General features: G+C 68.3%; 54 protein-coding genes and 4 pseudogenes (1 of these 58 running past the window's edge). 23 read left to right on the forward strand and 35 right to left on the reverse strand.

Going from position 1 to position 56,462, the window contains the following annotated elements:
- Positions 1 to 158 precede the first annotated feature (158 nt).
- From AB0I15_RS55105 to AB0I15_RS55125, 5 genes and pseudogenes are all read left to right on the forward strand, one after another.
- Positions 159 to 419, forward strand: coding sequence for a hypothetical protein (locus tag AB0I15_RS55105; RefSeq protein WP_358115884.1), 261 nt, complete (start codon positions 159 to 161; stop codon positions 417 to 419).
- Positions 416 to 574: a hypothetical protein gene (locus AB0I15_RS55110; protein ID WP_358115886.1), complete on the forward strand. Its 159-nt coding sequence runs from the start codon at positions 416 to 418 to the stop codon at positions 572 to 574. Before AB0I15_RS55105 ends, AB0I15_RS55110 begins: the two co-directional genes overlap by 4 nt.
- A 422-nt stretch (positions 575 to 996) precedes the next feature.
- On the forward strand, positions 997 to 1,209 hold the full coding sequence (locus AB0I15_RS55115; protein WP_358115888.1) for a hypothetical protein: 213 nt from the start codon (positions 997 to 999) through the stop codon (positions 1,207 to 1,209).
- Positions 1,210 to 1,273: 64 nt separating this feature from the next.
- Positions 1,274 to 1,681, forward strand: coding sequence for an HIT domain-containing protein (locus AB0I15_RS55120; RefSeq protein WP_358115891.1), 408 nt, complete (start codon positions 1,274 to 1,276; stop codon positions 1,679 to 1,681).
- 20 nt (positions 1,682 to 1,701) lie between these two features.
- Positions 1,702 to 1,947, forward strand: a pseudogene (locus AB0I15_RS55125) (IS1380 family transposase); the annotation flags it as partial.
- Between the two features lie 141 nt (positions 1,948 to 2,088).
- On the opposite strand, the gene AB0I15_RS55130 reads toward AB0I15_RS55125, so the two are convergent.
- Positions 2,089 to 3,078 carry a YafY family protein gene (locus AB0I15_RS55130; RefSeq protein WP_358115894.1) on the reverse strand — a complete coding sequence of 330 codons (990 nt, stop codon included), beginning with the start codon at positions 3,076 to 3,078 and terminating at the stop codon, positions 2,089 to 2,091.
- A 94-nt stretch (positions 3,079 to 3,172) separates the two neighbouring features.
- On the opposite strand from AB0I15_RS55130, the gene AB0I15_RS55135 reads away from it, so the two are divergent.
- Positions 3,173 to 3,571, forward strand: a complete 399-nt coding sequence (locus AB0I15_RS55135) for a VOC family protein (protein WP_358115897.1) — start codon at positions 3,173 to 3,175, stop codon at positions 3,569 to 3,571.
- 379 nt (positions 3,572 to 3,950) lie between these two features.
- On the opposite strand, the gene AB0I15_RS55140 is transcribed toward AB0I15_RS55135, so the two are convergent.
- The 14 genes from AB0I15_RS55140 to AB0I15_RS55205 all read right to left on the reverse strand — a co-directional run bounded on the left by AB0I15_RS55140 (position 3,951) and on the right by AB0I15_RS55205 (position 18,689).
- The gene (locus AB0I15_RS55140) at positions 3,951 to 4,103 is read right to left on the reverse strand and encodes a hypothetical protein (protein WP_358116059.1); all 153 of its coding nucleotides are present in this window, start codon (positions 4,101 to 4,103) and stop codon (positions 3,951 to 3,953) included.
- 336 nt (positions 4,104 to 4,439) lie between these two features.
- Entirely contained in the window at positions 4,440 to 5,321 is an 882-nt protein-coding gene (locus tag AB0I15_RS55145; RefSeq protein WP_358115899.1) for a radical SAM protein, read from the reverse strand.
- Positions 5,321 to 6,256 carry a hypothetical protein gene (locus AB0I15_RS55150; protein ID WP_358115902.1) on the reverse strand — a complete coding sequence of 312 codons (936 nt, stop codon included), beginning with the start codon at positions 6,254 to 6,256 and terminating at the stop codon, positions 5,321 to 5,323. Before AB0I15_RS55150 ends, AB0I15_RS55145 begins: the two co-directional genes overlap by 1 nt.
- A gap of 10 nt (positions 6,257 to 6,266) precedes the next feature.
- The gene (locus tag AB0I15_RS55155) at positions 6,267 to 7,283 is read right to left on the reverse strand and encodes a hypothetical protein (protein WP_358115904.1); all 1,017 of its coding nucleotides are present in this window, start codon (positions 7,281 to 7,283) and stop codon (positions 6,267 to 6,269) included.
- A complete protein-coding gene (locus AB0I15_RS55160) occupies positions 7,280 to 8,329 on the reverse strand; it encodes a hypothetical protein (RefSeq protein WP_358115907.1) in 1,050 nt (349 codons plus the stop codon). Before AB0I15_RS55160 ends, AB0I15_RS55155 begins: the two co-directional genes overlap by 4 nt.
- On the reverse strand, positions 8,326 to 9,576 hold the full coding sequence (locus AB0I15_RS55165) for an MFS transporter (protein WP_358115909.1): 1,251 nt from the start codon (positions 9,574 to 9,576) through the stop codon (positions 8,326 to 8,328). The genes AB0I15_RS55160 and AB0I15_RS55165 overlap by 4 nt, the downstream gene beginning before the upstream one ends.
- The gene (locus tag AB0I15_RS55170) at positions 9,533 to 10,984 is read right to left on the reverse strand and encodes a hypothetical protein (protein ID WP_358115912.1); all 1,452 of its coding nucleotides are present in this window, start codon (positions 10,982 to 10,984) and stop codon (positions 9,533 to 9,535) included. Before AB0I15_RS55170 ends, AB0I15_RS55165 begins: the two co-directional genes overlap by 44 nt.
- Entirely contained in the window at positions 10,981 to 12,513 is a 1,533-nt protein-coding gene (locus AB0I15_RS55175; protein ID WP_358115915.1) for an amino acid--tRNA ligase-related protein, read from the reverse strand. The genes AB0I15_RS55170 and AB0I15_RS55175 overlap by 4 nt, the downstream gene beginning before the upstream one ends.
- The gene (locus AB0I15_RS55180; RefSeq protein WP_358115918.1) at positions 12,510 to 13,901 is read right to left on the reverse strand and encodes a radical SAM protein; all 1,392 of its coding nucleotides are present in this window, start codon (positions 13,899 to 13,901) and stop codon (positions 12,510 to 12,512) included. Before AB0I15_RS55180 ends, AB0I15_RS55175 begins: the two co-directional genes overlap by 4 nt.
- Entirely contained in the window at positions 13,861 to 14,661 is an 801-nt protein-coding gene (locus AB0I15_RS55185; RefSeq protein ID WP_358115921.1) for a class I SAM-dependent methyltransferase, read from the reverse strand. Before AB0I15_RS55185 ends, AB0I15_RS55180 begins: the two co-directional genes overlap by 41 nt.
- Positions 14,654 to 15,970 (reverse strand): coproporphyrinogen-III oxidase family protein, encoded by a 1,317-nt coding sequence (locus AB0I15_RS55190; protein WP_358115924.1) that lies wholly within the window; start codon positions 15,968 to 15,970, stop codon positions 14,654 to 14,656. Before AB0I15_RS55190 ends, AB0I15_RS55185 begins: the two co-directional genes overlap by 8 nt.
- Positions 15,971 to 16,070: 100 nt before the next feature.
- Complete coding sequence (locus AB0I15_RS55195) at positions 16,071 to 16,223, reverse strand: hypothetical protein (RefSeq protein ID WP_358115927.1); 153 nt, start codon at positions 16,221 to 16,223, stop codon at positions 16,071 to 16,073.
- Between the two features lie 97 nt (positions 16,224 to 16,320).
- Positions 16,321 to 17,292, reverse strand: coding sequence for a threonine/serine dehydratase (locus AB0I15_RS55200; RefSeq protein WP_358115930.1), 972 nt, complete (start codon positions 17,290 to 17,292; stop codon positions 16,321 to 16,323).
- A gap of 20 nt (positions 17,293 to 17,312) precedes the next feature.
- The gene (locus AB0I15_RS55205; protein WP_358115932.1) at positions 17,313 to 18,689 is read right to left on the reverse strand and encodes a helix-turn-helix domain-containing protein; all 1,377 of its coding nucleotides are present in this window, start codon (positions 18,687 to 18,689) and stop codon (positions 17,313 to 17,315) included.
- Positions 18,690 to 18,856: 167 nt separating this feature from the next.
- Here AB0I15_RS55205 and AB0I15_RS55210 point away from each other — a divergent pair, with 167 nt between their 5' ends.
- Positions 18,857 to 19,858: a helix-turn-helix domain-containing protein gene (locus AB0I15_RS55210; protein ID WP_358115935.1), complete on the forward strand. Its 1,002-nt coding sequence runs from the start codon at positions 18,857 to 18,859 to the stop codon at positions 19,856 to 19,858.
- Positions 19,859 to 19,866: 8 nt separating this feature from the next.
- Here AB0I15_RS55210 and AB0I15_RS55215 read toward each other — a convergent pair whose 3' ends face one another.
- Complete coding sequence (locus AB0I15_RS55215) at positions 19,867 to 20,139, reverse strand: hypothetical protein (protein WP_358115938.1); 273 nt, start codon at positions 20,137 to 20,139, stop codon at positions 19,867 to 19,869.
- Between the two features lie 332 nt (positions 20,140 to 20,471).
- Between AB0I15_RS55215 and AB0I15_RS55220 the strand changes: the two genes are divergently transcribed.
- Positions 20,472 to 21,650, forward strand: coding sequence for a DUF455 family protein (locus AB0I15_RS55220; protein WP_358115941.1), 1,179 nt, complete (start codon positions 20,472 to 20,474; stop codon positions 21,648 to 21,650).
- A 35-nt stretch (positions 21,651 to 21,685) separates the two neighbouring features.
- Here the strand turns inward: AB0I15_RS55220 and AB0I15_RS55225 are convergent, their stop codons facing one another.
- A complete protein-coding gene (locus tag AB0I15_RS55225; protein WP_358115943.1) occupies positions 21,686 to 21,889 on the reverse strand; it encodes a hypothetical protein in 204 nt (67 codons plus the stop codon).
- A 71-nt stretch (positions 21,890 to 21,960) separates the two neighbouring features.
- Between AB0I15_RS55225 and AB0I15_RS55230 the strand changes: the two are divergent.
- Together AB0I15_RS55230 and AB0I15_RS55235 are read left to right on the forward strand one after the other, a co-directional pair.
- A pseudogene (locus tag AB0I15_RS55230) lies at positions 21,961 to 22,730 on the forward strand (IS5 family transposase); the annotation flags it as partial.
- 1 nt (position 22,731) lies between these two features.
- Positions 22,732 to 22,953 (forward strand): annotated as a pseudogene (locus tag AB0I15_RS55235) (Tn3 family transposase); the annotation flags it as partial.
- 67 nt (positions 22,954 to 23,020) lie between these two features.
- Here the strand turns inward: AB0I15_RS55235 and AB0I15_RS55240 are convergent.
- The 4 genes from AB0I15_RS55240 to AB0I15_RS55255 form a co-directional block, all read right to left on the reverse strand.
- Entirely contained in the window at positions 23,021 to 24,028 is a 1,008-nt protein-coding gene (locus AB0I15_RS55240) for an alpha/beta hydrolase (RefSeq protein ID WP_358115946.1), read from the reverse strand.
- 99 nt (positions 24,029 to 24,127) lie between these two features.
- Positions 24,128 to 24,550, reverse strand: coding sequence for a hypothetical protein (locus tag AB0I15_RS55245; protein WP_358115949.1), 423 nt, complete (start codon positions 24,548 to 24,550; stop codon positions 24,128 to 24,130).
- Between the two features lie 11 nt (positions 24,551 to 24,561).
- Positions 24,562 to 24,822 (reverse strand): hypothetical protein, encoded by a 261-nt coding sequence (locus AB0I15_RS55250; protein ID WP_358115952.1) that lies wholly within the window; start codon positions 24,820 to 24,822, stop codon positions 24,562 to 24,564.
- Entirely contained in the window at positions 24,819 to 25,181 is a 363-nt protein-coding gene (locus tag AB0I15_RS55255; protein WP_358115955.1) for a DUF2089 domain-containing protein, read from the reverse strand. Before AB0I15_RS55255 ends, AB0I15_RS55250 begins: the two co-directional genes overlap by 4 nt.
- A gap of 487 nt (positions 25,182 to 25,668) precedes the next feature.
- Between AB0I15_RS55255 and AB0I15_RS55260 the strand changes: the two genes are divergently transcribed.
- From AB0I15_RS55260 to AB0I15_RS55280, 5 genes are all read left to right on the forward strand, one after another.
- On the forward strand, positions 25,669 to 25,809 hold the full coding sequence (locus AB0I15_RS55260) for a hypothetical protein (RefSeq protein WP_358115958.1): 141 nt from the start codon (positions 25,669 to 25,671) through the stop codon (positions 25,807 to 25,809).
- Positions 25,810 to 25,856: 47 nt separating this feature from the next.
- The gene (locus AB0I15_RS55265) at positions 25,857 to 26,156 is read left to right on the forward strand and encodes a hypothetical protein (RefSeq protein WP_358116050.1); all 300 of its coding nucleotides are present in this window, start codon (positions 25,857 to 25,859) and stop codon (positions 26,154 to 26,156) included.
- Positions 26,157 to 26,891: 735 nt separating this feature from the next.
- Positions 26,892 to 27,809, forward strand: coding sequence for a multicopper oxidase domain-containing protein (locus AB0I15_RS55270; protein ID WP_358115961.1), 918 nt, complete (start codon positions 26,892 to 26,894; stop codon positions 27,807 to 27,809).
- Between the two features lie 196 nt (positions 27,810 to 28,005).
- On the forward strand, positions 28,006 to 31,932 hold the full coding sequence (locus AB0I15_RS55275; protein ID WP_358115964.1) for a ThuA domain-containing protein: 3,927 nt from the start codon (positions 28,006 to 28,008) through the stop codon (positions 31,930 to 31,932).
- Positions 31,933 to 32,042: 110 nt separating this feature from the next.
- Positions 32,043 to 33,650: a chitobiase/beta-hexosaminidase C-terminal domain-containing protein gene (locus AB0I15_RS55280; RefSeq protein WP_358115967.1), complete on the forward strand. Its 1,608-nt coding sequence runs from the start codon at positions 32,043 to 32,045 to the stop codon at positions 33,648 to 33,650.
- 109 nt (positions 33,651 to 33,759) lie between these two features.
- Here the strand turns inward: AB0I15_RS55280 and AB0I15_RS55285 are convergent, their stop codons facing one another.
- The 8 genes from AB0I15_RS55285 to AB0I15_RS55320 form a co-directional block, all read right to left on the reverse strand.
- Positions 33,760 to 34,074, reverse strand: coding sequence for a hypothetical protein (locus AB0I15_RS55285; RefSeq protein ID WP_358115970.1), 315 nt, complete (start codon positions 34,072 to 34,074; stop codon positions 33,760 to 33,762).
- 318 nt (positions 34,075 to 34,392) lie between these two features.
- Positions 34,393 to 35,301: an SMP-30/gluconolactonase/LRE family protein gene (locus tag AB0I15_RS55290; RefSeq protein ID WP_358115973.1), complete on the reverse strand. Its 909-nt coding sequence runs from the start codon at positions 35,299 to 35,301 to the stop codon at positions 34,393 to 34,395.
- A 131-nt stretch (positions 35,302 to 35,432) separates the two neighbouring features.
- Positions 35,433 to 37,226 (reverse strand): hypothetical protein, encoded by a 1,794-nt coding sequence (locus AB0I15_RS55295; RefSeq protein WP_358115976.1) that lies wholly within the window; start codon positions 37,224 to 37,226, stop codon positions 35,433 to 35,435.
- 66 nt (positions 37,227 to 37,292) lie between these two features.
- Positions 37,293 to 38,963 carry a GAF domain-containing protein gene (locus tag AB0I15_RS55300; RefSeq protein WP_358115979.1) on the reverse strand — a complete coding sequence of 557 codons (1,671 nt, stop codon included), beginning with the start codon at positions 38,961 to 38,963 and terminating at the stop codon, positions 37,293 to 37,295.
- 57 nt (positions 38,964 to 39,020) lie between these two features.
- On the reverse strand, positions 39,021 to 39,470 hold the full coding sequence (locus AB0I15_RS55305) for a pyridoxamine 5'-phosphate oxidase family protein (RefSeq protein ID WP_358115982.1): 450 nt from the start codon (positions 39,468 to 39,470) through the stop codon (positions 39,021 to 39,023).
- Positions 39,471 to 39,563: 93 nt separating this feature from the next.
- On the reverse strand, positions 39,564 to 40,304 hold the full coding sequence (locus AB0I15_RS55310; protein WP_358115985.1) for an ABC transporter permease: 741 nt from the start codon (positions 40,302 to 40,304) through the stop codon (positions 39,564 to 39,566).
- Entirely contained in the window at positions 40,301 to 41,155 is an 855-nt protein-coding gene (locus AB0I15_RS55315) for an ABC transporter permease (protein ID WP_358115988.1), read from the reverse strand. Before AB0I15_RS55315 ends, AB0I15_RS55310 begins: the two co-directional genes overlap by 4 nt.
- Positions 41,152 to 42,054, reverse strand: coding sequence for an ABC transporter ATP-binding protein (locus tag AB0I15_RS55320; protein WP_358115991.1), 903 nt, complete (start codon positions 42,052 to 42,054; stop codon positions 41,152 to 41,154). The genes AB0I15_RS55315 and AB0I15_RS55320 overlap by 4 nt, the downstream gene beginning before the upstream one ends.
- Before the next feature lie 139 nt (positions 42,055 to 42,193).
- On the opposite strand from AB0I15_RS55320, the gene AB0I15_RS55325 reads away from it, so the two are divergent.
- Together AB0I15_RS55325 and AB0I15_RS55330 are read left to right on the forward strand one after the other, a co-directional pair.
- Positions 42,194 to 42,943 carry an HAD-IA family hydrolase gene (locus AB0I15_RS55325; protein WP_358115994.1) on the forward strand — a complete coding sequence of 250 codons (750 nt, stop codon included), beginning with the start codon at positions 42,194 to 42,196 and terminating at the stop codon, positions 42,941 to 42,943.
- The gene (locus tag AB0I15_RS55330; RefSeq protein WP_358115997.1) at positions 42,940 to 45,234 is read left to right on the forward strand and encodes a glycosyl hydrolase family 65 protein; all 2,295 of its coding nucleotides are present in this window, start codon (positions 42,940 to 42,942) and stop codon (positions 45,232 to 45,234) included. Before AB0I15_RS55325 ends, AB0I15_RS55330 begins: the two co-directional genes overlap by 4 nt.
- Positions 45,235 to 45,349: 115 nt before the next feature.
- On the opposite strand, the gene AB0I15_RS55335 is transcribed toward AB0I15_RS55330, so the two are convergent.
- Together AB0I15_RS55335 and AB0I15_RS55340 are read right to left on the reverse strand one after the other, a co-directional pair.
- A complete protein-coding gene (locus tag AB0I15_RS55335) occupies positions 45,350 to 45,655 on the reverse strand; it encodes a universal stress protein (protein WP_358116053.1) in 306 nt (101 codons plus the stop codon).
- A 26-nt stretch (positions 45,656 to 45,681) separates the two neighbouring features.
- Positions 45,682 to 46,053: pseudogene (locus AB0I15_RS55340) on the reverse strand (universal stress protein); the annotation flags it as partial.
- A 470-nt stretch (positions 46,054 to 46,523) separates the two neighbouring features.
- Between AB0I15_RS55340 and AB0I15_RS55345 the strand changes: the two are divergent.
- Positions 46,524 to 47,870, forward strand: a complete 1,347-nt coding sequence (locus AB0I15_RS55345) for an aspartyl protease family protein (protein WP_358116000.1) — start codon at positions 46,524 to 46,526, stop codon at positions 47,868 to 47,870.
- A 166-nt stretch (positions 47,871 to 48,036) separates the two neighbouring features.
- On the opposite strand, the gene AB0I15_RS55350 is transcribed toward AB0I15_RS55345, so the two are convergent.
- From AB0I15_RS55350 to AB0I15_RS55365, 4 genes are read right to left on the reverse strand one after another with little or no spacing between them, the layout of a single operon-like run.
- On the reverse strand, positions 48,037 to 48,861 hold the full coding sequence (locus AB0I15_RS55350; RefSeq protein ID WP_358116003.1) for a DUF6192 family protein: 825 nt from the start codon (positions 48,859 to 48,861) through the stop codon (positions 48,037 to 48,039).
- Positions 48,858 to 49,085 carry a hypothetical protein gene (locus AB0I15_RS55355; protein WP_358116062.1) on the reverse strand — a complete coding sequence of 76 codons (228 nt, stop codon included), beginning with the start codon at positions 49,083 to 49,085 and terminating at the stop codon, positions 48,858 to 48,860. Before AB0I15_RS55355 ends, AB0I15_RS55350 begins: the two co-directional genes overlap by 4 nt.
- A complete protein-coding gene (locus tag AB0I15_RS55360; protein ID WP_358116056.1) occupies positions 49,012 to 49,440 on the reverse strand; it encodes a universal stress protein in 429 nt (142 codons plus the stop codon). The genes AB0I15_RS55355 and AB0I15_RS55360 overlap by 74 nt, the downstream gene beginning before the upstream one ends.
- Positions 49,410 to 50,288, reverse strand: a complete 879-nt coding sequence (locus tag AB0I15_RS55365; protein WP_358116006.1) for a universal stress protein — start codon at positions 50,286 to 50,288, stop codon at positions 49,410 to 49,412. Before AB0I15_RS55365 ends, AB0I15_RS55360 begins: the two co-directional genes overlap by 31 nt.
- A gap of 375 nt (positions 50,289 to 50,663) precedes the next feature.
- On the opposite strand from AB0I15_RS55365, the gene AB0I15_RS55370 reads away from it, so the two are divergent.
- The 5 genes from AB0I15_RS55370 to AB0I15_RS55390 all read left to right on the forward strand — a co-directional run.
- On the forward strand, positions 50,664 to 51,542 hold the full coding sequence (locus tag AB0I15_RS55370; RefSeq protein ID WP_358116009.1) for a universal stress protein: 879 nt from the start codon (positions 50,664 to 50,666) through the stop codon (positions 51,540 to 51,542).
- A 42-nt stretch (positions 51,543 to 51,584) separates the two neighbouring features.
- Positions 51,585 to 51,800: a DUF1918 domain-containing protein gene (locus AB0I15_RS55375; protein ID WP_358116011.1), complete on the forward strand. Its 216-nt coding sequence runs from the start codon at positions 51,585 to 51,587 to the stop codon at positions 51,798 to 51,800.
- 515 nt (positions 51,801 to 52,315) lie between these two features.
- Positions 52,316 to 54,841, forward strand: a complete 2,526-nt coding sequence (locus AB0I15_RS55380; RefSeq protein WP_358116014.1) for a cation-transporting P-type ATPase — start codon at positions 52,316 to 52,318, stop codon at positions 54,839 to 54,841.
- A gap of 401 nt (positions 54,842 to 55,242) precedes the next feature.
- Positions 55,243 to 56,121 carry a universal stress protein gene (locus tag AB0I15_RS55385; RefSeq protein WP_358116017.1) on the forward strand — a complete coding sequence of 293 codons (879 nt, stop codon included), beginning with the start codon at positions 55,243 to 55,245 and terminating at the stop codon, positions 56,119 to 56,121.
- A 226-nt stretch (positions 56,122 to 56,347) separates the two neighbouring features.
- Positions 56,348 to 56,462 carry the start of an acetate kinase gene (locus tag AB0I15_RS55390; RefSeq protein ID WP_358116020.1) on the forward strand. 1,094 nt of this gene lie beyond the right edge of the window, so the window shows 115 of its 1,209 coding nt (coding positions 1-115); it begins with the start codon at positions 56,348 to 56,350; the stop codon falls past the right edge of the window.

Below are 56,462 nucleotides of genomic sequence, written 5' to 3' on the forward strand. Positions count from 1 at the left end.
CCACCTGCTCCAACCTCTTCCACGGAGTGATCAAACTACCCGCGGCTGATAGGTGTTTCGGACCGGAACTGGTTCATTGACTCTGACGCGGAAGGGTCATCGCCGGAGCCGGTGGCCGGATCAGCAAGAAGGCCGAGCAGACCCTGACCGACGGCGAAGTGATCGAGCAGGTTAAAGACTTCCTCCACGTCATCTCCAACGCCTTCACCGATCTGGCTGCCCTCACCGAGGATGACCCCGAGGCCGAGCGCAAGCCCGACGAGCTGACCACGGCCCAGAGGGTTCGTCGCACCTCGCTGCTGGGCTCGGTGGGCATGTTGCGTGTCCTGGGCGGCGTCTTCCGCGAGCTGCGTGCTGGCGACAACCCCGCCGAGTTCGACGACATCACCGCGTTCTTCAAGCGCCTTGATCCCCAATGACCGCTCCGGTCACCGAGACCAGCCTCTGGCGCACCAGCGGCGAGGGAGGCGACTTCGAGCCGAACGCCTCCGCACCGATCATGCGGACGCAGAACATCGTGAACCTGGTCAAGGTCATCACCAGCTGGTGCAAGAGGCCGCCCGCTGTCCTGTAACCGACCACGCAACCGACGAAGGGGCGCATCACCCGCCAGTATCCCCGGCTCTTCGCTCACTGGGCATGGACCGCTTGTTACTGGTGATCAGGATGATAAGAGCGGAGTGACGGGAGACTGTCACGCTCCGTTCTGTGGGAGCCCGGGCACTACACGGGTTACCAGCGAAAGGCGACGAGGGAGATCCCGGTTGTGATCATCGAGCGGGTCGAGGGGTAAGCCCGGTCTCGAAGTCGTTCCAGCCCGGGATGGCGCATTCCAGCCATCGCCCGCGACGGAGAGGCGTCGTTCGGCGGTGGCGGACGCCCTGGGACAAGACGCGGCCGGCGTCGCGGGAATCGGCGTCTCGGTCCGGTCACCAAGCTGGCACCCGCTTCACCACCCGGCCTCCGGCCCGTCACGGTCGGGGCCGCCGGTGTGCGGTGGAGCGAGCCGGCGCCTGGGACATCGCGCGTCGCCGACCACAGGAGCCGCCTCCACCATCCCGTAACGGCGAAGGGCTCCTGCAGGACCTGTCCGAGCAGGACCGGCAAGCCCTCGCCGACCTGATCAACCAGTTCGCGCACCAGGAAACCGACCCCGAGCGGCAACTAACGGCCTGGGAGGCGCCCGAAACCCTCGATCTCCTGGCCTGAGAGTGGCCATCCTCAACAGAAACGCCTTTGCATGTCGGCCAGGCGTGCTGTGATCATGCCGGTCATGAGTTGCGTCTTCTGCCGCATCGTCTCCGGCACCGAGCCCTCGCAGACCATCCACGAGGACGAGCACGCCATCGCCTTCCTCAACCTCGCTCAGGCCACCAAGGGCCACACGCTGGTCGTCCCGCGAGCGCACCACCGCGACATGGGGGAGATCCCAGTCGAGACTGCGGCACACGTCATGCGAGCCGCAGTCGAGGTGTCCCGGCGACTCGCCGTCGCGCTCGGGGCTCCTGGAGTGAACCTCTGGCACGCCAGCGGCGAGACGGCCTGGCAGAGCGTCCTCCACTTCCACCTCCACGTGGTCCCCCGCTTCGAGCCCACCGACCTCACCCCGCCGTGGATCGAAGTCGAGCATCCGCTCGAGTCCCTCAAAGGGCTGGCCGAGGAGATCAGGGCCTGGCGCTGACAAACGCTGCTACTACTCACCAGCGGCGCAACGTCCTCATCCGCACCGACTCCGGCGGCGGCAGCCACGCATTCCTGAACTGGCTCACCCGCCCAGGACGATGGCTTAAGTACTCCATCGGCTTGCCCATTACCGACGACATCGCACAGGCGATTCTCAAGCTCCCGGCCACCGCCTGGACCCCCGCCTACAACGCCGACCGCCGGCCACGCCCGGGAGCCTGGGTCGCCGAACTCACCGGCCTGCTGGAGCTGACCGGCTGGCCCGGTCAGTGCCCTCCCGCGCCGTGGCGGCTGCCGCAGGATCCAGCGCCTCGATCCGCCGCGCCAGCGTGCTGCGGGCCCAGACTCCCTTGAAGATCTTGATCGCCCACAAGACGTGCATCTCATGACATTGGTTCCTCGCTGTCAGGCTTGGCGGGCGTAGGAAGCAAGGCGATCGGCGAGCGCGATGACGAGGTCGCGCAGTTCATCGGGGCGCTCGATGACGAACGGACAGTCGAGTGCGACGAGTGCCGGAGGCAACCAGTCGAGGCGCTCCGCCCGTAGTTCGACGCGCAGCCAGCACTCGGTCGCCCGGTTCTCGCCTGTCGTGGGCCCGTGCTCCTCCAGGCTCGCGACGCTGGCGGGAAGGTGGGCGCGGATCTGCTCAACCGTCCCGTAGATCCGCAAGGTCACCTCATGCCGGTACTCAGCCGTGGCGAACCCTGACAAGACGCGCTGCGCCGGATCGGGACCCACGGGCGCCTCGAATGAGCCGGGCAGGGTCCTCGCGTCTGCGATGCGATCGAGCCGGAAGGTTCGGTCCTCGCCGATGTTGGGGTCTTCGCCCGTGACGTACCACCGGCGCGCATGGGCGACGATCCCGTACGCGTGCAGCGTGCGTTCGCTGCGCCGTCCATCGCGGTCGGTGTAGCGGATCGAGACCGGTCGGCGGTGGCGCACCGCAGCGGCCATGGTGAGCAGGACGCCAGCGTCCGGGGTAGCGAACTTACCGGGCTGATCCGTGAAGGCGAGGGCTTCCAGGAGCGTGTCCAGCCGGCGGGCGATGTGCTTGGGGAGCACCCGCCGGATCTTCGCCGATGCCGTTTCACTTGCCGTGCCCTGCGTCGTCGTCAACCCTGCTCGGCGGCAGGCGACCAGGCCGAGCAGCACGGCCAGCGCCTCGTCGTCGCTGAGCATGAGCGGCGGCAAGCGGTACCCGGGGGCGAGCCGGTACCCACCATAGCGGCCGCGCACCGATTCCACGGGCACGTCCAGGTCGATCAGCTGGTCCACATACCGCCGCACGGTGCGCCCTTCGACGCCGAGCCGGTCAGCGAGTTCGGCCACCGTCCGGGTTCCGCCCGACTGCAGCAGCTCCAGGAGTGTCAGCACGCGGCCGGTGGGTCGAGGCATGTTCGCAGCCTAACGCGAATACTGGACTGATTCTGTCCAGTATTTCTCCTAGCCTGCGACGTGGCACGCCTCCATCACAGTCAAGGAGATCCCCATGGACTTCGTCTCAATCCGCATCATCACCAGCGACGTGGCGCGCCTGGTCGCGTTCTACGAGCGAGCCACAGAGGTGCCGGCGATGTGGGCCACCGAGGACTTCGCCGAACTCAAGACCGCGGCCGCCACCCTCGCGATCGCCAGCACCCGCACCGTCCCGCTGTTCGCCCCGGGCTCTGCCCGCTCGGCGGACAACCACAGCGTGATCACCGAGTTCCTCGTCGACGACGTGGACCGCGTACACCAGAACCTGACCGGCTTCGTCACCGACTTCGTCAGCGAGCCCACCACGATGCCCTGGGGCAACCGGTCGCTGCTGTTCCGTGATCCCGACGGCAACCTCGTCAACTTCTTCACCCCCGTCACGCCGGCGGCCATCGAAAAGTTCGCACGCTGACGCCACGCACAGCCGCTGCCTGGCCAAGTGGTACGCCCGCTGTCGCGCACACGGCGAGAACGGCCTGCTTGACCGTTCCTCCCGCCACCAGCCCGGCCCACTCCCCCAAGGACTCTGCGCCAAAGATCACAGCCCGGCGGCTGTCCACCGCCACCCCCCCCAACGCCCGCATCTGCCGCCGACACCCTTGCGGAGCCGTCATGACCACCCCGCCCGCGCGCTGCCGGCCGCCACCCTCCCCGCCGGCCACCTGAGTGCCGCCCGCACCGAGCTCGGCGCGCAGCCAGCGGTTGAACGCCTCCTGGTAACCGCTGCCGTCTGCGTCGTCGGGTTCGTCGACACCGGCGTTCGGTCGCGGTTCAGGCCCGTCACCCGGCCTTCACAACGGACCCTGCGGCTCATACGCCGGGACCGTGTCGGTCAGGCCGTCCCACTCCGCCACCGTCAGGCCGGCCGCGGCCAGAGCCGGATCATGCGTGGCATCGACCAGTCTCCAGCGGCCCGCGATGAGCACGTCAGCTGCGGTGTGCACGTCTTCCCCGGAAAATCACCGTGTTGCGCAAGGTCATGTTGCGTCACGATCAGAGGCATGTTGTGGGACGGCGTCGCGGTGTTCGGCGGCCCGAAACATGTGACGATCGCCTCCCCAGGTGCCATCGAAGATCATATAGAAGAGACGGAGCGTCACGAGCCTCGAGCATGCCCGACCCAGGCCACTGCTCCGACCAGGAAGCCGAGAGAAACCCGCAGCTCACGACCGTGAACGGAGCATTGACACCCTTCACGCATGAGGCGACATCATATTCGGCACCCACTCCCCTGGACCCGACGGGACCTCCGCCCCCGATCGCGTTCGACGAGCCCGCGATCAGGTGAGCGAAAGGCATCCCGTGCTCGCGCACGGTCCGGCCGGGCGGCGCGCGAGCACTGCGCCCTTGCCGGCCAGGAGCTCCGGCAGTGACACGTCCCTGACGTTCCCCAACGACGTGTCCCCGCGATGGGCACAGACCCAGATCTCGCCGTCGGAATTCACGAACACGCCTTCCTGGCCCGTCACACACGACCGGATCATGGAGATTCGGCCGGAGATCAGGAAATGCCGCAATCTCTCGAAATACACCCGGCTTTTGAAAACGTCCGCCGACTCGTCGATGACGCGCAGCAGCTCGGTGCGTTCAGCATGGGTCAAGGTGCTCATGCTCAGCGGATGGCGAGACGGCACCGACACCGCGAGCAGCTCGATCTGCCATTTCCGATCCCGCGCCCGGCGTACGAGCTCCTCGACCTCCCTCCAGTTGAGACTGGTCACCACCATGACGATCTGCAGCGGCACGCCCGCCGCGTCGAGACGTTCGATGCCCGCCAGGGTCGCTTTCGTGCCACCGCGAACCTGGTCGGCCGCGTCAGGACTCACATGATCGATGCTCACGTCAGCGCCGCATCCCACCCGCGACAGCGCCTCGGCGATCTCATCGGTCACGCGTACCGCGTTGGTGAAGACGCGGACCATGTCGACGTGCCGGCGCGCCACTGCCGCCAGCTCCACGAGGTCCGGTCGGAGCAGGGGTTCGCCACCAGTGAGCGCCACGCTCCTGACAGGCAGGTGAATCGTGCACCGCCGCAACCAGCGGTCGTAGTCGGAAGCCGTGAGCCGGCTGGGCGTGTAGCTGTACTCCCCTGTCTCGAAATAGCAGTAGGTGCAGGTGAGGTTGCACTGGTCGGCCACCATCCACATCTGATGGGTGAGCATCACCACTCCTTGTCGAGGGAGGAGTCACGGGAGAGCGGCAGGTCGAAGTGGAGCCGTTCGCGGCGGCGGCCGCCGATCAGCCCGCTGTCGCCGAAACCCACGTGCAACCGCCCATGGCTCTTTTCGAACAACGTGGTAGGCGGAAGCCAGGCTGCTGCCCTGTTGAGACCTATGCCGAGCTCCACCATCGGAGTATCGAACTCGGGCAACGCCCCAGCGCCCCCCTCACGTGAAAGCCTTCCGCGACGAACCCGGGCGCGTATGTGCCTGCCGCGGCCCATGGACAGTTCGACGGCTCCATCGAACGACTCCGGCGGAGCCACGACCCACACCTCTCCGTACGGCAGTTGCAGCACGGGAACGTCGAGGAGCGCGGAGGTGAAGTCATCCCTCACCTCGAACGGCCGGCTGACCTCCAGAACCCCCGTGTTCCCCGATCGCACCCTGAGCTGTGTGCTGTCCTGGAGCACGGCGCGCAATTCCGCGCCGGCCGCGACCACGGTCTCCACGTCGGCCGACAGCGCGCTCAGGTAGGCGTTCCGCAGCGGATCGGCAGCCACGGTAGAGGTCATTCCGTGCGGGAAGTCGACGAAGACCATTTTGACCCCGCAATCCAGCAACCGGTAAAGGGCCTGGAGGTCGGCGCCGGGACGCCCCGGGCCGAAAGGGTCGTGATAGATGAGCACGTCCGCGGCGTAGGCCCGGCCGCCGACGAGCAGGCGTCCGCGATCGTCCGGAGCGGGGGGCGCCCAGCAGCGGTCCTGCGGGGGCAGCCGGACATCGCTGACCTCCATGCCCAGCTCCCGTAGCGCTGGTAGCAGGCCGGTCCAGAGAGGATCGTCGCCGCGCCGCATGAGCACAACCGTCGCCATGCGTGGGTCCAGTCGCGTGACGGCGTCCGCAATCGTGGCGATCGCTTGCTTCTCTGGTGGCATCACGGACATCTCACCCCTGCCGCGCCGGGAGGAGCCGGGCGTCGGCCGGGCTGCGCAGGCCGCACAGGACGGTGATGAGCCGTTCCCAGAACATGTGAAGGATGACGCCATCGCACTCGGCCACTCGATATCCGCCGAGATGCAACCAGTCGCGGCTCGTACCATCCCCGGGAGACACCCAGGTCGGACACCACTGGCGGGGCAGGCCGTGGTCCTCCCGCAGCGCGGTGCTGTCGGCGAGATCGAGGCATCTGGCCACCGCCACGGGGTCACCGCCGCACACCGCCAGCCGGGTCCGGCCGTCCGGCAGCGGGATCCTGACCGGCTGTGCCCCTACGGCGTGAAGCCGTCCGGTCAGCACGGCATGGGCTTGGGCGGGCCAGGCCGGAGGGGGATCGAAGAACGCCGGCGACCGTTCCTGGGTGGCGAAGCGGCCGAACGCCGCGACCGGCACACCGTCGCCCGCTGTCTCCGCCAGCCGGCAGATCAGCCCGGTACCGAGGTCGGCCAGTTGGTCGAACACGGCGGTCGTATCCGCCACCACGAGCCGTTCCTCCTGCCCGGCGTCTTCCTCGGCTTCGTCGCCGGCGGAGCCGTGAGGGAAGGGCAGGACGAAGGCGAAGAAACGATCCAGGCCGCCGCCGATGGCTTCCGCGATGGACGCGTCACCGGCCGCGCCGGGCAGACTCACCTCTGGAAACTTCTGCCTTCTGAGCTCGACGTGGCAGGCCATTCTGATGTCGCTGGCCGGCTCGAGATGCGGGACAGGGTTGGCGATGAAGCGGGGACGCACCGGGCGACCGAGTCGGCGCACGCCGCGCCCTTCGATCTTGGTCACCTGCAGGGTGTTCCGTGGGCCGGCACAGCCCTCAACCAGGACGGGAGACTCCGGCCGGAGTCCGAGGTCGCGCAGCAGGCCGGAGTCGACTCCGAGGAGGCGCAGCCAGCCGGTGGCCATCGCGAGATAGAACGAGCCCTTGTCCCTGACGAGCCAACCGGCATGCGTACGTGCCGCTCCCGCGTTCATGGCAGCGCCACGACTTCCTCGACCAGCGCGGCTACCTGCGCCCCCGTGAACTCGGCCGGCTCGGCGGCGAGTGCACGAACGACGTCGTGCAGAGCGCGGGAGTCGGCCTGGAAAGCGGACAGCCATCGCCGGGTGCCGACTGCGAGCAGGTCGTGATAACGATCCAGGGAAAGGTGCGCGCGTTCGGCGGGTCCGACGCTGAACAACTGCTGGAGACGGCGTTCATCGTGCCGCCTGGGATAGGACCGCGTGATCACGTCGTAGGCCGCACTTCCCCAACGCTCCCTGACGTACAGCGCCTGCAGCGCCTCCGGCAGGCACTCCTGCGGCCAGAGGAACCCCGGGCCCGTGAAACGGATCCGATTGCCGAACCATTGATGCGACAGTTCGTGCGGCAGGAACTGGCCGAATAGTGTGGCGGGGAAGTCGAGCAGGCCGGGGTGGACGGCGATGATGCCCGGGTAACTGTAGGCGTAGGCACCGGGCACCGCCACATCGACGACGCTCACGTCGTCGATCGGCCCCAGCCAGCCGGTGAGTGTCTGAAGAATACGCGTGACCTCGCTGCCCGCCCGGCGGTCGGTCGTGACGACCTCTCCCTGCCGCACCTCGACACGGAGGCGGGGTTCGTCGCCTGGTGGCCAGGCCACGACGAACGGGACTCCGTGGTGCGGATCCGTGCCGCAGACGAGACCGCCCTCGCCGATCACCCGGGGCGTCGTCCTGGTGACGTGGAAGTCACGTCCGGCCGGCCGGGCAAGCCATGGCTGCTCCGGCACCAGGCCGACTCGTGCGCCGACCGGAATGGCGTAGGCGATGCGTACGCTGCTCGCGCCATGCGAGCCGGCCAGAGTGAGCCGGTCCTCCTCGTGCCGCCACAGCATCGGCGAGCCGTCCCCGTCGCGGCACTCCACCACCTGGCAGCCGGGGCTCAGCGACACCACGAGCACGTCGCCGGGTTCGCGCTCGATCTGCGTCTCGACGTGGAGGACATCGCGGCCAGAGCACAGGCTTGCCGATACGAGCGCGCGACTCCGGGTTCTCACGACAGGCTCTCCTCAAGCTGGGCCGATACGGCGACGCGCCGGCGAAGGGCGAGGAGCGGCAGAAGGGCAAGCGCCGTGATGGCCGTCGCCGCGAGCCAGACCTCGCGGAAACCGAACACCGAGATCAGCTCGCCGGCGCCGAGCGTGCCGACGACGCCGGCCAGGGTCTGGATGCTCGACCTCGCGGAAGTCCAGCTCGTCCGCTTCTCCGCGGGGACGAGGTCGTGCAGCCAGCTGCTGAAGGCCATCAGGTCAAGTCCCAGCCCGATCTCGTAGCAGACCAGGCCGACCGCCCACAGCGACCAGTGGGGGGCGAGGCTCATCATCAGGTATCCGGCGACGCACGTCAGCACGCCCGCCACGGACAGCGCCGCCAGGCCCCACCGGCGGTTGAGCAACCCGGCGAGCCAGGTCCCCAGCGCCATCGCCGCGATCGAACCGGCCAGCGCCACACCGATGCTGCTCTCCGGCAGCTCGAGTTCCTGGGTGGCGAACAACTGGTAGCTCAACAGGAAACTGGTGAAGCCGATATGGACCAGAGCGCTTTTGTACAGGACGAGCCTCATGGTGGGATCGCGGACGACCAGCCGGGCGTTGGTCCACACCGTGGCGGGGAGGTTCGCGAGTCTGCCCTGCGGATCACGATTGTCCGTACCCATCAGCAACACCACCGCCGTGACGAACGCCAGCGCGGCGGCTGTGAAGAGCACGAAGTGCGCGCCGTGGCTGAGCAGCGGAGCTCCCACGAGGAGCGCCGCCAGCGCACCGACGATCATGGAGACGGTAGCGGCCCTCGACAGAACCGTCGTGCGCCGGTCCCCCGCGCCGGCGCTCTCCATCCGGTCGACGAGCCAGGCGGTGGGAGCTCCGGCGATCAGTGCCATGCCCGCGGCCCACAGCGTCATGGCCACGACGAAGCCGGGCGAGTCGGTGGCGAAGCCGTACATCAGCAGGCCGCTGCCCACGAGGACCGCTCCGGCCGCCGCGGTGCGCTTGCGACCCCACTGATCGGCGAGGTTGCCGGCCGGGAAGTCCACCACGGCAAGCACCACGGACCCGAGGGCCAGAATGAAGGCTATCTCCGCCGGGCCGAGCCCCTGCTCGTTCATGCGCAGGATGTAGCCCGTGCCGAAAAGCTTGTCCACGACGCTGATCAGCACGCTGAAAAGGCCGAAAGACAGAGCCAGCCGGCGCACCGATGGGTCATTCTTCACTGAGTCCCTTTCCGAGCAGGTCGACGGCGCCATGCTGGGCCACCATGGCCTCCATCTCTCCTTCGCCGCGCTCGGCGGCGAACTTGCGCAGCACCAGATAGCCGACAATCGGCGCCGTTGCCCGCCAGGGATCGAAGTAGGAATTCAGCACGAGGGAGGGGGCGTCGGCCGAGCCGCAGGCATCCATCGCGGTCAGGTTTTCCGCCACTTCTCTGAACGGCCTGTTGCGTGCGTGGACGAGCAGGGCGGCGAGCGCCTGGCCGCAGTACTTCGCCATCCTCGCGTGGAACCGGGCGTTCACCGAGGGGTCATGGGCGAGAGTGGCGTACAGCCCTTCGCACCAGCGTCCCCATCCCTCAACGAACGCCCGGTTGCCGTGCCGGAGGCAGAGCAGGTGACCGTGGTGTCCACGCACCTGGGCGGTGTGCTGCCAGTGATGGCCGGGGAAACACTCGTGGGCCAGATCCAATTCGAGGTCGGCCCGATACGCGTAAACGGCCGGCCGGACGAAGACGACCGCCGATCCGCCGCCACGTGACCCGGCGTTCTGGTAGCTCGCCGAGGTGACTCCTGGCACCGCGTCATCGGACACGTCCAGGCGCAACGTGCCGAGGCATTCGCCGCCGCCGAACCTCGGCGCGAAGATGTCCGGGAGCCGTGCGATCAGCCGGCTGATCTCGTCCGCGGACCCCGGTATCGGGCCGGAGACCGGTGCGCGTGTGCGAGCGATCTCCCGCCTCGACCGGTCGAGCTGGTGCCGCAGGGCATGTTCGAGTTCGTCGGGACCGCATGCGACGCCGGTAGCAGCCCGCAGGCCCGTCTCCCAGACCTGCGCTCCCATGGGGCGCAGTGAATGGCCTTTCCCGATGGCCTGTGACAGCCATGCCGAGAACCCGTCGATGGCCGCATCCGCACGGGCCGTCTCATCCGCGCATCCCCCGCCGGCGGCATCGCCCACCTGCCCCACCATGCAGCGGCTGGCGGCCAGATGGCGTACGGCGCGCCGGAGATCGACTTGGCCGCACTCCTGGCGGTCGAGGTTCCGCATCGCTGAGCCGAAGAGGCCGGGCAGATTCGTCAGGAAGGCACGGACCCATGTCGGCGGCAGCGGCCGATCACGGAGGTTGCCCGCGGCCATCTGCGCAAGGACCCCATAGCACTGGCGATCCACCCAGAACTGTGGATCACGCTGCCAGCTCAGCGCGGTGTCCAGTTCGAAGCGGCGGCCGTCCAGGCACCAGCGCAAGAGGCGTACCTCGTGATCGTCCGCCGAGTCGGACGCCTGATCCACGTGGTCGCTCATCGATCGGTACGCCTCGCTCAGCGTGGCGGGGGCGACGGGCGTGGGCGAGATGGCGAACTCATCCCACGCAAGCGCGTATCCCGGATGGTGCGTGACCGCGACCGTGAAATATCGTTGCACGAGGTCGGCCCATGTCATGCTCGACCGCCCTCAGCCTTGACCGGCAGCCCAGTGACCGCGCACTGCCCCGATCCCGTCTTCGGCATGATCATCACATCTCGCATGGGGACGCCGAGCAGCAGGGCCACGAGCCGTTCCCACCCGATCGAGGTGTTGTGCAGCGGCGGAGCGCCGAACCGGAGAGCATCGAGGTAGTACCCGTATGTCTCCTCCGGATCCGCCACTCCCGCGTCGGAGAAGTTCTTCAGCGCCTGACCGTGATCCACCTCGTTCTGGCTGCCGCTCAGCAACTCGACACCGTTGACGACCAAGTCGTACGAATCGGAGAGTTCTCCCTCGGGGCCCAATCGTCGCCCGAAGAGGCATCTGCTGTGGTGCGGGTGCTCCTCCTGCTTCTCGTCGGACAGGAACGGCTGGCGCCGGATCCACACCGGGCCGAACGCGGGTGGCTGCTCGTTCGTGACGAGCGGGTAGAGGGCCTGCGCGAGCATGCGAACGAACGCCTCGGCGCGCGCTCCGTCCGCGCAACCCACCAGCGCCACCGGCCCGGACGGGACCAGGCCGGGGATCATGGCGCCGAGCGTGCCCACCCCGTCGGAGTCGTGCTGGAAGACCGCTTCCGCGCCCAGGTGCCGTTCGGCCATGCTCCGCAGCGCATGGGCGATGTCCGCGCTGCACTCGGGGACGATGAGCGCCCGGATGCGCTGACCAGGGCGGCCGAGAGGATCCCCGTCCAGCACCGGCGTGGGAAAGGCGGCGTAGCGGTAGTCGGGGGTGTCCGAGCCGAACCTGCGTATGCAGGCATCGTGGTCGATGACGGGAAACGGCGCCTTCCCCCAGGAAGGGAGGCCCAGGGCGCTGCTCACCGTCTCGAACAGGCCTTCCAGGAGGCGAAACTGCTCCTCCACGGAGGTGAACGTGACCGCGAGGTTGAGCTGGGTGAATTCGTACGCCTTCAGCGGCGACGCGCTCGATTCCGTGCGGAAGCACCGGCTGAACTGGAAGGCGCGGTCTATGCCGCCGATCGCGCACAACATCGCCGGTACGGTGGGCGACTGCTGCAACCAACTCCCCGATTCGGGGTCGGCGGAGTCGGTCACCAGCAATTCCGGCTCACCGTACTCCCTGGTCGCCCGCCAGAGCTGCGGCGTGTTCGCCTCGACGAAGTAGTGCTCCGCCAGATGGCTCCTGGCGACCGTGACCGCCCGATCGGCGGCTCTGAGCAGGTCGACCGCCTCGCCGCTCCTGAATCTGAGGTAGGAGTACGGCGAATCGCTCCCGGTCACGCCCTCCGGCAGGGCGGCCGTCGCGGGCCAGACGCATGCCGACACTCCGACGAACCCGGTGGCCGACCTGGTCGCCTGCACCTCGACCGCGTCGCCGGTCCGGACGCCGTCGAGCTCGGCGCACGGCACGACGGCTATGGACCCGGTCGAGTCGGCCACCTGCACGGCGTCCGCGGTTCGCTCGGTCACCCAGCCGCACACGCGGATCTTGCTGCCCGGCGGCATCGCCGCCGCCTCGGCGGCCATGGTGCGGGGGGTCATTGCCGCAGGCCGATCGAAGGCTGGGTGAGCACGAAGGGCACCATGGTCTTGAAGAACTTGCAGCGGTCGGGGTTGAGACCGCCGCCGTTGAAGAGCCGCTCCAGCGTGCAGGGCCCGCCGCACACCATGCCGGCGATGCAGCCGTCGCAGTCGTCCACACTTGTGGCGTCGTAGTGCCAGTCGGCCACGCGCTTCTTGGAGATCTGGTGCACGCTCGGGGTGGTGACCCGTTCGTCCTGGTGCCACACGATGCAGAACGACAGCGACCCGTCCGCTGCGACGTATCCGCCCCAGTGCGCTTCGGTGCCTGTCGGGTTGCCGTCGAAACAGCGGTCGGGCTGCGGCCTGCGCTTGTTGATGAGCTCCACCAGGAACGCGCCCAGCGAGTGGAACTCCACCCCGTGTCTGTTGCAGAACAGCCATGACTCCTGTACGGAGCGGGAAAGCGACAGGCCGTCCACTTCCCAGCCGTCCGCCGTCGGCTGTGGAGCGTTCACCGCCACGCTCTTCGCGCCGAGCTCCTCGACCACGAAGCGGACGATCTTCGGCAGAATTTCCACGGTCTCGGGCAGCAGTGTGATGAGAAAGCGCGGCTCACCGCCGGCGGCCCGTATCTCCTTCAGCGCCTCGATCACCAGGTCGTAGCTGCCGCGGCCGTTGTGGAACACGCGGTGGCGGTCGTTGATCTCCTTCCAGCCGTCCAGGCTGATGGTGAGGCTGACATCGTGCTCGGCCAGCCACCGGGCGCGTTCACCGGTCATCAACGTGCCGTTCGTTGTCATCTCGTGGGTGAATCCCGCGATGCGCCCGGCCGCGACGGCCTCTTCGAGCACTCGGGTGGTGTCCTGGATCAGATCCCACCTCAGCATCGGCTCACCGCCGAAGTACTGTACGGTCGGCCACCCGTTGGGGTTCTGCTGGATGAGCCATTCGACATGCTCGAGAAAACGCTCGGCCGGCGCCGGCTGCTTGGGCAGGTCTTTGTAGATGACCTCTTCGACGAAGCAGTAGTCGCATTTCAGGTTGCACCGCTCCGTCAGGGACATGCGGAGAAAACTGAACTTGCCGTCGCGGGTCTTCCGCTGCGTCAGGCGAATGTCGGTGAGCTTGTCGAGCAGGCGGCGCTCCTCGACACGGTCCACGGGAACCAGCAGGCCAGAGCCCACGAGCACCTGCTCCGTCGCCGCTGACGCGTCTTCGATCGGGTGCGGCTGCTCGAACGAACGCCACACTTCCGCGTCGTCCTGATCACCCTCGAGCACCTCTAGCGTAAGGCTGTTGAAGAACGTGACACCCGCCTCGTGGCGCAGCACGTGCCCATACTTCGACTGCTTGTAGATGGTCATGTCATTCACCTCGCCTTGCCACGACCACTTGCGGGCCGTCATACGCTGACTTCCGTTGTCCGGTGGCGTAGTCGCCCACCAGTTCGCACAGGCGCAACTTGGCGACCTTGAGCAGCAGCAGCATTTCCGCCGGATACACGTAACGCATGGTCAGTTCCGTGAACAACGCAGGGCCGAGCACCCCGTCGGGTCCTATCCGCCGGTGCGTCATGCGGAGTTTCTCCCGCTGGGCGAGCCGATCTACCAGCACGGTCTGCTCCGCCAGGTACTCCGCGTCGTCGGGGGTCTGGAATCGGTGAGACTGGACGGCGGCCGATCCGTCGGCGAGCAGGCGAAGATCCGGCGTGAAGATGTCGATGACCACGACCCCGTCATCGGTGAGGTGGCGGCGCATGGTCGCCAGCGTCGCCAGTTGGTCGCGTTGCGTCAGGTTGTAGAGGAACACGTTCCCCGGCATCGTGATGAGCGGGAAGCGTCGGCCGAGGTCGAGGTCGCGCATATCGCCCGTTTCCAGCGACAGTCGCCGTCGCACGTCGGCGGGCTCCGCCGCCATCCGGCGGCGTACGGCACCGAGCATGCTTTCGGAGACATCGATCCCGACGACTTCGTGACCGTCCCTGGCGAGCGGGAGGGCGAACTGGCCGGTCGCCACCCCGATCTGGAGCACCGGCCCGCCGTACTTGGCCGCGAGCGAACGAAGGTGGTCGATCGCCGGATTGCCCGCCCCGTCGGCCAGCAGCGGGGAGTGGTCGTAGAGGGCGGCCAGTTCGTCCCCGTACCAGTTCCCTGTGTGGTCAGCCACAGCACGTCCCCGCTTCCGCCACAGAGTGATCAGCAGGCGCCAGAGCCTCTTCGATATCGCCCAGCCGCAGAATTCCCTGCAAGGTGAGCTCCAGATGATCTGGAGTCGAGTCGACCAGTTCCTCGGCGACCATCCACTCGATCTCGGGTCCGAAGACGTCGTGCGGTGATGAGCCGAACCGGGCCTCGAATGCGTGGAGTAAATACCGCCGTTCGCGAATGCCGTAGGAGAGGTGCCGGACCATCCGCGCCCGATGGTTCATGTGATCGGCCGTCACGGCGGTCTCAGCGCAAGTGTCAGCCAGTGCCACATATCTGTTGATGTTGCGATCGTTCTCGTAGACCACGTCGTTCAGCTGGCTCGCGGCCGCCTGGCCCACTCCCAGCCAGTCCTGTCCCCTCATCTGCCACAGCCCGTACTGGTGGTGATGCTCGGGACCGCGGCTGTAGTGGAAGCTCGTGTATCTCTCGAACCCGGCGGCGCGCAGCATCGAGTCCGCGACCAGGAGTTGCTCCTGCCGCTCCATGAACTCCGTGCTGGACCGCCTGCCGGTCTCGATGAGCGAGTTGAGGCGCGTCTGCGGATAGACCCACAACGGGTACAACGCAATGTGGTCGACCTCGAAGTCGAGGGCCGTCCGTACGTCCGCCGCGATCACATCGGTTCCGCCGCCGGGCAAGCCGTAGATCAGGTCGATGCCGACGGAAGGCAGACCGGCCTGTTTCGACTGGGTGATGGCGCGCATCGCGTCTTCACGCTCGTGTCGGCGTCCGACGGCCTCCAGCACCTCGTCGTTGAAGGTCTGCACGCCCATGTTGAACTTGATGTTGCCGGCGCTCCTGAGGACCTCCAGCTTGTCCGGGGTCACGGACGTGGGGAATCCCTCGACCAGTATTTCCGCATCCGGGTTGCCCCTGAGGTAGTGCCGCATCCGAGCCAGCACATCGTCCAGCTGGCGGGGGCTCAACATGGTGGGTGTCCCGCCACCGAGTTGGGCGGTCTCGAACGGGGCGGCGCCGAAGGTGCTGTCCTCGGCGTAGAAATCCAGCTCCGTGTTCAGCGCTCTGGCGTACCGGTCGATCAATTCGGGAGTCACGCTCTTCCCGACGACGGTCACAAAATCGCAGAAATAGCATCGCGTCACACAGAACGGCACATGGACGTAAAGTGCCAGCGGGTCGGATCCGAGGCGAACCTTGCGCACCTGGTCGACCTGCTGTTCAGTGCTCGGCATTTTCGGCTGGAATCTAACAGGAAAGGGCAGGGAAGTCTTGCGCGATCCCCTGCTCGTGCTTGGGTCGTCGGCCATTGGCGCAGATCCTTGAGAATCGTCACACGCGGGTCAGGCGGCGCTCACCGATCTGTTGAGCCGGGGAGCGCCGCCCCTTGCTGCATCGACGACTATGCGGCTAGTCGTTTTCCTGCCGGCCGTCAGCGATGGCGCTGATCAGCTCCTGCTCGAAATCTCCGAAATCGGCGTAGTCAGATTCAAACACGTGCCCGGATCGGGAGCACGGATTACCCTCGGGGGCGGACATGGTAATGACCTTTGACTTCAACATTTTGACACCTCCTTCGTTTCTTCCTGCTGTTTCGAGCATAGAATCCACTTAACCTGACAACCGGCAATTACGTCGGCAAGATGCGGCATTCCCGGTGCTATCGCGAATCGAGCAGGGACCGATGCCAGGCGGGGCTGACGTTGCCGCCTGACATCACGGCCGCAACCGGTCCGCGGTCCCTGCTACGCCCCCGGAGCATCGCCGCGCAGGCGACGGCCCCGCTGGGCTCCGCGACGATGCCCTCGGACTCGGCGAGCAGTCGCACCGCCCGGGTGATCTCCGTCTCCGAGACGGTCTCCATGGCATCGGCGAGCCTGCGCACCAATGGCCACGCGTAGTGCCCCAGGCTTGGCACCCGCAACCCGTCCGCGACGGTTCTGTAGGTGTCGGCGACAGGCCAGGCGGTCAACTCCCCCCGCCGGAAACTCTCGCAGGCGTCCGCCGCCAGTTCCGGTTCGACTCCGATGACCCTGGTCGTCCCCCCCAGCCCCTTGAGGGCGACCGCCGTACCCGCCAGCAGGCTTCCCGTGCCCGTAGGCAGGTAGACGGTGCTCAGTTCCCGGCACTGCGCCACCAGTTCCAGGCCCACAGTGCCCTGCCCGGCGATGACATCGGGCAGGTCGCAGCCGATCAGTGCGAGACCGTGTCGATCGCGGATGTCCACGGCGACGGCGTCCAGGGAGTCGGGGTCGGTGACGACGACTTCGGCGCCGAGCGCTCTGAGCGCGTCGACCTTCACCTGCGGCGCGCTGTGCGGGACCACGACGATCGCCGCGACCTTCAGGATCGTGGCGGAATGGGCGACCGCACGTCCGTGATTGCCCGATGACGTCGCGACCACTCCTGGCAGCGCCCTCGCGTCGTGGAGCTTCAACATCGCGAAGAGGGCTCCGCGGATCTTGAAGGAGCCCGTGGGCTGCCCGTGTTCCGCCTTGAGCCAGACCGGACGGTTCCCGGCCGTCCGCAGCCGGTGCAACGGGGTACGGGGAAGGTGCGGTTCCAGCCGTTCAGCCGCTTCGATGACATCGTCGAGGACCACGACGTCGGCGGCGGCCAGGGGTGCTTCCATGAGGCTCTTGCCATCTCCGATCACGATGTGGAGGCCAGCAGGACGCGACGCACCAGGTTCAGCAGGACGATCTCCGGCGACGTACCGCGGTTCTCCACGCGTACAAGGCCGACCGCGGCCATCGCGTCGACCAGGTCGATGGCCGCGGAGATGGAAAGCTCCAACTCGACCGCGACGTTCTCGATGGACCACCGCTCAGTGCTCCGCGCCAGCAGGCGTGCGTGTTCGCGCTGGGGGCCCGCCAGGAAATCGCAGCTGGTCGCGATCACTTTCCAGACGGGACCGAACTCGCCGGGCAACGCCTGGTCCGACGTACCACCCGCGGCCGTGATCAGGTTGTGGAGCAGCACTTCCACGCTGAGCTCCGCGCAGCGGGCGGCCGCGAGTTCCAGGGCGAGCGGGATGCCGTCCAGGCGCCGGCACAACTCGGCCACAGCCGCCGGGTCCGCATCGGGGAGGCCCGAGCCGGCTCGCCCCTGGTGCATGCGGTCGAGGAACAGCCGGACGGACTCCGTCTCCGTGAGCTGTGCAGGAGCATTCCAGAAGTCTCTCGATGGGACGGCGAGGGGTGCCAGCCGGAGCGACATCGCTCCCCTGGCCCGCCACGGAGCGGCCGTCGTGGCCAGCACCCGCAGCCGGGGACAGGCACGGAGAAGGGCGAAGGCGAAGCCCTCGACGGAGGAGCCTCCGGGCATCCCGTCCAGAACGATCAGCGCGTCGTTGCCGCCGATCAGCCGTGCCAGCCTGGCGCTCGATCCGGCATCACCGCGGATCGCGTCCACGGCGACGGCGGCGGCGGGTGCCTGAGGGAGCCCACCGTCCCCACCCTCCCCCAGGGGGACCCAGAGGACGGGCCAGCCGTTCTGTTCACGCAGACGCAGCGCCACCTCCATGGCCAGCCGGCTCTTCCCCACGCCACCGAGGCCGCTGATCACCGCGAGGCGGCTGTCTCCGGCGGTCAACGTACGGGTGATGGCGTTTCTGTCACCGAGTCGGCCGATGAACGAACTGAAGGGGTGCGGTGGGTGGAGATCGAGGCCGCCGTCGGCGGGCTCGGATCGTTCGGCGGCGTCGTTCAGCAGGGCGCACGAGATTCTGTCCAGCTTGAGCGTGTCGGCGAGCAGGCTGAGGGTCTGCCGCCGCGGCTTTCTGATGCACCCGGATTCGATATTGCGAACGGTGCGAACGCTTACTGTGGAGAGATCCGCCAGATGCTGCTGGCTCAGTCCACGTTGCTCCCGATGTGCTCTCAAGAGGTCACCGAGCTCCCAAGGCCGTACCACAGGCTCGGCAAATATGTTGTCGAATGGTGCAGAAGAAGGCACGGAAACCCTCCCGTGGCAAACATCAGTGGTGTTGCCGGAGGCCTCCATCGTTGATCGCTCGAGTTCGCCCACATAAGTGGTCAGTTGCTGCCTATGGCATGAAGCGGCCACCTGCACCGTTGCCGGACATATACCGACGTATACCGACGTATACCGACGTTGTGCTGGCCTCATATCGTCTTCCGCTAGACAGGACGAAACGGCTCTGCTCCAGACACGGGAACGCGCAGAGAGGGCTCATGTTCGAGGCGTTGGGATTCAACGACGTGGCCGAATCGGTGTACCTCGCGATGCTCGAGCATCCCCAGGCCGGGGTCGAGGACCTGATGCAGAACCTCGGCATGGAGGAGCACCAGATCCGTCAGGCCCTGGACGACCTGGCACGCATGTCCTTACTGCGCATCTCCGGGTCCGCTCCCGAAGTTTTCGTGCCCGTCAACCCCAAGACCGGGCTCGCGGCCTTACTGGCCCGGCAGCAGGTTGAGATCGCCAAGCGGCAACAGGAGCTCGAGGAGAGCAGGGCCTCGCTTACGGCGCTGCTGGACATGTACGCGGGGAGCCGCGTGCACACGTCCGCAACCGGGGTCGACTGGATTGAGGGAATCGACAGCGTCAGAGCAAGGCTCCGCGAGCTGGCCGAGACCTGTACATGGGAGGCCGCTTCCTTCATGTACGGCGGCGCCCAGTCGGAAGCGAGCATGGCGGCCAGCAGGCCCCTGGACAGAGACGCGATCAACCGCGGAGTCCGGCTGCGCACCATCTATCTGGACAGCGTCCGTAACGACCCGGCGACCTGCTCCTACGCCCAGTGGCTCTGCGACATGGGGAGCGAGGTCCGCACGACCTCCGTGCTCCCCATGCGGATGCTCATCGTGGACCGGCGGATCGCGGTGGTACCCGTCGACGTGGAGAAGACCAGCGCCGCCGCGGTGGAGGTGGCCAGCCCTGGCTTGCTCACAGGACTGGTCGCGTTGTTCAACTTCGCGTGGAAGAACGCGGTGCCGTTCGGCGCACGGCGGCGGCGGGACGACGATGGGCAGACCGCGCAGGAGAAGCAGGTACTGAGACTGCTCGGCCTGGGCCACACGGACGAGATGGTCTCCAGGCGGCTCGGCGTGTCGGTCCGCACGGTCAGGCGCACCGTGTCCGCGCTGCAGGAAAGGCTCGAGGCGAAGAGCAGATTCCAGGTCGGCGCACGAGCTGTCGCCCTGGGCTGGATCGACCAGGACGACCTTGAGTAGGTCACCTGTCAGAGGACGGTCGTCGACCGGATCATCCAGAGGGTGTCCAGCGGCATGGCGGCGGCCATCGCACGACGGCACAGTTGCTCAGCCTTGAGACGGGCCACGTCCAGGTCCGCCGCGCGGAGATACAAGATCAGGATGAGCAGGCCGTCCCGCACGTCCATGAAGATGTGCTCCGTGCAATCGTTACCGGCGGCTGAGTCGGTGAAGGCAGCACGCAAGCGGGTTCTTGATGCTCGCCAACCGGGCGTGTCCACCACGATGAGAACGCGGTACATGGTCAGGCTCTCAGAGCCGGCGGTAACCGCGTCACACCTCGAATAGAGCATCTTCCCCGCCGCCTTCGGCAGTGGTCACTTCCTGCCACAGGCGGCTCCTGTCCTTGACCGACCAGTCTGATGAGGAGTGGACGATTGCTGCCAGGCAAACACTTGCCAGGCACGGCCCGCTGATCCGGGGCGAGCTCTGGTAATACTCGATGAATGAGCCAGGAAATGCACAGAACAGGGACCCTCACGGCTGCGGACGGGTTCGGCTGGGACGACCGGTGAACGTGGTCGGCGCGGATGATGTGGCTCGTATTGCGGCCACCCGACAAAGGATGTTCTGAATGACGGAGAAAGCTCCCCCCGATGTGGCGGAGAGCCGCCGGTCCATGCAGATTCTCCGGTACGCGTGCGTCCGCCTGCTGGAGATCTCGGCCGGCGTGCTGGTAAGGATCGCCGACTCTCAAACCAAGGTGGCCCTCTCCCGTGATGTGTGGAACCTCGCGCAGGCGGCCGACCACATCGGCCGGCGCCTGCCCGGCCTTCGTTCCTCTGCTGAGGCGATGACGCCTGTCGCCGGATACGCCGAATTCACCAACGGCTTGATCCGGATCAGCGATCCGGCGGAGCAGTACGACCTCCTGGTGTCGCAGGCGTTTCCCGAGCTGCGCGACGTCGTCTGCCTCTGGCAGGCCCGGCATGACCAATTGGCGGACGAGGCTTCGGTGTCGTGTCTGAAGAGCGTGGCAGAGCAGTTGGACAAGCTCACCCTGCCGACCGGCGGCGCCGCATCCGGTGGGAGGAGAGAACTCGCGCGCGGCATCGAGGGTCTGGACCGGGACGAGCAGATCCCTCCGCCACTGTCCGCGTTGGAGTCGATTCCCCGTCGGCCCGGCAGGGAGGCCGGACTTACCGAAGGCACTTCCCAGGCCTCTGGCCTCGTCCGGTACCTGCACGACATGATCTTCGGTATTGAGATCTGCGCTGCCGAGATCTGCGCGGCCCTCATCGCCCATCATCCAGAGGCCCCATGGGGTCTGCGGTACGACATGGCCAAACAGGTTCGCGACGAAGGGCGTCATTTTGAACTGATAGCCAACCGTATTTCCGAGCTCGGCGGTCAGATCGGCGACCATCCCATCAAATTTGACGTGTGGGATAAGTTCACCCTCGGCCGTACGCTGCCCGAACGCATCAACATCGAACAGCGTATGGGCGAAGGCATAGGCTTGGACGGCGGCATGATGATTTACCGCGCCCTCAAGAAGATGGGCGACGAACGCACCGCCCTGCTCTTCGACTACATCAACGCGGACGAGGTCACCCATGTCGGCAACGGCAACCGCTGGCTGCGCGAACTGCTCGGCAGCGACGAAGCCGTCGCCGCCCTCGATGCGGAGACCCTCCGGCTCCTGGCCGCCGCGAACTGGCCCACCGCCAGCCCGATGCCACTCAACGTCGAAGATCGCATTCTGGCTGGCTTCACCGAAGCCGAACTGGCGGAGCTACGCCCCGACGCCTAAGTCTGGATTCACTTCCACGGCATGGGCGTCGGTCGCTAACCGGCGGTCGGTGGAGCGTCGTTCATCCTCGGCGTCCGCGGCAGCGTTGTGACGATCCGCAGCCCTTCGGCTGTGAAGATCTCCGGGAAGGCGGAGGTAGAGAGCGGGTCGCGATCGTGGATCGCGAACCGCAGCCCGGCGATGCAGTCACCCAAACCCATCACCAGGTTGCGGGCCCGCTGCACCGTGTAGCGCGTCAAAACTCGCGCCCAGGGTCTGGTCTGGGGTTTCACCCAGTCGAGCCAGGATGCTCGGCGGTACTCGTTGTTGAATGTCGGTCGTGGTGCGACGTGGCGAGTTGACCGATAAGGCGTGGGCGCGGATCGAGCCGCTGCTGCCGGCGAGCGATGGACGGGGGCATCCCTGGCGGGATCATCGGGAGGTGATCGATGGCATCTTGTGGCGGCTGCGGACCGGCGCGCCGTGGCGGGACGTCCCGGAGCGGTACGGGCCTTGGCAGACCTGTTACGAGCGGTTCAAACGCTGGGAACAGGACGGCACCTGGGCCCGGCTGCTTGTTGGAGGATATGCAGGTCGAGGACGACTCCTTCGGCCAGGTGGAGTTCACCGTCAGCATCGATTCCACCATCGCCCGCGCCCACCAGCACGCGGCCGGCGCCCGAAAAGGGGGACGACGGCGGGACGATCGATACGAAGCAATCGCAAAACCGGCAGGCGCTCGGACGATCCCGAGGCGGGCTGACCACCAAGCTGCACCTGCTCGTGGAGGCCCGCGGACTGCCGCTGGTGCTGCATCTGACCGGCGGCAACACCGTCGACTGCACCGCCTTCGAAGCGGTACTGGCCAAGTTCCGGGTGCGCCGCCCGGCGGGCGGCCGACCGCGCACCCGGCCCGACACCGTGATCGGCGACAAGGGCTACTCCACCCGCAAGATCCGCCTGCACCTGCGCCGACGTGGCATCAAGGCGGTCATCCCCGAACGGCGCGACCAGATCGCCAACCGCAAGCGCAGAGGCAGCCGCGGAGGCCGGCCGCACGCCTTCGACGCCCTCGCCTACAAGCAGCGCAACCTGGTCGAAGTATCTGTCGGCCGCCGTCGACCTGTTGCGGGCGCAGGGCGTGCCGGTCAAGGATGAGGATGCCGCCCGGCTCAGCCCGCTCGGCCACGCCCACCTCAACGTCCTGGGCCGCTATGCCATCTCCTCCTCCGCGCCGGCCGAAGGCCTGCGCCAGCTCGGCGAGATCCCCGACCTGGCCGACGGCGGGGACACGGTGCAGACGGTGGAGGGAGAGGGCGTGTAGACCTCTGGCTTTGCGCCGACGGCTATCAGGATTCTCCCGTGCGGGATTCACCGTGACGGCGGCGTCCTCAGTTCCCCTCGTGGTCGAGGGCGGCGACCTCACGTACGGCCTCGGCGATGGCGCGATAGTCCTTACGCAGGATCGAACCGTGGTTGCTGGCGACTTTCGCGCTGATTTGGATGTTCGGATTGCGTGCAGTCACCGCAGGGAGGCTGGTGCGTACCTGTTCGTGCCCGCCCTGGCTTCCGAAGGACTCCCCAGAAGCGACCACGTAGCGCGCCGGGACGGTGATGCTGTCCAGCACGGGGCCCAGGTCACGCTCGCGGGCGATCTTGCCGACCTCGATGTTGCTGTCTGCCAGCTGGTCGCCGGTCATCCGTGGAGCCATACCGAACGGGCGCAGCATCTGCATGGGCCACCAGAGCCGCTTCCATATCTTGCGCATCCCCGCTTCCATGGACTCGTCGAACCAGTCGTAGGGCTGCGCGCCCTCCACCAAGACCGCGCCCACGGTACGGGCCGGATTCCGGCTGGCCCAGTGCGCCGCGACAAACGCTCCATAGGACCAGCCCACCACCACCGCCCGGGCCACTCCCCGGGCTGCGAGGACAGCATCGACATCTCGGATGTTCGTCTCGAACGAATAATCCGCCGAACGCTTCGACTTACCACGCCCCCGCATGTCGTAGGTGATATGCCGCCACTGTGTCCCCAGCTCGGCAAGGACCCGCCGCCATTGCCGCTGAACGCCGGCGTGGCCGTTGAGGTAGATCACGGGGACACCGTCGCCGTCGGTGTCGGTGACGGCTAAGGCCGTATCGTCTACTGGGACCATGCCTGTCCAGGGGGATCGCTTGATGGTCATGGGTCTGCCTTTCTCAGAGGTGAATCGGGAACGGTGGCTGGTGCCGGTGGCCAGGTCCCGGACGGCGCCCTCGAACGAATAGTCCGCCGAACGCTTCGACTTGCCGCGGGCGCGCTCGTCGTCGGTGAGGTGCCGGTAGTCGCTGCCGAGGTCAGCGATGGCGCGCCGCCAGTGCGAATGGTCGGCATAGGCGCCGTTGAGGTAGACCACCGGATGACCGGCCCGCCGGTGTCGCGCACGTACAGCGCGGTGTCATCGACCGGGCACCATGCCGGTCCGGGTGGATTGCCGGCTGGTCATGGTTTCCCCTTACTCGCAGAAGACACGCAGGTGGCCATCGGGCGCCTCCATTTCCACGATCGTCTCGTCGAGGTGCTCCACGAGCGCCTCGAGCTGTGCGGGCTTGAGATGGGTCAGATCGATCGGCACGCCCGCCTTGACCAGCTCGGCGTTGGCCCGATCCAGCGCCCGCGGCGGGATCAGGGCGACGAGTTGTACACCGGCTCGCAGCAGTTGCAGCGGCACCCGCAGGTTGAGCCGCCCTGACTCGCCGTCCTCGAGGAACTCCATCTCCAGCCGCAGGTACTTCGCCCTGCCTTTCGGCCGGAGCTCGAGGCACGAAGCCGCCGGTGGCTGGTCTCGTTCGAGCGCGAGGAGGAGCCGCTCCGCCTCCTCTGCAGTGATCTTGTCCTCGGCCAGCATGTCGAGGACGTCCTTGCGCTGTTCGTTCATCGAAACCTCTCCTACTGGATGGATACGAGCACCGCCGTACGGCGGTAGTCGACGTCGACCCGGGTGTCGGGCAACGCCGAGACGATGCGCCGGCCGGTGCCGAGCGCGCGCACCAAGCTGATGCTGAACACGAGGCAGGCCACGGCCGCACCCAGAACGGCTAGGACCACGAGCGGTGAAAGAACGAGCGCCACGGGCAGGACCGGCACCCAGATCCGGAGGGCACGGTGGTCTGGGCGTTTGACCCGTACGGTCACCAACTGCGGCATCATGTGCCATCCCCCAGCTCGGACAGTGCCTGCTGTGCGGTGATCTCGCCGCGGCGCAACCGCTCGATGATGTCGGCCCGCGACGGCGCCGGATCGGTCTCGACGAAGTCAAGCATCTGTGTGATCCGGTTCAGCCGTCCTTTGATCGTCGGATAGCTCACCCCGAAGATGCGTTCCATCTCCTTGATGGAGCCGTGGCACCGCACGAACGCTGTGATGAAGACCTGATCCTCGACGTTGAGCTGAGCCAGTTGCGGTAGCTCGAAGTCGCCCTCGATCGCGACGCCGCTGCCTGCCAGGCGCACCCGCTCGACGACGAACGGCTGGCCCTGGGTCAGGTTTGTAAGTTCCTGCCAGTCCATATCCAAAGATATACCCGACGAACCTTCACTATTTCAAGGTCGATCTTAATTTTCTTAAGCTATCCCATGCAGCCTCCACCAGATCGCGCGAGGGTTGACAACTACGGACGGAGGGGTCGGTGGGCGGGCTGCGCGGACGGCGACTTCTACGTCTCGCTGGTCGCCACATGCTCGGCGTCGACCTGGATGCCGAACTGCAAGCCTCACCCAGGTCTTCACCGCCGCCGGATATGGGGTGACCGCCGATTCCGACCACAACATCGCCTGCGGCGTCATCGCCCGCCTCGCCCCGCGGGCTGACCCGGCAGGCCGGCCTGTCGGGATTAGACGGCTTCCCGACACCCCGCCAACCAGGCTCCCCGCGGCCCGAAGAATCAGACGTCGCCGTACAAAACACCGCTCCTGATAGGTGTTTTCGAGCCCGAATTGACGACAGGATTTCCCGACAGATAGAAGGGGCTCCCGTCCCCCATCCGAGGAGCCGCCGGTGCGGATCGTCTACTCCCGCTCCTCCACCGCCACCCAGTCCCTGCTACGGCAGCGGCACATCCTCACCGAGGCCGGACTGCTGGTGCGGACCGAAGGCGTCGCCGAGGGATTTCGCCCGGCCGAGGGTGCCGCGACCTGATCGACATCCACGCCGTCCGCGACTGGTGCCAGGCCCGCGGCGTCGCCCTGCGCGTCCTGTCCGGCCCGCTGTCGAACTTCCATGACCTCGCGGCCAACGACGCCACGACAGCGCTGCTCATCAACGTGATCACTGCGGTCGGGCAGTTCCAGCGCGACATCCAGAACGAGCTAACCGTCGAAGGGATCGCCGCCGCCGAAGCCGAAGGCCGCTACCGCGGCCGGCCGCCCGCGCTGGCCGGCTCCCGGCTTGAGGAGGTTCGATCGGCGCTGACCGGGCTACTGCCCGGCCAGCCGGGTCCGCCCGTGCTTATCCCGACCGAGGGCCCTGTCCAAGCGTCCAGTTAAGTTACTCGCCGGTTCCGCCAACGGCTGTCCGCAGGTTCCTCAACCCCGAAGCGCAAGGGAGCGTCGTACGCGACGTCCTTGGCGATCTTCAACGGGGGCCGAGCCGCAGGCCGGGGCGGCCTCCATAGGCACGTCAGGGCTGAGCCCCCGGTGGGTGCGGGCATGGTGCAGGGGCACGATCGTCGGAGGCGCGCGTCAGGCGTTGGCGTCGTCATCCCACAGGTCGTAGTCGCAGGGCTCGCCGCGGGCCGGATCGTGCTACAGCCCGGTCCGAGACGCCCGGCCCATCTCCTCCTCCTTGACCACCAGGGGGTCGGTCAGGCCCAGCACCACCGTGGGGACAGCCGGAAGGGGCGGCGGCAGGAGGTATGGGGTGGGGTGCGGACACGGAGGAGCTCGATCTTGTCGTCACCGTAACAGCCGTATCCACCTTTGACCAGATATAGGCGGAAGCTCTGACTCTTTCGACGCTACTTCTTGACATTTCGCCGAAAATGGCGCGTACTTCGATCGAAAGTCGATCTAACTGCCCCCATAGCGCCACCGGTCACAACGCGACGGGTCCAGGCCTAGACCCACATCGCGCGCGAAAGCAATGCCCGAGCACTCGCAAGTCACCCTTACGCAAGCGTCACCGATTGGGGAACCATGACCGAGGTAGGCAGAGGCATGGCGAAAAGCCTGCTCTCCCGGCGTGCCTTCACCACGTCCGCGGCGGCTGCCGCGTTGGCACCATTGGTCACAGCGAATCAGACCGCGGCGTCGATCCAGGCCGACACGGCCATGGGCGCGGTCCGCCGCATCACTTTGTACGCCGAGCGGCTGGCGGACGGCCAGTTGGGCTACGGCCTGGAGCCCGGCATGGCCACGATTCCCGGGCCGCTCATCGAGATGGTCGAGGGCGACACGCTTGAGATCGAAATGGTCAACAACCTGGACGTGACGGCGAGCCTGCACGTCCACGGGGTGGACTACGACGTGGTCAGCGACGGTACGAGGCTGAACGAGAGCGTGGTCGAGCCCGGGGGCCGGCGCACCTACATCTGGCGCACCCACGCGCAGGGCAGGCGCGCGGGCGGTGCCGGCATCGAGCCTGGCAGCGCGGGCTACTGGCACTACCACGACCACGTGGTGGGGACCGCTCACGGCACGGGCGGCATCCGTCAGGGGCTGTACGGCCCGCTGGTGGTCCGGCGGAAGAATGACGTCAGGCCGGACAAGACGTTCACCGTCGTCTTCAACGACATGATGATCAACAATCACCCCGCGCACCACGCGCCGGAGTTCGTCGCCAAGGTCGGCGAGAGGGTGGAGTGGATCGTGATCACCCACGGCGAGTTCTACCACACGTTCCACATCCACGGGCACCGCTGGGCCGACAACCGCACCGGCATGCTGGAGAGCCTTGAGGACCCGAGCCGGATCATCGACACCAAGATCACCGGGCCCGCGGAGTCGTTCGGCTTCCAGCTGATCGCGGGCGAGCGTGTCGGCCCGGGAGCGTGGATGTACCACTGCCATGTCCAGAGCCACTCCGACATGGGGATGGCCGGCATCTTCAAGGTGACGGACGCGGCCGGGAACGTGCCGGGTCAACCGGGCGGCGGTCACTATGACGGTGACCACACGGGCGGCGACCACACGGGCCACTAACGGCCGTGCACTGCCCCCAGGCGCCCCATGCCGTACGAATACGGCCCCACGCAGACGTCGACAACCCCGGACCGCGGCCGACCCCCGAACTCGTCCGCACATGGTCCCGAACCACCCTCGATCCCAAGGAGCAATGATGGGTCGAACAGGCCATTTACCGTCCCGACCACCCGCCTGGCGACGCGTACTGATCGCGATGTCGAGTGCCGTCCTGGTGCTCGGACTGGGGACCCCGACCGCAGTGCCGGCCCAGGCACAGGCCCCCGCCCCGGCCGCCAAGAAGCCCGCCGTCAACGTGCTGGTCTTCAGCGGTCAGGCCGCGCAGCAGGACGACCCGGTGCGGGCGGCCGTGACGGCGATCAGGGAACTGAGCAAGAAGAACGGGTTCTCCGTTGAGGAGGCCCAGGATCCGGCGGTCTTCACCGCCGACAACCTGGCGCGGTTCCGCGGCGTGGTGTTCCTGTCCGCCAACGGCGTGAGCCTGGACGAAGCGCAGCTCGCCGCCTTCCAGGCGTACATCAGGGGTGGTGGCGGGTTCGTCGGCATCCGCGATGCCGCCCGCGCGCAGGTGGACTCGGCCTGGTTCACCGAACTGATCGGCACCCGTCCCGTCGGCGCCCTCCCCATCGCGGAGAAGGTGACGGAGGCCGCGGCGAGCGCGGAGAACCCACCGAACGAGACCAAGGACAAGGTTTTCGACGGGGACAACGACACCAAGTGGCTGGCCCGGACGCCGACCGCGTGGGTGCAGGGCAAGCTGGACAAGCCCGTCGCGGTGGCGCACTACGCGCTGACGTCGGCCAACGACTTCGCCGGCCGGGACCCGAAGGACTGGACCCTCCAGGGCTCGCAGAACGGGACGACCTGGACGGATCTCGACAAGCGCAGCGGGGAGACCTTCCCGCAGCGGTTCCAGAGCAAGGAATACAAGTTCGAGAACACCACGGCGTACCAGTACTACCGGCTCAACGTCACCGCGAACGGCGGTGAGCCCCTGACCCAGCTCGCCGAGCTGCGGCTGTTCGGGCCCGACTCCGCGCCTCCCCCCGCGCCGAAGGAGCAGAAGGCCGTCGTGGACATCCTCGACCGCCGGCATCCGGCGAACGAGGGGCTTCCGCTCATTCTGTCGCGGACAGACAAGTGGCTGAGCTGGAACCCTAATCCGGTGGGCAAGGTCCACACGATCGCGCAGGTCGAGGAGTGGACCTACAACCCGAGCATGAATGGCAACGGCCCGTTCCATCCGGTCTCCTGGTGCCGTGACTACGACGGCGGCCGGTCTTTCTACACCGGCATGGGCGGCACCGCGGCGAGCTACACCAGCGACAAGCAGTTCCGCACGCACCTCGCCGGCGCCATCCGGTGGGCGGCCGGCATCGTCCGGGGCGACTGCCAGGCGACCATCGCGGCCAACTACACCATGGAACGGCTGACCGCCCCGAACACGCAGGGGCAGCTCGACCAGATCGGTGAGCCGCACGGCCTGACCATCGCGCCGAACGGCAAGGTGTTCTACATCGGCAAGGCGGCCTGCGCCACCGGCCCGATCCCCGACTGGAACGACCCGAAGGTGGGCCTCGGCTGCGGCACCATCCACCAGTGGGACCCGAGGACCAAGCAGGTCAAGCTGCTGACCACGCTGCCCGTCATGGGCAACCGCGGCAGCGGTGACGAGCTGGTCAAGAACGAGGAGGGCCTGATCGGCATCACCCTCGACCCGGACTTCGCGGAGAACGGCTGGATCTACGCGTACTGGATGCCGCACGCGTCGATCGACCGGGACAGGCGCATCGGCAAGCGGACGGTCTCCCGATTCGACTACGACTCGCGTACCCAGACGATCGACCAGAGCAGCCGCAAGGACCTCCTGCGGTGGGACACCCAGATTCACAGCTGCTGCCACGCGGGCGGAGGCATGACCTTCGACGAGAGCGGCAACCTCTACATCGGCACCGGTGACAGCAACTCCTCCGGCGGATCCGGCGGTTACTCCGGGAACAACTGGACCCAGGACTACAAGGGCACCTCGTTCCAGGACGCCCGCCGTACCTCCGGCAACACCAACGACCTCAACGGCAAGATCCTCCGCATCCACCCGGAGCCCGACGGCACCTACACGATCCCCGAGGGCAACCTGTTCACCGGCGAGGAAGAGGGCGGCGGCAAGACCCGCGCGGAGATCTGGGTGATGGGCGTCCGCAACATCGCGCGGCTGCAGTGGGACAAGGAGAACGACTGGATCACGGCCGGCTGGGTCGGTCCCGATGCCGTCGGCCCGAGCGAGACGTGGGGACCGGCGAAGTACGAGACCGTGACGGTTCTCACCTCCGCCGGCAACCAGGGCTGGCCGTACTGCATGGGCAACAAGCAGCCCTACCGCGACCGCGGTAACAGCGACGCCACCCAGCCCGCCGAGTGGTACGACTGCGACAACCTGAAGAACACCTCGCCGCGCAACACCGGCCTCGTCGACATCCCGCCGGCGCGCGACAACATGATCTGGTATTCGCCGCAGGGCGGCGGCCCGGTCTACCCGAAGCGGCAGGACGGCAGCGGTCTCCCGACGTACAAGCAGGGCGAGGAGACCTTCACCATGCCCTACCTCAAGGGCGGCGGCCAGGCGGTCATGTCGGGCCCGACCTACCACCGCTCCCAGACCGACACCGACAGCGGAGTCGCGTGGCCGGAGTACTGGGACAACAAGTGGTTGATCGGTGACGAGGCCAACGGCAACAACCGCATCGCCGTGACCGTCAACCCGGAGACCGCCAGGGACGCGGGCCGGCCGGCGTTCGCCGAGGACCTGCGGAACATCATCCCGGGCGGCACCGCCGCCAACCAGCTCCAGTCGTGGATGGACGCGAAGTTCGGTCCCGACGGCGCGCTCTACCTGCTCGACTACGGCAACGGCTTCTTCAGCCTGCACGCGAACCAGAAGCTGGTCCGCGTCACCTACAAGGGCGGCCCGGCGACGCCGGACCCGGCCGCCGCCGTGGCGCGTCCCGCCCGGCAGAACGCCGAGCCCAGGACGATGACGTTCTCCAGCGCCAAGGCCGGCGGCGTGGCGTGGGAGTGGAACTTCGGCGACGGCAGCGCACCGTCGAATCAGGCCGCCCCGACGCACACCTACGCCACCTTCGGCACCTACCAGGCGACGCTGAAGGTCACCTACGCCGACGGCGAGCAGGCCACCGGGAAGATCGCTGTCACGGTCGGCTGCGCCGCGCCCGACGCCCGGCCAACGGTGCAGTTGCTCGACGCCTTCACCGGCGTGCGCAACAAGGCGGCCGGTGGCGGCTGCACGATCAACGACCTGATCGACGACGAGCGCGACTGGACGAACCACAACCAGTTCGTCCAGCACCTCGACACCGTCGTGACGCAGCTCCTCCAGGACGGCGTCATCACCGCCCAGGAGGCGGAGGCGCTGCGCACCGCCGGCGCCGAGTCGGAGGTCGGGCGGGTGAGCGGGTACCAGCCCATCTTCGACGGCACGGCATCGTCGCTGCTGGGCTGGAGCCAGGCCCCGTCCGGGCAGTTCGCCCTCCAATCGGACGGTACGATCCGCAGCTCCGGCGGTCTGGGCATGCTGTGGTACTCCGACAAGGCGTACGCGAACTTCTCGGTCCGGCTGCAGTTCCGTGACAGCTCGCCCGACCCGCATCGCGCCAACAGCGGCGTCTTCGTCCGGTTCCCGGACCCGAGGACCCCGCTGGAGCAGCGTCCCGCCGGAAGCTGCGGCACGGTCGGCGCGGCGCGCACGTCACCCGCGTGGGTCGCGATCTTCTGTGGCCACGAGATCCAGATCTACGACGGCGACACCGGCGAGCCGCAGAAGACGGGCTCCGTCTACAACTTCTCGCCCAACGGCCTGAACCGGGCCGGGGTGACCCCGAAGGGCCGGTGGAACGACTACGAGGTCCGGGTGGTCGGCCAGCACTACACGATCATCCGCAACGGCACGGTGATCAGCGAGTTCGACAACACGCCGGGCAAGGCGTCGTCCCGCGCCGGTGACCCGCCCACGGACCTGCGCCAGTTCATCAGCGGGTTCGTCGGGCTGCAGAACCACGGCAACAACGACGTGATCGACTTCCGCAACATCCGCGTGCGCGAACTCTAGGACGGTACGCCGGCCGGGTGCCGGGCCGGGGAGCGTTCCCCGCGCCCGGCACTCCACCCCAGCTCGGAAAGGTACATCGACACATGCATGCCGGATCTCTCCCCTCCCTCGTGATCAGAGCCTTACGGCAGGCGTCCGGAGCGGTGACGGCGCCGCGCCTCGCCGTGGTGCTGCTCGCCGTGGCGCTTCCCGCGCTCTTCCTGTCGTCGGTCCAGGCCGCCACGCAGCCCCGTACGCAGCTCACCGCCACGCAGGCGGCGGACCAGGTGCTCACCTGGACCGCCGACGACAGCATGAACGCCTACAAGTCGGCGCCGGAATCGGCGACGGCGGGCCCCTCCACCATCGTCTTCGAGAACAGCGCGGCCACCGGCAACACCACCGGCATGACCCACACGCTGACGTTCGACACCTCCACCCCCGGCTACAACCACGACGTCAGCCTCAACATCATCGCCAGCCCCTTCGATTCCAACGGCGGCCGGCACATCGCCCAGGTGAACCTCACCCCCGGCAAGTACCGCTACACCTGCGTGATCCCCGGTCACGGCCAGATGACCGGCGAACTCGTCGTCACCGAAGGCGGGGGCGAGGACACGACCGCACCGCAGGTCTCCGCACAGGTGGCGGGTGACCAGGACGCGGACGGCAACTACGTGGGCGCGGCGACGGTGACGGTCTCGGCGAGCGACACCGAGTCCGGGGTGGACTCCGTGGAGTACGCGCTCGACGGCGGGGAGTTCGCGGCCTACTCGGCCCCGGTGTCGGTCAACCAGGTGGGGGCGCACACGGTGAGCTTCCGGGCCACCGACAAGGCGGGCAACACCTCGCCCGTGGACTCGGTGGAGTTCACGGTGGTGGCTCCGCAGGAGGAGGACACCACCCCGCCCGTGGTCACCGGGAAGGTGACCGGTGACCAGGACGCGGACGGCAACTACGTGGGCGCGGCGACGGTGACGGTCACGGCGAGCGACACCGGCTCCGGGGTCGACACCGTGGAGTACTCGCTCGACGGCCAGCCGTTCGCGGCGTACACGCAGCCGCTGTCGGTCAACCAGCCCGGCGCGCACACGGTGACCTTCCGGGCCACCGACAAGGCGGGCAACACCTCGCCCGTGGACTCGGTGAGGTTCACGGTGAAGGCCTCGCAGGAGGAGGACACCACCCCTCCGCAGGTCTCGGCGCAGCTGTCGGGCCGGCAGGACTCGGCGGGCAACTACGTCGGCTCGGCGACCGTGATGATCTCGGTGAGCGACACCGAGTCGGGGGTCGCCACGGTGGAGTACTCGCTCGACGGCGGGCCCTACACCGAGTACCCGTCCCCCGTGTCGGTCAACCAGGCGGGCGCGCACACCCTGTCGTACCGGGCCACCGACAAGGCCGGGAACACCTCGCCGGTGGCGACGCTGAGGTTCACCGTGGTGGCTCCGGAGAACGACACCACGCTGCCGCAGGTGTCGGCCGCGATCACCGGCACCCAGGACTGGGCCTGGAACTACGTCGGCTCGGCGACGGTGAAGCTGACGGCGAGCGACGTCGGCTCCGGGCTGGACACCGTGGAGTACTCGCTCGACGGCCAGCCGTTCGCGGCGTACACGCAACCGCTGACGGTCAACCAGCCCGGCGCGCACACCCTGTCGTACCGGGCCACCGACAAGGCCGGGAACATGTCGGTGGGCACGGCCAAGTTCATGATCGTGGAAGCCAGCGGCGAGTAGCGCCCGTCGCCGGGCAGGGGTGACGGGCCCCCGAGCGGCCGGTTCGTCAGCCGATGAGCGGCCCCGTCCAAGGACGGGGCCGCTCACGCATCAGGCCGCCCGAAGGCCGTCACCGACGCCTCGTCCGCGTGCACGACGAGCACCTCGGCCGGGCGCAGCTCGGCGATCCGGTCGGCGAGGCTCCCCCCAGGGCGTGGCCCCGCCCTGCGGCTGCGGCTGCGGCTGCGGCGGTACGGCCCGCCGCCCAGCCCTCCCGGTCCCAGGACGTGCGGATCGCGTGCGAGACCAGGTTCGGGAACATGCGCTCGACCGCCTGCTCCACCTCCTGTTCGCGGGCCGCCAGCACCGGCACCAGGTCGGTGCCCCGGCCGGCGCTCTCCTGCGAGACCGCACCCGCCGTGGCCTCGGCGAGCCGCTCCCCCATCCTGGAGGCGAACGCCGACAGGAACGACTGGCGGTCTGCGCCTGCACCAGCAGCGAGGTGAACAGCACCTCACCAACCGGTGGACAAGCGATGACAACTCCTCGAGATGGTCGCAGTCGCCGCCCTGATCACGCAGCAAAACCCCAGCTCACAGCACGAAACTGTATTTCCGAGCGGGACACCTTTCTACCAGGAACCAGGTTCCTCAGAGATCAGGTGCCCAGCAAACCGGGCCAACTCGGCCATGTTGCGGATGAACCGGTCGAACGTGATCCCCGATCTGGGGATAACGGACCTGCGTCGATCCGAAGATCATTTCTATCGCCAATTTCCGGACGCAGACTCCTCGGAGGCCGGTACAGCGACCCGCATGGCGAGCATGCTGCCCTCGCGCGCCGCCGTGCGGGCTTCCTCGTGGAAGTCCGGCGCGGCGCACGCGAACAGCGTCGCGCCTTCGGCCCCGCCGAGGGCGCACGCGTACACCGGCGAGCCCGGCTTGATCTCATCGGTGATCGTGCCGCCCTCGATCACCCGCACAAGCCGGTCGCCGATGGCGTCAGCGACCCACAAGCCGCCCTCAGAGTCGAGGCAGGCCCCGTCGCCGGCGACCCGCAACTGGGCGAGCGCCTGCGCGACGCCGCGGTCGGCGGGCAACGGCCCGAACTCCGCCCACGTCCGCCGGTTGACGAGGTCACCGTCGCCGGTCATGTCGAAGGCGGTGATGCGGTTGCCGAAGGTCTCCACGATCAGGAGCACATCGCCGGGGGTGATGACGCTTCCGTTGGGGAACCACAGGTCGTCAGCCACCTTTGTGACCTGGCCGTCAGGGTCGACGCAGTGCAGTGATGTCGGCTTCAACGGATCGCCGGCCATCAAGTCGAAGCCGAAGTTGCCCACATAGGCACGTCCGTGGCGGTCCACGACCATGTCGTTGAGATGCCCCGCGGCATGCTCGCCGAGATCGGCGTGGACCGAGAGCGTTCCGTCCAGCTCCCGGCGCAGGACCTTGCGGTCGCGCATGGAGACGATCAGCAGCCGTCCGTCGGGAAGCCAGCCCAGCCCAGAGGGCTGCTCGGGAACGTAGGCTTCCTCGCGCAGGTCAGACCCGTCCTCGCGCATGGAACGCACCCGGTAGGTGTAGAAGTCGGAGAACCAGAGCCGCCCATCGCGCCAGCGCGGCGCCTCCAGGAAGCAGAAGCCCTCGGCCACGGTGATCGTTTCCGTCATGGTCGTCCTCCTCGTGCAAGTGCCGATCCCGTGTGGGGTGTCGCGATCGTCGCGCTTGGTTCGCGGGCCGGCGGCTAGGCTGGACACGTGCCGATCGCGACCATCGCACCACGGACGTATGTTCCCCTCTGTCATCGCGGCTCGCCTGGCAAATGTCGTGTCGCGCGTGTACGGCGAGTTCGGAGCCGTTCCATCGTCTGATGGAGACCGGGGCTTTCGATGGCGACGATTGTCGCGAGCAGCACCGCATACAGCAGCTGGGTGGTGAAGTCGGGCAGGGCGGTGACCGCCACAAGCTGTGCGATCAGCGCCACCGACAGGGTTCCGGCCAGCAGCCCCAGCGGGCCGCCACGACCGCCGGCCAGCGACACTCCGCCGAGCAGCGCGGCCACGACGGAGAGGATCAGCGGCTGCAACCCCGGATCCGGGTTCGCCGAGGCGTAACTGTAGCCGAGCAGGGCACCGCCCAACGCCGCCAGCGTCCCCGACATTGTGAAGATCTCGACGATCCGCCGGTCCACGCCGACGCCAGCGACCCGGCTGGCCCGCCGGTCGCCGCCGATGGCCCGCAGCTCGCGCCCCAGCTTGGTGAAGCCCAGCACGATCGCAGCGATGAGGAAGGCCACGAGCGTCAACAGGCTTCGGGGCGAGAAGACACCAGCGATCGTCTGGTCGACCCACAAGGTCACATCGCCGTTGGCGTAGGTCTTGCTCAGCCCTCCGGACATCGCGTACGTCAGCCCCAGAAGGGCGATATAGGTCGCGAGCGTGACGGGCATGGATGGGATGCGAAGCCGGGCTATCAGGCCGCCCTGCATCGCGCCGACGCCGGCGCCAGCGGCCACGGCCGCCAGGACGCCCATGACCGGAGAGGTTTGGCCGGTGTGGACGGCGAGCATGCTGCCAAGCGCGTACGTCCCGGCGACCGACAGGTCGAACTCGCCGGCGATCATCGTGATCCCGATCGCGAGAGCCAGCATGCCGAGCTGGGCGAAGCCCTGCATCCACTCTTCCAGCATCGCCAGATGCCCGGGATTGTCGCGCACCCCGGACAGTGGCACCTGATGGGCCCGCCAGGTCCCCTCGACCGGAAGCCCGTCGACCTCGCGCGGCCCGGTCCAGCCCTTCGGCGTCCGCAGGATGATCATGGGCAGACGGGCCGCCCGGCCGTCCTTGTACGCGGCGATCTGGTCGAACACCTCGTCCAGTGTCCGCGCCATCTCCTCGTGGGACGGGCCGACGATGTGGGGGCGGTAGCCGTATCCTTCCATGAGATCGAGCAGCTCGGACTCGGGGATCCTGGCCAGCACGGTGGGGTTGGCGATCTTGTACCCGTTCAGGTGCAGGATGGGCAGCACCACCCCGTCGCGGTCGGGGTCGAGGAGCTTGTTGGAGTGCCAACTGGCGGCCAGCGGGCCGGTCTCCGCCTCACCGTCGCCGACCACGCAGGCCACGACCAGCCGCGGATTGTCGAAGGCCGCGCCGAACGCGTGCGCCAGCGAATAGCCCAGCTCGCCGCCCTCGTGGATCGACCCGGGCGTCTCCGGCGCGACGTGGCTCGGGATACCGCCAGGGAAGGAGAACTGCCGGAACAGCGTGCGCATACCGGCGGCGTCCTGGGAGACCTCGGGGTACGTCTCGGAGTAGGAGCCCTCCAGCCAGGCGTGCGCGACCGCGGCCGGGCCGCCGTGTCCGGGTCCGGCGATGTAGATCATCTCTTGGTCGCGCTCGGCGATGATCCGGTTGAGGTGGGCGAAACAGAAGTTCAGGCCCGGTGTGGTGCCCCAATGGCCCAGCAGGCGCGGCTTGATGTGCTCCGGCCGCAGCGGCTCGGTCAGCAGCGGGTTGTCCAGCAGGTAGATCTGCCCCACGGACAGGTAGTTCGCGGCACGCCAGTAGGCGTCGATGGACTGCAGCGTCGTCATGGTCCGATGATTTCCGGAACGCCCTGGGCCAACTAGGGACCTTGGTCCCAAGTTCCAGGGCCGATCTCACAAAGGAACCTGCCAGCGCAGCCGTGTGCCTTCCCCCTCGGGTGCCTCCAGTTCCGCCGTGCCGCCCAGCCGGACGGCGCGTTCCTCGATGTTGCGCAGGCCACTGCGGCGCCCGGCCTCCCCCACGCCGACGCCGTTGTCCGTGACCACGAGGGCAACACCGGTGTCCGCGACCTCCACAGAGACCTCCACCCGGCTGGCATGGGAGTGGCGGACCACGTTGGACAGGGCCTCACGCAGGACCGCCAGCAGGTGCTCGGCGACGGAATCGGACACCAAGGTGTCGATCTGGCCTTCCATCCGCAGGCCGGGCATGAAACCCAGGTGGCTGCCGGCGCCCTCGACCAGGTCCACGATCTGTCCGCGCAGGCTGGGCCCGGCGCCCTCAAGAGGGCCCTGCAGGGCGAAGATGGACGAGCGGATCTGCCGGATCGTCTCGTCCAGCTCATCGATCGCGTGCTGCAGCCGCTTGGACGCCTCCGGCCGCTCTACCAGCCGGACCGTGCTCATCAACGTCATCGCGGTCGCGAAAAGCCGCTGGATGACCACGTCGTGCAGATCCTTGGCGATGCGATCCCGATCCTCCAGCAGGCCGAGCCGTTCGGCGTCACGACGGGCCTCGGCCAATTCCAACGCGATCGCCGCCTGACCGGCGAAGGCGTGCAGCATCTGCTGATTCGCCGTGCTGAACGGCAGGCGCCCGCTCCGCTTGGTCACCGCGAGCACCCCGCGCACGCCGGGCGCCTTACCCAACGGGACCATGAGCCCAGGCCCGTAGCCCAGCCGCCGGAGCGGCGAGTCAGGGTAGGGGGCGCTCTGCAGGTCCGTTTCGGACATGGGCTCGCCCTGGGTGTACACATCACCCGCCAGCGTCGCCGACACCTCGAAGCCGACGCCGAGCAGCTCATCCGCGCCCTCGCCTTCGGCGACCTCCACCGTCAGCGAATGCCCCGCCGGGTCCGGCAGCAGCACCTGGACCAGGTCGGCGTCGCTCATCTCGCGGGCGCGGGCGGCCACCACGGTCAGCACCTGACGGGGGTCGGCGCCGGACAGCAGGCTCGTGGTCACCTCGGAGGACGCCTGCAGCCAGGTCTCGCGCCGCCGTGACTCGTCGTACAGGCGGGCGTTCTCCACGGCGACGCCGGCAGCGGTGGCCAGCGCGATCACGATGGCCTCATCCTCTTCGTCGAAATCGCCGCCGCCGCGTTTCTCGGTGAGGTAGAGGTTGCCGAACACCTCGTCACGCACCCGCACCGGGACACCCAGGAAGGTGCCCATGGGCGGGTGGCCTGGCGGGAAGCCGTAGGACTCGGGGTGGTCGGAGATGCGGCCGAGCCGCAGCGGGCGAGCGTCCTTGATCAGCAGGCCGAGCAGGCCCAGCCCGTGCGGCCAATGCTCGATGCGGGCGATCTCCTCCTCGCTCAACCCCACCGGAATGAACTGCAACAGCGTGTTGTCCTGGCCTACCACGCCGAGCGCACCGTAGCTGGCGTCCACCAGCCGGGTCGCGGTCTCCACGATCCTGCGCAGCACGGTCTCCAGATCCAGGTCACTGCCCACCGAGACCACCGCTTCGAGCAGCGCGTGCACCCGGTCCCGGGTGGCCAGCACGGCGTTCAGCCGCACCTGCAGCTCGGCCAGCAGCTCATCAAGCCGCATTTGCGGCATCAACGGACGATGCTCACTCTCCACATCGATCAGTCTCGCACCAGGACAGCCGGACTCCTAGCCCGATCGGCTAGGACCACCGTCTCTGTCCTCCGGGACAGAGGCCGGGACCAGCTCGAAGCCGGTGATGATCTCCGGACGGATCCGGATCACCTGCTCCATCTCCCCCGCCACCCAGGGGCGCAGAACGTCCTTGTAGTGGGCCACCTCCCCCGGATCCTGCACCAGCCGGGCGACACCCGTGACCACCACACTCCAGCCGAGGCGCTGCTCGACGTCCAGTTCGTCCGCTTCGAAGGCCACCACCGGCTCGAATGCGGCAAGCTCCGCACTCAGGACGGTGCCGGGGCTGGAGCGGATGACGATCTGCCCGTCGACGACGATGTGGTTCACCGGCCGGATGGCCGGGAGTGCGTGGCGGGTGAACACGACCCGTCCGAGCGGCACGCTGGCCAGCAGCCGGAGGCAGTCCCCCGCGGACAGTTCCTTGAGATCACGGCCGGTCATGCCACCGGACCGCCTGTCGTTCTGAAAATCACCACAACAGCGTGAAGCATCAACGACATGGAGAAATAGGGTCCAAGGTCCCTTCTTCCCACGCTAGGACGCGACGTCAGGTCGCATCCGGACGACGGCACGCGGCCATCCTTCCCTGACGGCGAGCACCACGGCTCCGGCCAGCGCCCAGACGGTCACCACGGCCAGGTCCGTCCACGGCCACGGCCGTCCCGCCGGGTCCAGCACGGCGAGGAGCGTGTGGGAGACGTGCCTGAGCGGGAAGACCTCGCCGATCGTGCGCAGAACGCCAGGCAGCTCGCCGCCGATGACGAACACGTCGGACACGAAGGCCAGCGGCAGGAAGGTGCCGAGCGCGATCGCGTTGACGGTCTGCTGCCTGGCCGTGAACGCCACCACGACGGCACCGAGAACCGCGAAGCACACGCCTCCCATGACGATCGCAATGAGCAGCCCGGGAATCATGCCGGGAGCGACCCTGACGCCGTAGCCGAGCGCGCCCACCACAACCAGCACGACGGCGGTGGCCAGGGTGACCAGAAGCGCGGTGGTGAGGTTGCCCGCGTGATAGGCCCACCCCGGGAGCGGGGTCCCGGCCAGCCGTTTGAGCACCCCGCGCTCGCGGTCCCCGGCGATGGTCTCGGCAACGTTGACGTAGCAGGCCACTCCCACCGTGTACGTGATCATCGCGGCGAGCATGAACACCGGCAGCCGCACCCCCGCCACCCGCGCCTCGCCGAAGATCAGCGAGATCAGCGCCAGCAGCAGCACAGGCAGGACCAGCGTGAAGAACGCGGACGACAGGTCGCGGCGCAGCCTGATCACCGCATGCTCCGCTGACCGGCCGGCAGCCGCCAGGGCGCCGGCCGGCCCTGCCGCCGCCGGACCGGGCCGCGCGTCGCAGGGGCCGTCGTCTGCCGGGCCGCAGGCCGCTCCCAACGGAAGCGCCACACGGCCACCGCCGCGCCGCCGACACCCCAGGCCGTCAGCACCGCCAGGTGGCCGGCGGAGAAGCCCGGGCCGGTCAGGAACGGGTTCATGGCGTCGCGGACGGCGTTGGCCAGGTGCCGCAGCGGAAAGACCCAGCCCACGACGTCCAGCCAGGCCGGGAGCCGGGCACCCACGAGGATGATGTCGGAGATGAAGGCCAGCGCCAGCAGCAGCCCCGTACCGACCAGTCGCACGGCCGCCGCGTTGCGCACCAGAGCGACCACGGCGAGGCCGAGCACGGTGAAACACGCCGCGCCGACCAGCAGGGTGAGCAGCAGCGCGGGCAGCGTACGCCAGACCATCTGCACGTCGTAGAAGACGACGCCCACGGCCAGCAGCATGGCCACCGTCACCGCCGCGATCACCATCGACGCCCCGGCCAACCCCGCGAGCACCGCCGAGGCTGGCACCGGCGTGCCGCGCAGCCGCTTGAGCCAGCCGCGATCGCGCAGATCGGCCAGGCGGATGGCCAGGGCGCCGAAGCAGCTCTGAGCGACGCCGAACACCGCCATGACCGGGATGACGAACTGCATCACCCGCACGCCCGAGCCGGGCTGGACGGCCTGGTCGCCCACCGCGGCGCCCACGATCACCGTCATCAGCAGCGGCATCGCGACGGTGAAGACGGTCGCCATCGGGCTGCGGGCGAAGGACACGGTCTCATGCCGGACCAACCGTGCGATCATGATGTCACCTCGTTCACCAGGTCGAGATAGACGTCCTCCAGCGACGGCCGGGCCAGCGCCAGCGAGGCCAGCTCGGTGCCACGCTCCAGCGCCCAGCCGGTCAGCGCGTGCATGTCGCGGGCGGGCTCGACGGTCTCGAGTGACACGGCGGCTCCGTGTGCTTCGAGGCGGCCGGTGAGAGCCGGCAGCTCGGCGAAGGCGGTTCCCTCGGGCAGGCGGAAGGACAGCACGCTGGCGCGCCCGGCCGCGATGAGCGTGTCCGGGGCGCCGGAGGCGACCACACTACCCGCGCGCAGCACCGCGACCCGGTCGGCCAGATGCTGGGCCTCGTCCATGTAGTGGGTGGTGAGCAGGATGGTCGTGCCGGACGAGCGCAGGCCGTCGATCAGCTCCCAGGCGTGGTGTCTGGCCGAGGGGTCGAAGCCGGTGGTGGGCTCGTCCAGGAACAGCAGCTCCGGACACCCGACGAGGCCGAGCGCCAGGTCCAGCCGGCGACGCTGCCCGCCGGACAGCGTACGTACGCGGGCGTCGCGCTTGTCCTTGAGACCCGTCTGCTCGATGACGTCGTCCGGGTCGCGCGGATGCGGGTAGAAGCCGGCGTACAGCCGGACCAGTTCGAAGACGGAGAACTCCTCCTCGAACCCGGCTTCCTGCAGCACGATCCCGATGCGCTCCCGGTAGCCGCGCCCGCCGGTGGCCGGGTCGAAACCCAGCACCGACACATGACCGGCGTCGCGCCTCCGGTGTCCCTCCAAGATCTCCACCGTCGTCGTCTTTCCCGCGCCGTTCGGCCCGAGCAGCGCGAACACCTCTCCACGCTCGACGGTGAAGCTCACATGGTCGACGGCTTTGACCCCCGCGTAGTCCTTGCTCAGTTCCTCTACGATCACCGCGGACATGTCGGCTCCTTCCGGTCCGACCTCCAGCGTTATCCGCGCTCATCGGGTGAGGCAGGGCCGAAAGGCATGCCGTTCGGCCCTGGATGCCGGGGTCCAAGGGCCCTGTCTGCGGCAGATGCGGGTGGGTACCGTCCTCGGTATGGCCGCCCTTGACCTGACGAGGCTGCGGGCCGTGATCTTCGACACCGATGGCGTCGTCACCGACACGGCCCGGGTGCACGCCGCCGCGTGGAAGCACGTGTTCGACGGCTTCCTGCGCGGCCGGTCCGCCCCTTTCGACATCCGCGACGACTACCTGCGCCATGTGGACGGCAGGCCGCGGCTCGACGGAGTGCGCACGTTCCTGGCCTCCCGCGGCATCACGCTGCCCGAGGGCGGTCCCGGTGACGAACCGGGCGCACCGACCGTGCACGGCCTTGGCCTGGCCAAGGACGCGCTGTTCGTCGAGCGGATCGCCCGGCACGGGGTGGCCGCCTTCCCTTCGACCGTCGCCTTCCTGCACGAGTTGCGGCGGCGCGGCTGCCGTACCGCGGTGGTGTCGGCCAGCCGGCACTGCCGCATGGTCGTCACCTCCGTCGGCCTGATGCGCCTGTTCGACGTGGTGGTCGACGGTAACGACTCGGCACGGCTCGGTCTGCCCGGCAAGCCCGATCCGGCGCTCTTCCTCGAAGCCGCCCGGCGGCTGGAGATGGCCGCAGACGACGCGGCGATCGTGGAGGACGCGCTGCCCGGCGTGGAGGCGGGCCGCAGGGGCGCGTTCGCCCTGGTCGTCGGGGTGGACCGCAGCGGGTCCCAGGAGGCGGCGATGCGCCGGGCCGGAGCGGATGTCGTCGTGGCGGACCTGGCTGAGCTGGCCGTGACGGGGCGTGTCCCCGTGAGGTCGCGATGAACCCGTGGACGCTGGCCTACGAGGGGTTCGACCCTGCCTCGGAAGGGCTGCGCGAGGCGCTGTGCACGCTGGGCAACGGCCGGTTCGCCACGCGCGGGGCCACGCCGGACGGCCGGATCCGCACGCCGGGCACCTACCAGGCGGGCTGCTACGACCGGCTGGCCTCCAAGGTGGCGGGCCGGACGGTGGTCAACGAGGACCTGGTCAACCTGCCCGACTGGTTGCCGCTGACGTTCGCCACACCGGGCACGGACTGGTTCAACCCCGAGCGGGCCGACCTGCTCGACTACGTCCAGCGGCTCGACCTGCGGCACGGGGTGCTGCTCCGGGAGTTGCGCTGGCGCGACGAGCAGGGCCGCATCACCCGGGTACGGCAACGCCGCCTGGTCTCCATGGCCGAACCCGCCCTCGCCGCCCTGGAGACGACCTTCACCGCCGAGAACTGGTCGGGCCCGCTCCGCGTCCGGGCCACCCTGGACGGGCGGGTGACCAACAGCGGCGTCGCTCGTTACCGTGACCTGCGCGGCGACCACCTGACCGGCCACGCCACCGGCGTCCAGGACGGGCTGACCTGGCTGACCACGACCACCCGCTCCTCTCGTATCACCGTCGCGCTCGCCGCGCGCATCGACGCACCCGCCCCCGGCTCCACTTCCGAGGAGTCCGACCGCATCGCCACGGAACACGTGCTGGACGCCCTCGAGGGCACGCCGGTGACGCTCACCAAGGTCGTCGCCCTGCTGACCTCGCGCGATCCCGCCGTCCACGACCCGCTCTCCGCCGCCCTGCGACGGGCACGGGCGGCCACCGGCTTCGCGGAGCTGCTGGACGCGCACGAGACGGAGTGGGAGCGGCTGTGGGAGCGAGCCGGTCTGGACGTGGACGGGCCGGAGCTGTCCCAGATCGTCCACCTGCACGTCTTCCACCTGTTGCAGACGCTGTCCCCGCACACCGCCGACCTCGACGCCGGGGTTCCCGCCCGCGGCCTGCACGGTGAGGCGTACCGCGGGCACGTGTTCTGGGACGAGCTGTTCGTCCTGCCGTGGCTGAACCTGCGCTTCCCGGAGATCTCGCTCGGCCTGCTGCGCTACCGGTGGCGCCGCCTGCCCGAGGCCAGGGCCGCCGCCCGGGAGGCGGGATTCGGCGGCGCGATGTTCCCCTGGCAGAGCGGCAGCGACGGCCGCGAGGAGACCCAGACCTACCATCTCAACCCCGAGTCGGGCCGCTGGCTGCCCGACGTCTCCCACCTGCAGCGCCACGTCGGCCTGGCCATCGCCTACAACGTGTGGCAGTACCATCTGGCCACCGGCTCCCTGCCGCCCTGGTGCGCGGAGCTCCTGCTGGACATCGCCAGGTTCTTCGCCTCGCTCGCCGTGCTCGACCCGGCCTCAGGCCGGTACGAGATCCACGGCGTCATGGGCCCCGACGAATACCACACCGCCTACCCGGGCGCCGACTCCCCCGGCCTGGACAACAACGCCTACACCAACGTCATGACCGTGTGGCTGCTGTCCCGCGCGCTCGAACTGGGCCAAGCCCGCCCCGAGGAGGCCGCCCACTGGGACGACATCACCCGGCGCATGCGGATCGACTTCCACGACGGCGTCATCAGCCAGTTCACCGGCTACGCCGAACTCGACGAGCTGTCCTGGGAGCGCTACGAGGGTGTGCGCCGCCTGGACCGCGCACTCGAAGCCGACGGCCACGACATCAACCGCTACAAGGCCTCCAAACAGGCCGACACGCTCATGCTGTTCTACCTCCTCACCGCCGACGAACTGCTGGCGATCCTGGACCGGCTCGGCTACCCGGCCGAGCCCGGCCTGATACCGCGAACGATCACCTATTACCTGGACCGCACCAGCCACGGCTCCACCCTCAGCGCCGTCGTCCACGCCTGGGTCCTCGCCCGCTCCGACCGGGCCCGCTCCTGGCAGTTCTTCGCCGAAGCACTGATCAGCGACGTCCACGACGTCCAGGGCGGCACCACCGCCGAGGGCATCCACCTGGGCGCCATGGCCGGCACGCTCGACATGCTGCAACGCTGCTACCTGGGCCTGGAACCGCGACCCGACGGCCTGCACCTCAACCCGCTCCTGCCCGACCGGCTCGGCGCGCTGTCTCTGCCGCTCCTGTTCCGCGGACGCCGGCTCACCATCGAGGCCGACCAGGAGAACACACGCGTCAACGGCATCACCCTGCCTCAAAGTTCCGGCCTGACCCTCACGGGAAGAGGAAATGATCACGACCGGCGATCGTGGCCTCGGATGCCGCCTGGGCCATCACGGTGATCGGTCCGGTCCCACCGCACGGCACCGAGTTCACCGAAGCCGGCGACCGAGCCCGCTTGCCGTGATGACGCCACGGCCCCGGCCGCGTCCGGTGCCGTTCTCCGGATCCTTCGGTTCACGCCTGCTCCCGCCTCGGCCTCACCACCGCGACCGGGCATGTCACGTGGTGCAGCACGCCGTGGCTGACGGAGCCGAACACGGCCGAGGCGAAGCCACCCCGCCCGCGTGATCCGACCCCCACCAGGTCCGCCGAGGCTCCGGCCTCGGCCAGGACGGGCACGGGATGCCCGAACACCTGCAGGTCGATGATCTCGACGTCGGGATTCTTCTCACGCCAGGGCACCACGCGCTCGGCCGCGGCACGGACAGGCTGCCGTAAACGGCCGCGTACGGCGAGAAGAGCGGCAGTTGCCAGGCGCAGAGGACGTGCAGCGGAACGGCACGGGCCCTGGCCTGCTCGATGGCGTACTCCATGGCGGCCTCGGAGTGCGCGGAGCCGTCGTAGCCGACGACCACCTGCCCGTGTTGCACTACGGAAGGACCACGCACGATCACGACCGGAGCATCGGCGCGCCCAGCCACGGCCAGGCCGACCGAGCCGACCACCATCCCGGCGAACCCGCCAAGCCCGCGGCTGCCCAGCACCACGCTGTCGGCGGACGCGGACTCCCCGATCAAGGTCCCGATGGAGTTGCCGCACAGCGCCGCTGTGGTGACCTCGACGTCACGTGTCAGTGCACGCGCCCGGTCGGCCGCTGCGGTAAGCGTTCCGGCGTCGTACTCCGTGCCGTCCGGGGCGTACGGCCACTGCTCGCACACGTGCAGGATCCCGCAAGCTCAATCCCCTGCGCTGGGCGTCGGCGGCGGCCTACTCCACGGCTGCTGTCGCAGGTGCCGAACCGTCCACGCCGACCACGATGTGCCTGGCCATCACACGCCTCCTTTCCGAGGAGCTCTCATCTTCAGCCTCGCGTCGCAGCGACCCCGGAACCCGGGGACAAGGTCCTGGATAAGGGGGTCGTTGGTCCTTGTCGTCTGTTCGCTCCCTGAGAAGGTGTCTTCAATCCCGTTAATGATCTTTCCTTGCCGCTTTGGGCGGGGGTTAAAGACTTTTGGCAGAGTGCCTCCTGCTCGCTCGATGCAGCCAAAGGCGGACGGTAACGCGGAGGAAACCGCAGAGCTGATTTCCTGACGCAGACCTCCGCCCGGTCTCCCTACACCGCGACCGCCGGGGAAGAGCGGGCCGGGCAGGTCGCCGCTGAAATCTCCAAGACTCTCAGGAGCTGGCCATGCACGGGGAAGAGACTTCTTTGGGACTGGATCGACGACAGTTCCTGCAACGCGCGGGGCTGGTCGCCGGCGTAGGTGCGGCGCTGCCGCTGCTGGGCACGGGTGGCGCGCGCGCCACCGCCGCCGCTCCGTGGTCCGCCGACGACTCTGACCAACTGTTCAAGGACGGCCACTTCAAGCGTGCCGAGCAAGGTTACCGGCGTCGGCTGAAGGAGGACGCCGACGACGCGCGGGCCGCCGCGCAGGTCGGCTACATCGCTCTGCTGTCCAACCGGTTCGCCGACGCTGAGAAATTTCTCAGACGCGCCGTCAGCCTGAAGCCCGACGACGAGTTCTCCCTCTACCAGCTCGCGGACTGCTACGTCCGCCAGGACCGGCTGTCGGAAGCCGTACCCTGGCTGCGCAAACGCGGCGAGCTGACCGGCTCGCAGACCGACCTCGCCCACGCCAAGCTGTACGAGACGATCCGGGGCACCCCCTGGCAGGTGCACGGCCCGCAGACCACCCGGATCCCCTTCCTCGGGCTGGAACCCCTGCCCCACATGATGGTCTCCATCAACGGGACACAGCCGAGGATCTTCCAGCTCGACACGGGCGCGACGACGGCCGGCCTCAGCATGCAACTGGCGAAGGAGGCCGGCCTGGAGGTGATCTCCGAGAGCAGGGGAAGCGCCGACGGACAGCAGTTCACGATGTACTACGGCATCGCCAAGTCGGTACGTATCGGCGACCTCGAGGTCCGCAACGCGCCCGTCCACTGGAACGAGGCCGACCGGCCGGACCTGCCCGACGGCACCGAGGCGCAGGGCACCATCGGCACCGTGCACTTCTACCATTTCCTGACCACCATGAACTACGGCCACCAGCAGTTCGTCATGCGCCGCAAGACCGAGGGCAACCTGCGCAGGTTCCGTGCCGAGGCCGCCCGGCTCAAGGGCGACGTCCTGCCGCTGTGGCTGGCGAAAGACCATTTCCCCTGCACGGTGGGCTCGCTCAACGACTTCGGGCCCCGGGTCGTCACCTTCGACACCGGCGGCCCCGGCCGAGGCATCGGCACCTCCCTCGACTTCGCCGAACGCGCCGGCATCGAGCTTGGCGAGCCCGAGCAAGGCAGGGGCGGGGTTCGCTACCCCATCGCTCCCGAGCAGATCAGCCTCGGCAAGGCGACGAGGCGGCGGGTCAAGGGATGGGCGGAGGAAAAGCCCAAGGTCGGCGCCGGGATGAAATTCGACACGATCGCCAACTTCACCCACGACTTCTTCAAGCCGTTCGCCATCACCTTCGACTACACCCACATGAACCTGTACGTCACGGGCGACTCCATGAACCCGGACACGGGCCGGTAGGGAGCGACCGCAAATCTCTCCCGATCGCTGGTGTGCTGACACTGACCTGCCCCGTCTCGTGACCCGGCGGGCCATGCTGGAGGGCGGAGCCACCGAGCAGGACCATGAGGTGTCAGACTTCTCTGCGTCGTTCGGGCCCATCACGGCCGCCTGAGCGCGCATACCCTCAGGCGGCCTGCGGCGCAGAGGCTGGCTTTCGGGTCCATGCGGGCGGCCGTTTCCTGGTCAGTCGCCTGGTCATGAGCGTGATCGAGGCAACGGTCAGGTGTGCTTCGCTGTGCGAGGGCTTGCGTTCGAAGTCGATCACATTGCGGCGAGCGTTCATCAGCCAAGACAGGGACCTCTCGACAATCCAACGTCTCGCGAGCACTTTGAACCCGGTCTGACCAGGCCGTTTAGTCACGATCTTCATGGTGAGGTGCAGAAAGCGGCGGGCCCACTCCACCAGCGTCCCGGCGTAGGCGCTGTCGCCCCAGATGAGGGTGAGCTGCGGGTGCAGCATCCGCAGCCGGGCCAGGCCCTCGTCCAGGCTCACGTCGCCGGAGGTGACGGCCGCCTCCAGCCAGTCGGCGGTCGCGCGCACCCGGCCGAGATTGCGCGCCACGACGGCCTTCTCCTCGGCGGTGAAGGCGTGCCCGCGCAGCGTCGGCAGCACCCGGCCCACCGTGGCCACGAACACCGAGCACGCGCCGACCAGTTCGATGAGGTCGCGGCTGCGCTCCATCCGGGGCAGCGCCGGGGTGCGCTCCACCTTCTGCTGCACCGAGGTGGTGTCGGCGAACTTCTGGTCGACGGCCTGCTTGGCGGCCGTGTCGGTCCACCGGTGCGTCTGGGTGCGCCTGTCCAGCGGCGGCTTGGTGATGCGCTCCCACCGCTCCTCATCGTCGCGGAGCGAGGCCAGCGTCTTGTGAATGTAGTACGGGACCCTGTGCCGGCGGTGCTGAGCCGGCCAGCGGGAGGCCACCCAGCGATAGGTCTCCAGAGTCTTCACCGCAATCGCGAGATCGTCGGCGAACATCTGCAGGAATCCAAGACGCCGAACAGCGCCTCGCCCCGGTCCGGGTGCGCGCCGCCGTGCGGCTGCATCGGCTCGATTTCCAGCGCCAGGTCTCCGAGCTCGAACTGGGAACGGGCCTGGAGTTCAACCAGTTCCCGGCCGCGAGTGATGATCTGTTCGTACCGCTCTTGGCTGACGTGACCGATCATGGTCGGCATGGTCCGTTCTCCCCTCGCACGCGACGTACGGGACAACGGCGGGATACGGACCACCAACACCAAGCATCCTATTGACCACGTCTAGTGACAATCCCTGGCGAACAAGGTCTTCTTGGCCTTCCCTAACGATCATTAAACGGGGATCAGAGACACCCTCTGATGCATGCACCACGGAGACCGGGCACGACGCGCGATGCGCCATGGCCTGGCTCACCGAGCCGAGCAGCAGCCCTCTGGCCTCTCCCAAACCGTGGACACCAACCACCAGTAGGCGCGCCGCCCTGATGAGGCGGGTCCGCGTGTTCTCTACAGTTGCAGGAAGGACTAATAAGAGCGGACCACCGCGACGGGGCAGCGGGCGTGGTGAAGCACCCCTCTGCTGACCGACCCGAGGAACAGCGAGCCGAGCGAGCCACGCCCATGGGAGCCGACGACGATCAGGTCGCACGCGGTGCTGGTGAGCGCGTCCACGGGATGCGCGTTCTGGACATTCTCAACGAGCTTCACGTCGGGATACCTCGCCTGCCACGCTGCGATGCGCGTCCTGACGACTTCACACCGGGCAGCGCGGACCTCGCCCAGGTCGTAAGTGATCTCCGGGGCGAAGGCGTGCACCGGGACCTGCCAGGCGTGGATCAGGCGCAGCGTGGCACCACGCAGCCTGGCCTGCTCGAAGGCGTAGCCGAGTGCCGGATCGCTGGTGTCTGAGTCATCGACGCCGACCCCGATCTCACCGATCTTCTCGTGCGGCTCGGCACGCACGACGACCACGGGGCGCTCGGCCTGCCCGGCCACCTCCATGGTGACCGATCCGAGCAGGGCCCCGGCGAACCCGCCCAGCCCTCGATTACCGATGACCAGCTCACTCGCCTCCTGCTCGCGCAGGACAGCCGCAGGCACACCCTCGGCCAACCGGGTGCTCACCTCCACAGCCGGCTGTCGGGTGCGCGCGGTCGTCTCGGCCGCCCGCAACACCTTGCCCGCCGCCTCGCGCAGCAGATCCTCCTGATCGGAAACCGGGAAGCTGGTGATGTCGTACGGCCGCCGATCCAGGACGTGCACGATGCGCAACTCGGCGCCCGTCCGAAGCGCGTCGTCGGCGGCCCACTCGACCGCCGCGGCGCTGGGAGCCGAACCGTCCACGCCCGCAATGATCAGACCAGCCATGATGTCCCCCTCCCCCTGGGCGTCGGGGCGGCCCACTCCACTTCCACCTTCCCAAAACCGACATAACGACACGATGGGGCGAAATCCCCAGGTCCGCTCAAGCCCTACCGGAGACCCTGGGGTGCCATCGCCAGAGTCTGACCCGATACAGCCGAGGTCGGGCGCGCACCATGCGAAAGCCGAGACCACGGAAACCCGTGGTTTCAGGCCTGGCCCCGGAAATGCGCCGGGGGGCGCGCGCAACGCTCTCGAACGAAGACCGCCCTGGTCAGAGGGATATCGCCTCCGTACGGGGGTAGCCGTCCTCGGGAAACCCGCAGAGGCCGGGGCGATGGCTATCACGGTAAGTGAACACGTCGACGGGGCCCTTGGCCGCCGCCAGTCTCCGGCAACGGATGCGAGGTGAAAGCCGTGGTTGAGCTCCACCGAGTGGTCGTGGGTTACGACGGCTCGGATTTCTCGATGCAGGCCCTGGATTGGGCGCTCGACGAGTGTGAGCTGAGGAGGTTGCCGCTGACGATCACCCACGCGTGGCGCTGGCCCTACGGCGAGGCGGCCGAGGAGGCCAAGCTGCACCTGCGTAAGGCCGCCGAACATGTTCTCTGCCATGGCGCCGAATGTGCGCGCGCCTCCAGCACGCTGACCGATGTCCAGACGGATCTGTACGAGGGATCACCCGCCGAACGCATCGTCGCGTTGTCGGCGGGCGCGGACCTCGTCGTCCTCGGTTCTCGAGGCCTGGGCACCCTGGCCAGGTCGGTTGTGGGCTCGGTCGCCACCTACGTCGCGGCCCGCACGCAAGCCCCGGTGATCATCGTACGTGGCCCCGGCCCGCTGCCCACGCCGACTCATCCGGGCCCCGTGGTCCTCGGCTTGAGCCCGGCCACACCGGATACGGCGCTGCAGTTCGCCTTCGACGAGGCCGCTCTGCGCCGGCTCCGGCTGGTGGCCGTGCACGCCGTCCACCTCCAGACCATGGCATGGGGAGTGGCGATGGCGCCCGTACCCGACGTCGAAACCGTCACCTGGACGGGGCGGCAACGGATGGAGGAACGCCTGGCCCCCTGGCACGACCGGCATGCGGAGATCCACGTGGAGGTGCACGCCGTCATCTCCCCGGCCAAGGAAGCCCTGCGCACCGCGTCGGCCCAGGCGAGCCTTCTCGTCGTCGGTGCGGAGCGGACCCGGCACCACGGCCGCCTGAGCACGGTGGTCAGAGCGGTGGCCGAGCACGCCGTCTGCCCCGTCGCCGTCGTCCCCGGCCTTCTAGACGACCGTCCGAACAGATGAGGGCGAGCAGGACCTCGCCACCGTTGAGGGGAGAAGAACGCGATGAAGGCAGCAATTGGAGACCGACTGATCGTCGAGAGCGCCCACGATCATGAGCCTCGGCGGATCGGGGTGATCACGCAACTGCGCCACGATGACGGTTCCCCACCGTATGTCGTGCATTGGATGGACTCCGAACACGAAACCCTCGTGTACCCAGGACCGGATGCCCACGTGGTGAGCAAGCAAGAGCGGGAAGCATCGCTTCCGCGTCCGTGAACGCGGGTGCCCATTCTGGCTCGGCAGCGCCCGGGAATCGTCGTCCGGATTCGTCCAAGGCGGCGGCACGCGTGGCCTCGGCGCGCGTGCCGCCAGGCACGGCTCGCCACCTTGCTCGGCGGTCAGCGGCTCATCCTCATGACGTCCGCCCGCCCCGTGGCCGAACCACCGCGACCAGCTCGCACCCGGGCCCTTGACCCGCCGCGGGATCACCCCCTCCTGGGCCGTACGCTGCCGATGCTCGCCGACACGCTGCTGTAGGCGGCCGAAACGGTGCTTCGTGGGATTGACGCCGCGAGGACCGTGTCCGCCCAGTGTTCGTGAACGCCAGAGACCGCCTGCCTCTCGACCTCACGCTCGGCCAGGACGGCTGGACTGATCACACGCAGACAAGGGCCATTCGACCGTGCCGCGATGGACTTTCGCATCTGGTCCGGCTGTTCAACACCTGCGAAAACAGGGAGGGAAGATGATGGACGTGGCCGGCCCGAAGACGGCAGATCAGAGAGGAAGACATGGTGATCTCCGCATCCTCTGGCTTGTCGTCCGTCGAGGCGGCTGCGCGTCTGGAACGCGATGGAGCCAACCTGCTGCCGCAGAAGCCGCCCATTCCGTTGTGGCGACGGGTGGTCACCCAGATCCGAGATCCGCTGATCATCGTCCTGCTCGTGGCGGCGGCGTTGACCATCGTCGCGGGCGACTGGACCGACACCGCCGTCATCATGCTCGTGATCGTGGTGAACACCTCTGTCGGCGTTGTGCAGGAGGTTCGCGCCGACCGGGCCATCACGGCGTTGTCGCAGCTCACGGCTCCGGTCGCCCGCGTGATCCGTGACGGGGCCCAAACGGAGATCCCGGCGGCCGATGTCGTCGTGGGAGACCTGCTGGTGCTGGCCGAGGGTGACGTCGTCGTGGCCGATGCCACCGTGGTGGAGTCGGCGGCGTTGCTCGTCGACGAGTCGTCGTTGACCGGCGAGTCGGTGCCGGTGGACAAGTCCGGCGACGAACCGCTCTCCTCCGGCACCGTCGTGGTGAGGGGCAGGGGCCGCGCCGTGGTCACCGCGGTCGGGGCGGCCAGCGCGAGCGGCCGCATCGCGTCCATGATGGTCAAGGGAGCCGGCCTGACGCCGCTGCAGCGCCGCCTGATGGGGGTGGGCCGTCTGCTGGCCGGCGTCACGGTGCTGCTGTCCACGGTGGTGCTGGCCTTGGGGCTGGTCCGCGGGCAGCCGGTCGAGTTGATGGTGGTGACCGCCATCAGCCTCGTGGTGGCGGCGGTTCCGGAGTCGCTGCCCGCCGTCGTGACCTTGAGCCTGGCCCTGGGAGCCCGCCGGATGGCCGCGCGCAACGCCCTCGTACGCAGGCTGCCCGCCGTGGAGACTCTGGGCTCGGTGACCGTGCTCGCCACCGACAAGACCGGAACCCTCACCGAGGGCCGGATGGTCACCCGGCACGTGTGGACCCCTGCGGGGGAGGCCACGATCACCGGCTCCGGATACGCACCCGACGGCGAGATCGTCCGGGACGAATCCCTTGACGAGGCGAGCCTTGCCACCCTGCTGACGGCGGCCGTGCTGTGCAACGACGCGCGGTTGTCGCCACCGTACGACCCCGGCGAGGAGTGGACGGCGCTGGGCGACCCGACCGAGGCGGCCCTGCTCACCGCCGCCGCCAAACTCGGCCTGGATCGCAAGGACCTGCACGAGCGCTTCCCGCGCGCCGCCGAGCACCCCTTCGACAGCGAGCGCAAGCGGATGAGCACCGTACACCGCCTGCCCGGCGGCCACGGCCGGACGATCTGCAAGGGAGCTCCCGAAGCGCTGCTTCACCCGCCAGTCCTGATCGACGACCCGGCGCTGCTGACCCGCGCGGCCGAACGGGCCGAGCAGTTCGCCCAGGCCGGGTACCGCGTCCTGGCAGTGGCCGCCACCGAGCTGGACACCGTTCCTGAGACGGCACACGAGAGCGGATTGTCGCTGCTCGGGCTCGTCGCGATCCAGGATCCGCCGCGTCCTGCGGCCGCCGCCGCGATCGCCGACTGCAAGCAGGCCGGTATCAGGCCGCTCCTCATCACCGGCGACCACCCCGGGACCGCTCGTGCCGTCGCCACCGATCTGGGCATCATCGCCGCGGGCGACCCGGTCGTGGACTGCCGCGACCCCAGGGCCCGCGATCAGATCGGAGCCGGCGTGTACGCCCGGGCCACCCCTGAGCAGAAGCTCCAGATCATCCAGGACCTGCGAGAACGCGGCGAAACCCTCGCCATGACCGGTGATGGCGTCAACGACGGCCCCGCGCTGCGACGCGCCGACATCGGCGTGGCCATGGGCAAACGCGGCACCGAGGTCGCCCGCCAGGCGGCCGACCTCGTCCTCGCGGACGACAACCTGGACACCGTCGTCGCAGCCGTCGAAGAGGGGCGCCGCGTCTACGCGAACATCCGCCGGTTCCTGGTCTATGGCCTCTCGGGGGGCGCCGCCGAGATCGCGGTGATGCTGCTGGGGCCGTTCGTCGGCCTCGCGCTTCCCTTGCTGCCCGCCCAGATCCTCTGGATCAACCTGCTCACCCACGGGCTGCCCGGCGTGGCCCTCGGCGGCGAACCGGCCGTACCCGGATCCATGACCGCCCCACCCCGGCCGCCCACCCAGAGCATCCTGGGCGCCGGGCTGTGGCAGCGCCTGATCAGGATCGCCGTCGTCCTGACCGCCGTCACCCTGGGCGTCGCACTCTGGGCTCACGCCACCGGACGGCCGTGGCAGAGCATGGCCTTCTTCGCGCTCGGCGCCACTCAGCTCGGCGTCGCGCTCGGCTCCCGCACCAGACCCGGCACACTGGCCAACCCCATGCTGCTCCTCGCCGTCGCCGGCGCGTTCCTCCTGCAACTCGCCGCACTGTACGTACCACCGCTGCGAGAACTCCTCAGCACCCAGCCCTTGCCTCTGAGCGACCTGCTGATCGTCACCGCGCTGTCCGCCCTCGGCTACGCCGCCGTACGTCTCGACCGGATCCTGCACCCGTCCCGCCGGCCGCAGGATCGACGCTGATCGGTGGCGACCGGCCGGGGCGGCACCCCTCCGGCCAGGTTCCTCCCGGTTCGGATTCCCGCGCCTCAGCGGCGGGACCTTCAACCCTGTCTCATGACCCTGGCAGGACAGGAGGAGGGCTATCACGACCTGTGCTGTATGTCTCCATGGGAGAAGACCGGTGCGTCACGCGAAGGCACTGTCTCCTGGCCATGCCGCGACGCCGAGCAGCCAGACCGGAAGCGCCGGACCCTCTCCTGCAGATGACTGAATCTCAGAGCCGTCGGCCCAAGCCGAGTCCGGGACGGGGGTCAAGGCAAGCGAGACAAGGCCAAGAGTTTCATCACCCGTGGGCCGCATCTCATCGGTCAAGGGGAAAGCTCCTGCGGCAAGACCAGAGAATTTCCTTTCCGGAGGCGGCAGTGAACGATGGATATGCTGGTCGGCCCATCCTGGTCGGCTACGACGACTCGCCGGGGAGCCACCAGGCGCTGAGTTGGGCGCTCGACGAGGCGCGGCTGCGGGGGCTGCCCGTGCTGGTCTGTCATGCCCTGCACTGGCCCTATGCCCTCAGGCCGGTGGCACGGGAGGTTCTGGAGCAGATCGAACAGGTCGCTCTCGGCGTCGTTGAGGACGGCGTCCGCCGTGCTCAGGAGTTGGCGCCGGAGGTCGATGCCCAGCCGCTGCTCGGCAGAGGCACACCCTCGGCGGTGATCCTGGAGGCCGCACGCGACGCCGAGGTGGCGGTGCTCGGCTCTCGCGGGCACGGAGGGTTCGATGGCCTCCAGGTGGGGTCCGCCGCCGTTCAGGTGCCCGCGCACAGTGCCAGGCCGGTCGTCGTCGTACGGCCCCTCCTGCCACCGAGCGGCCAGGAGGTCCGGATCGTGGTCGGCGTCGACGGCTCACCCGCGAGCCTGGCGGCCTTCGATTTCGCTCTGGACGAGGCCGCGCTGCGTGGCGGCATCCTGACAGCCCTGTGCTGCTGGGCAGATTGCGGATCATCGTCGTGGCCCGATCCGCTGCCCTTCGTGGATTCGCACGCACTGCGCAAGGGGGCGGAGGCCCGCTTCCGTGAAGTCGCATCCCAGCTGGCTCGCAGGCACCCCGAGGTGCCGGTCGTGACTGATTTCGTGGCGGAGCGACCCCAGCGCGCACTGATCGACGCGGCCAAGGGCGCGACGCTCCTCGTGCTCGGCAGCCGGGGAAACGAGTCACCTCCCTGCCTCCTGCTCGGACCGGTCACCCAGACCGCACTGCTCGATGCCTGGTGCCCGGTCGCGGTGACTCCGTCACCCGGCTGATCCCGCTACACCCACCGGGCTGCTTGTCAGGCGGTGTCTGCGATTCCCGCCGGCTGGCGCCGCTGAGCCGGGACCATACCCAAGGGGCCGGCACTCGACCGCGACCCTCGCTGAACGAAATGATCCAGCTCCGAGGATGCATCATCGTGCCCTGGAGACGCTGGGCTCGAGGCCCGTACGCATCCTCTCAGTACGAGAAGAACCCAGGCGAAATAGGCTCGTGCGCATGGCCGACCACATCCTTGTCCTGAACACGGGATCCTCTTCGATCAAATACGAGCTCGTGGACCCGCACACTCACCTGCGCTCGGCCAAAGGCCTGGTCGAGCGCATCGGGGAGG

It is taken from the genome of Nonomuraea sp. NPDC050643, assembly GCF_040654715.1.
Lineage (GTDB): Bacteria > Actinomycetota > Actinomycetes > Streptosporangiales > Streptosporangiaceae > Nonomuraea.

Coding starts and splice junctions, on each gene's coding strand:
- AB0I15_RS55135 (WP_358115897.1), top strand. CDS start 3,173: ATGGACTTCGTCTCAATCCGCATCATCACCAGCGACGTGGCGCGCCTG.
- AB0I15_RS55285 (WP_358115970.1), bottom strand. CDS start 34,074: ATGGGGGAGCGGCTCGCCGAGGCCACGGCGGGTGCGGTCTCGCAGGAG.
- AB0I15_RS55325 (WP_358115994.1), top strand. CDS start 42,194: ATGGCCGCCCTTGACCTGACGAGGCTGCGGGCCGTGATCTTCGACACC.
- AB0I15_RS55220 (WP_358115941.1), top strand. CDS start 20,472: ATGACGGAGAAAGCTCCCCCCGATGTGGCGGAGAGCCGCCGGTCCATG.
- AB0I15_RS55190 (WP_358115924.1), bottom strand. CDS start 15,970: ATGGCCGACGACCCAAGCACGAGCAGGGGATCGCGCAAGACTTCCCTG.
- AB0I15_RS55175 (WP_358115915.1), bottom strand. CDS start 12,513: ATGACCCCCCGCACCATGGCCGCCGAGGCGGCGGCGATGCCGCCGGGC.
- AB0I15_RS55110 (WP_358115886.1), top strand. CDS start 416: ATGACCGCTCCGGTCACCGAGACCAGCCTCTGGCGCACCAGCGGCGAG.
- AB0I15_RS55305 (WP_358115982.1), bottom strand. CDS start 39,470: ATGACCGGCCGTGATCTCAAGGAACTGTCCGCGGGGGACTGCCTCCGG.
- AB0I15_RS55145 (WP_358115899.1), bottom strand. CDS start 5,321: ATGCTCACCCATCAGATGTGGATGGTGGCCGACCAGTGCAACCTCACC.
- AB0I15_RS55300 (WP_358115979.1), bottom strand. CDS start 38,963: ATGCCGCAAATGCGGCTTGATGAGCTGCTGGCCGAGCTGCAGGTGCGG.
- AB0I15_RS55165 (WP_358115909.1), bottom strand. CDS start 9,576: ATGGCGCCGTCGACCTGCTCGGAAAGGGACTCAGTGAAGAATGACCCA.
- AB0I15_RS55320 (WP_358115991.1), bottom strand. CDS start 42,054: ATGTCCGCGGTGATCGTAGAGGAACTGAGCAAGGACTACGCGGGGGTC.
- AB0I15_RS55130 (WP_358115894.1), bottom strand. CDS start 3,078: ATGCCTCGACCCACCGGCCGCGTGCTGACACTCCTGGAGCTGCTGCAG.
- AB0I15_RS55250 (WP_358115952.1), bottom strand. CDS start 24,822: ATGATGCCGCAGTTGGTGACCGTACGGGTCAAACGCCCAGACCACCGT.
- AB0I15_RS55200 (WP_358115930.1), bottom strand. CDS start 17,292: ATGGAAGCACCCCTGGCCGCCGCCGACGTCGTGGTCCTCGACGATGTC.
- AB0I15_RS55155 (WP_358115904.1), bottom strand. CDS start 7,283: ATGAACGCGGGAGCGGCACGTACGCATGCCGGTTGGCTCGTCAGGGAC.
- AB0I15_RS55290 (WP_358115973.1), bottom strand. CDS start 35,301: ATGACGGAAACGATCACCGTGGCCGAGGGCTTCTGCTTCCTGGAGGCG.
- AB0I15_RS55380 (WP_358116014.1), top strand. CDS start 52,316: ATGGTGATCTCCGCATCCTCTGGCTTGTCGTCCGTCGAGGCGGCTGCG.
- AB0I15_RS55330 (WP_358115997.1), top strand. CDS start 42,940: ATGAACCCGTGGACGCTGGCCTACGAGGGGTTCGACCCTGCCTCGGAA.
- AB0I15_RS55275 (WP_358115964.1), top strand. CDS start 28,006: ATGTCGAGTGCCGTCCTGGTGCTCGGACTGGGGACCCCGACCGCAGTG.
- AB0I15_RS55345 (WP_358116000.1), top strand. CDS start 46,524: ATGCACGGGGAAGAGACTTCTTTGGGACTGGATCGACGACAGTTCCTG.
- AB0I15_RS55150 (WP_358115902.1), bottom strand. CDS start 6,256: ATGCCACCAGAGAAGCAAGCGATCGCCACGATTGCGGACGCCGTCACG.
- AB0I15_RS55195 (WP_358115927.1), bottom strand. CDS start 16,223: ATGTTGAAGTCAAAGGTCATTACCATGTCCGCCCCCGAGGGTAATCCG.
- AB0I15_RS55245 (WP_358115949.1), bottom strand. CDS start 24,550: ATGAACGAACAGCGCAAGGACGTCCTCGACATGCTGGCCGAGGACAAG.
- AB0I15_RS55355 (WP_358116062.1), bottom strand. CDS start 49,085: ATGCCGACCATGATCGGTCACGTCAGCCAAGAGCGGTACGAACAGATC.
- AB0I15_RS55215 (WP_358115938.1), bottom strand. CDS start 20,139: ATGTACCGCGTTCTCATCGTGGTGGACACGCCCGGTTGGCGAGCATCA.
- AB0I15_RS55170 (WP_358115912.1), bottom strand. CDS start 10,984: ATGACATGGGCCGACCTCGTGCAACGATATTTCACGGTCGCGGTCACG.
- AB0I15_RS55180 (WP_358115918.1), bottom strand. CDS start 13,901: ATGACGGCCCGCAAGTGGTCGTGGCAAGGCGAGGTGAATGACATGACC.
- AB0I15_RS55375 (WP_358116011.1), top strand. CDS start 51,585: ATGAAGGCAGCAATTGGAGACCGACTGATCGTCGAGAGCGCCCACGAT.
- AB0I15_RS55315 (WP_358115988.1), bottom strand. CDS start 41,155: ATGATCGCACGGTTGGTCCGGCATGAGACCGTGTCCTTCGCCCGCAGC.
- AB0I15_RS55255 (WP_358115955.1), bottom strand. CDS start 25,181: ATGGACTGGCAGGAACTTACAAACCTGACCCAGGGCCAGCCGTTCGTC.
- AB0I15_RS55120 (WP_358115891.1), top strand. CDS start 1,274: ATGAGTTGCGTCTTCTGCCGCATCGTCTCCGGCACCGAGCCCTCGCAG.
- AB0I15_RS55210 (WP_358115935.1), top strand. CDS start 18,857: ATGTTCGAGGCGTTGGGATTCAACGACGTGGCCGAATCGGTGTACCTC.
- AB0I15_RS55295 (WP_358115976.1), bottom strand. CDS start 37,226: ATGACGACGCTGCAGTCCATCGACGCCTACTGGCGTGCCGCGAACTAC.